The sequence below is a fragment of the Dyadobacter sp. CY356 genome, from assembly GCF_021440195.1.
In the GTDB taxonomy this organism is placed as follows: Bacteria; Bacteroidota; Bacteroidia; order Cytophagales; family Spirosomataceae; genus Dyadobacter.
The window spans coordinates 461373-519043 of the sequence record NZ_JAJTSZ010000005.1; the positions used below are offsets into that span (position 1 = coordinate 461373).

At 40.0% G+C, this 57671-nt stretch carries 48 protein-coding genes (2 of these 48 cut by a window edge); 26 read left to right on the forward strand and 22 right to left on the reverse strand.

Translation table 11 applies throughout. The features are described from left to right. The 3 genes from LXL81_RS18640 to LXL81_RS18650 form a co-directional block, all read right to left on the reverse strand. Nucleotides 1-778, reverse strand: the 5' portion of a protein-coding gene (locus LXL81_RS18640) for a TlpA disulfide reductase family protein (RefSeq protein ID WP_234648274.1). It extends 374 nt beyond the left edge of the window; the window shows 778 of its 1152 coding nt (coding positions 1-778); the start codon lies at nt 776-778; the stop codon falls past the left edge of the window. Between the two features lie 40 nt (nt 779-818). Continuing rightward, nucleotides 819-2312, reverse strand: a complete 1494-nt coding sequence (gene gatB, locus LXL81_RS18645; RefSeq protein ID WP_234648275.1) for an Asp-tRNA(Asn)/Glu-tRNA(Gln) amidotransferase subunit GatB — start codon at nt 2310-2312, stop codon at nt 819-821. Nucleotides 2313-2404: 92 nt separating this feature from the next. Continuing rightward, on the reverse strand, nt 2405-2962 hold the full coding sequence (locus LXL81_RS18650) for a hypothetical protein (protein ID WP_234648276.1): 558 nt from the start codon (nt 2960-2962) through the stop codon (nt 2405-2407). A gap of 289 nt (nt 2963-3251) precedes the next feature. On the opposite strand from LXL81_RS18650, the gene rpmG reads away from it, so the two are divergent. The 5 genes from rpmG (at nt 3252) to rimO (ending at nt 6904) form a co-directional block, all read left to right on the forward strand. Then, nucleotides 3252-3434, forward strand: a complete 183-nt coding sequence (rpmG, locus tag LXL81_RS18655; protein ID WP_137341032.1) for a 50S ribosomal protein L33 — start codon at nt 3252-3254, stop codon at nt 3432-3434. Nucleotides 3435-3527: 93 nt separating this feature from the next. Next, nucleotides 3528-3680, forward strand: coding sequence for a DUF4295 domain-containing protein (locus LXL81_RS18660; protein ID WP_159469047.1), 153 nt, complete (start codon nt 3528-3530; stop codon nt 3678-3680). Nucleotides 3681-3845: 165 nt separating this feature from the next. Beyond that, nucleotides 3846-4805, forward strand: coding sequence for a signal recognition particle-docking protein FtsY (ftsY, locus tag LXL81_RS18665; RefSeq protein ID WP_234648277.1), 960 nt, complete (start codon nt 3846-3848; stop codon nt 4803-4805). Between the two features lie 2 nt (nt 4806-4807). After that, on the forward strand, nt 4808-5437 hold the full coding sequence (locus tag LXL81_RS18670; RefSeq protein ID WP_234648278.1) for a hypothetical protein: 630 nt from the start codon (nt 4808-4810) through the stop codon (nt 5435-5437). 156 nt (nt 5438-5593) lie between these two features. After that, nucleotides 5594-6904, forward strand: coding sequence for a 30S ribosomal protein S12 methylthiotransferase RimO (rimO, locus tag LXL81_RS18675; protein ID WP_234648279.1), 1311 nt, complete (start codon nt 5594-5596; stop codon nt 6902-6904). A 7-nt stretch (nt 6905-6911) separates the two neighbouring features. On the opposite strand, the gene LXL81_RS18680 is transcribed toward rimO, so the two are convergent. Next, nucleotides 6912-7907 (reverse strand): YhcG family protein, encoded by a 996-nt coding sequence (locus LXL81_RS18680; protein ID WP_234648280.1) that lies wholly within the window; start codon nt 7905-7907, stop codon nt 6912-6914. Nucleotides 7908-8093: 186 nt separating this feature from the next. Between LXL81_RS18680 and LXL81_RS18685 the strand changes: the two genes are divergently transcribed. After that, nucleotides 8094-8570, forward strand: a complete 477-nt coding sequence (locus LXL81_RS18685; protein ID WP_234648281.1) for a DUF4293 domain-containing protein — start codon at nt 8094-8096, stop codon at nt 8568-8570. An 89-nt stretch (nt 8571-8659) separates the two neighbouring features. Here the strand turns inward: LXL81_RS18685 and LXL81_RS18690 are convergent, their stop codons facing one another. Further along, nucleotides 8660-9634 (reverse strand): SIS domain-containing protein, encoded by a 975-nt coding sequence (locus tag LXL81_RS18690; protein ID WP_234648282.1) that lies wholly within the window; start codon nt 9632-9634, stop codon nt 8660-8662. 94 nt (nt 9635-9728) lie between these two features. Between LXL81_RS18690 and recQ the strand changes: the two genes are divergently transcribed. The 8 genes from recQ to lhgO all read left to right on the forward strand — a co-directional run bounded on the left by recQ (nt 9729) and on the right by lhgO (nt 20500). Further along, nucleotides 9729-11939: a DNA helicase RecQ gene (gene recQ / locus LXL81_RS18695; protein WP_234648283.1), complete on the forward strand. Its 2211-nt coding sequence runs from the start codon at nt 9729-9731 to the stop codon at nt 11937-11939. A gap of 64 nt (nt 11940-12003) precedes the next feature. After that, nucleotides 12004-13293, forward strand: coding sequence for a phosphoribosylamine--glycine ligase (purD, locus tag LXL81_RS18700; protein ID WP_234648284.1), 1290 nt, complete (start codon nt 12004-12006; stop codon nt 13291-13293). 15 nt (nt 13294-13308) lie between these two features. Beyond that, entirely contained in the window at nt 13309-14505 is a 1197-nt protein-coding gene (locus tag LXL81_RS18705; RefSeq protein WP_234648285.1) for a regulatory iron-sulfur-containing complex subunit RicT, read from the forward strand. A gap of 70 nt (nt 14506-14575) precedes the next feature. Continuing rightward, nucleotides 14576-15772, forward strand: coding sequence for an anhydro-N-acetylmuramic acid kinase (locus LXL81_RS18710; RefSeq protein WP_234648286.1), 1197 nt, complete (start codon nt 14576-14578; stop codon nt 15770-15772). A 527-nt stretch (nt 15773-16299) separates the two neighbouring features. After that, the gene (locus LXL81_RS29335; protein ID WP_409013923.1) at nt 16300-16503 is read left to right on the forward strand and encodes a response regulator transcription factor; all 204 of its coding nucleotides are present in this window, start codon (nt 16300-16302) and stop codon (nt 16501-16503) included. Nucleotides 16504-16581: 78 nt separating this feature from the next. After that, on the forward strand, nt 16582-17856 hold the full coding sequence (locus tag LXL81_RS18715) for a hypothetical protein (RefSeq protein WP_234648287.1): 1275 nt from the start codon (nt 16582-16584) through the stop codon (nt 17854-17856). Continuing rightward, nucleotides 17853-18434 carry a hypothetical protein gene (locus LXL81_RS18720; RefSeq protein WP_234648288.1) on the forward strand — a complete coding sequence of 194 codons (582 nt, stop codon included), beginning with the start codon at nt 17853-17855 and terminating at the stop codon, nt 18432-18434. The genes LXL81_RS18715 and LXL81_RS18720 overlap by 4 nt, the downstream gene beginning before the upstream one ends. An 866-nt stretch (nt 18435-19300) precedes the next feature. Next, nucleotides 19301-20500 carry an L-2-hydroxyglutarate oxidase gene (gene lhgO / locus LXL81_RS18725; protein WP_234648289.1) on the forward strand — a complete coding sequence of 400 codons (1200 nt, stop codon included), beginning with the start codon at nt 19301-19303 and terminating at the stop codon, nt 20498-20500. 124 nt (nt 20501-20624) lie between these two features. On the opposite strand, the gene LXL81_RS18730 is transcribed toward lhgO, so the two are convergent. The 12 genes from LXL81_RS18730 to LXL81_RS18785 all read right to left on the reverse strand — a co-directional run bounded on the left by LXL81_RS18730 (nt 20625) and on the right by LXL81_RS18785 (nt 34784). Continuing rightward, on the reverse strand, nt 20625-22079 hold the full coding sequence (locus LXL81_RS18730) for an amino acid permease (RefSeq protein ID WP_234648290.1): 1455 nt from the start codon (nt 22077-22079) through the stop codon (nt 20625-20627). A 129-nt stretch (nt 22080-22208) separates the two neighbouring features. Continuing rightward, complete coding sequence (gene secDF / locus LXL81_RS18735) at nt 22209-25184, reverse strand: protein translocase subunit SecDF (protein WP_234648291.1); 2976 nt, start codon at nt 25182-25184, stop codon at nt 22209-22211. Between the two features lie 117 nt (nt 25185-25301). Continuing rightward, entirely contained in the window at nt 25302-25694 is a 393-nt protein-coding gene (locus LXL81_RS18740) for a hypothetical protein (RefSeq protein ID WP_234648292.1), read from the reverse strand. Nucleotides 25695-25817: 123 nt separating this feature from the next. Then, on the reverse strand, nt 25818-26936 hold the full coding sequence (locus LXL81_RS18745) for a P1 family peptidase (RefSeq protein ID WP_234648293.1): 1119 nt from the start codon (nt 26934-26936) through the stop codon (nt 25818-25820). A 125-nt stretch (nt 26937-27061) separates the two neighbouring features. Continuing rightward, the gene (locus tag LXL81_RS18750; RefSeq protein ID WP_234648294.1) at nt 27062-28000 is read right to left on the reverse strand and encodes a DUF4249 domain-containing protein; all 939 of its coding nucleotides are present in this window, start codon (nt 27998-28000) and stop codon (nt 27062-27064) included. A gap of 6 nt (nt 28001-28006) precedes the next feature. Further along, nucleotides 28007-30406, reverse strand: a complete 2400-nt coding sequence (locus LXL81_RS18755) for a carboxypeptidase-like regulatory domain-containing protein (protein WP_234648295.1) — start codon at nt 30404-30406, stop codon at nt 28007-28009. A gap of 233 nt (nt 30407-30639) precedes the next feature. Next, entirely contained in the window at nt 30640-31173 is a 534-nt protein-coding gene (folK, locus tag LXL81_RS18760) for a 2-amino-4-hydroxy-6-hydroxymethyldihydropteridine diphosphokinase (protein WP_234648296.1), read from the reverse strand. A 135-nt stretch (nt 31174-31308) separates the two neighbouring features. After that, on the reverse strand, nt 31309-31548 hold the full coding sequence (gene rpmB, locus LXL81_RS18765) for a 50S ribosomal protein L28 (protein ID WP_031528537.1): 240 nt from the start codon (nt 31546-31548) through the stop codon (nt 31309-31311). Between the two features lie 89 nt (nt 31549-31637). Further along, a complete protein-coding gene (locus LXL81_RS18770; protein WP_234648297.1) occupies nt 31638-32324 on the reverse strand; it encodes a response regulator transcription factor in 687 nt (228 codons plus the stop codon). Nucleotides 32325-32359: 35 nt separating this feature from the next. Next, a complete protein-coding gene (locus LXL81_RS18775; RefSeq protein ID WP_234648298.1) occupies nt 32360-33604 on the reverse strand; it encodes a sensor histidine kinase KdpD in 1245 nt (414 codons plus the stop codon). A 70-nt stretch (nt 33605-33674) separates the two neighbouring features. Continuing rightward, the gene (locus LXL81_RS18780; RefSeq protein ID WP_234648299.1) at nt 33675-34538 is read right to left on the reverse strand and encodes an N-acetylglucosamine kinase; all 864 of its coding nucleotides are present in this window, start codon (nt 34536-34538) and stop codon (nt 33675-33677) included. A 6-nt stretch (nt 34539-34544) separates the two neighbouring features. Next, complete coding sequence (locus tag LXL81_RS18785; RefSeq protein ID WP_234648300.1) at nt 34545-34784, reverse strand: cytochrome b5 domain-containing protein; 240 nt, start codon at nt 34782-34784, stop codon at nt 34545-34547. Nucleotides 34785-34921: 137 nt separating this feature from the next. On the opposite strand from LXL81_RS18785, the gene LXL81_RS18790 reads away from it, so the two are divergent. After that, nucleotides 34922-35371 carry a hypothetical protein gene (locus LXL81_RS18790; RefSeq protein WP_234648301.1) on the forward strand — a complete coding sequence of 150 codons (450 nt, stop codon included), beginning with the start codon at nt 34922-34924 and terminating at the stop codon, nt 35369-35371. Nucleotides 35372-35515: 144 nt separating this feature from the next. Next, nucleotides 35516-36538, forward strand: a complete 1023-nt coding sequence (gene thiL / locus LXL81_RS18795; protein ID WP_234648302.1) for a thiamine-phosphate kinase — start codon at nt 35516-35518, stop codon at nt 36536-36538. Nucleotides 36539-36673: 135 nt separating this feature from the next. Here the strand turns inward: thiL and LXL81_RS18800 are convergent, their stop codons facing one another. Further along, the gene (locus LXL81_RS18800) at nt 36674-37504 is read right to left on the reverse strand and encodes an aminotransferase class IV (protein ID WP_234648303.1); all 831 of its coding nucleotides are present in this window, start codon (nt 37502-37504) and stop codon (nt 36674-36676) included. 347 nt (nt 37505-37851) lie between these two features. On the opposite strand from LXL81_RS18800, the gene LXL81_RS18805 reads away from it, so the two are divergent. Together LXL81_RS18805 and LXL81_RS18810 are read left to right on the forward strand one after the other, a co-directional pair. Further along, nucleotides 37852-38826, forward strand: a complete 975-nt coding sequence (locus tag LXL81_RS18805) for a polyprenyl synthetase family protein (RefSeq protein ID WP_234648304.1) — start codon at nt 37852-37854, stop codon at nt 38824-38826. A 59-nt stretch (nt 38827-38885) separates the two neighbouring features. Then, a complete protein-coding gene (locus LXL81_RS18810; protein ID WP_234648305.1) occupies nt 38886-39506 on the forward strand; it encodes a rhomboid family intramembrane serine protease in 621 nt (206 codons plus the stop codon). Here LXL81_RS18810 and LXL81_RS18815 read toward each other — a convergent pair. Continuing rightward, nucleotides 39498-40157: a phosphatidylserine decarboxylase family protein gene (locus tag LXL81_RS18815; protein WP_234648306.1), complete on the reverse strand. Its 660-nt coding sequence runs from the start codon at nt 40155-40157 to the stop codon at nt 39498-39500. The genes LXL81_RS18810 and LXL81_RS18815 overlap by 9 nt on opposite strands. A 157-nt stretch (nt 40158-40314) precedes the next feature. Then, the gene (secA, locus tag LXL81_RS18820; protein WP_234648307.1) at nt 40315-43659 is read right to left on the reverse strand and encodes a preprotein translocase subunit SecA; all 3345 of its coding nucleotides are present in this window, start codon (nt 43657-43659) and stop codon (nt 40315-40317) included. A 433-nt stretch (nt 43660-44092) separates the two neighbouring features. On the opposite strand from secA, the gene LXL81_RS18825 reads away from it, so the two are divergent. From LXL81_RS18825 to LXL81_RS18835, 3 genes are all read left to right on the forward strand, one after another. Then, on the forward strand, nt 44093-44323 hold the full coding sequence (locus LXL81_RS18825; RefSeq protein WP_234648308.1) for a PspC domain-containing protein: 231 nt from the start codon (nt 44093-44095) through the stop codon (nt 44321-44323). A 150-nt stretch (nt 44324-44473) separates the two neighbouring features. After that, nucleotides 44474-45652 carry an acetyl-CoA C-acyltransferase gene (locus LXL81_RS18830; RefSeq protein ID WP_234648309.1) on the forward strand — a complete coding sequence of 393 codons (1179 nt, stop codon included), beginning with the start codon at nt 44474-44476 and terminating at the stop codon, nt 45650-45652. Nucleotides 45653-46004: 352 nt separating this feature from the next. Beyond that, nucleotides 46005-47132 (forward strand): acyltransferase, encoded by a 1128-nt coding sequence (locus LXL81_RS18835; RefSeq protein ID WP_234648310.1) that lies wholly within the window; start codon nt 46005-46007, stop codon nt 47130-47132. Nucleotides 47133-47152: 20 nt separating this feature from the next. Here LXL81_RS18835 and LXL81_RS18840 read toward each other — a convergent pair whose 3' ends face one another. Beyond that, nucleotides 47153-48271, reverse strand: a complete 1119-nt coding sequence (locus tag LXL81_RS18840) for an alpha/beta hydrolase (RefSeq protein ID WP_234648311.1) — start codon at nt 48269-48271, stop codon at nt 47153-47155. Between the two features lie 232 nt (nt 48272-48503). On the opposite strand from LXL81_RS18840, the gene LXL81_RS18845 reads away from it, so the two are divergent. The 5 genes from LXL81_RS18845 (at nt 48504) to bshC (ending at nt 57411) form a co-directional block, all read left to right on the forward strand. Further along, complete coding sequence (locus LXL81_RS18845) at nt 48504-49508, forward strand: glycosyltransferase family 2 protein (RefSeq protein WP_234648312.1); 1005 nt, start codon at nt 48504-48506, stop codon at nt 49506-49508. Continuing rightward, nucleotides 49505-50638 carry a glycosyltransferase gene (locus tag LXL81_RS18850; protein WP_234648313.1) on the forward strand — a complete coding sequence of 378 codons (1134 nt, stop codon included), beginning with the start codon at nt 49505-49507 and terminating at the stop codon, nt 50636-50638. Before LXL81_RS18845 ends, LXL81_RS18850 begins: the two co-directional genes overlap by 4 nt. Nucleotides 50639-50659: 21 nt before the next feature. Next, nucleotides 50660-53563, forward strand: coding sequence for a putative Ig domain-containing protein (locus LXL81_RS18855; RefSeq protein ID WP_234648314.1), 2904 nt, complete (start codon nt 50660-50662; stop codon nt 53561-53563). 150 nt (nt 53564-53713) lie between these two features. Beyond that, nucleotides 53714-55531: an acyl-CoA dehydrogenase family protein gene (locus LXL81_RS18860; RefSeq protein WP_234648315.1), complete on the forward strand. Its 1818-nt coding sequence runs from the start codon at nt 53714-53716 to the stop codon at nt 55529-55531. Between the two features lie 323 nt (nt 55532-55854). Beyond that, complete coding sequence (bshC, locus tag LXL81_RS18865; protein WP_234648316.1) at nt 55855-57411, forward strand: bacillithiol biosynthesis cysteine-adding enzyme BshC; 1557 nt, start codon at nt 55855-55857, stop codon at nt 57409-57411. Nucleotide 57412: 1 nt separating this feature from the next. On the opposite strand, the gene LXL81_RS18870 is transcribed toward bshC, so the two are convergent. After that, nucleotides 57413-57671 carry the 3' portion of a hypothetical protein gene (locus tag LXL81_RS18870; protein WP_234648317.1) on the reverse strand. Its footprint extends 794 nt past the window's final position, so 259 of the gene's 1053 nt are visible here — the last part of the coding sequence; its start codon lies beyond the right edge, outside the window; its stop codon occupies nt 57413-57415.

The window sequence follows — 57671 nt, forward strand, 5'->3', positions numbered from 1 at the left end:
TTCCTTCCGGATCATTCAATGTAAAATCCGGTGCTTCATCACCAACAGAAATGCCTTTGATCCTTTTAATCTGACCAATAAATGCTTCTGCCAGTTTTGGCGTAGGTTTCACATTTTCAAATTTTTTGGCTACTTCCTGCAACATAGGAAGATCGGTTTCTGGATTTAAAAAGTTATTTGCCGCAAAAATTGCAACCAGCGATGTTCCCATTTCCGGGATTAACGCTTTAATTTTAGTTACCTGTTCCTGCTCCGCTCCCTGGTATGCTTTCTGAATTTCCTGGATTTTCTTGGCATCCTTTTTTGCTTCTGCCTTGGCATATTCATCGTTCCAGACAGCCACTTTCGCGCCCATGCTACGGTTTATATCCACTAGCTTAGCATAATAGTCCATATTTTTTGAACCCGTAATTTCTACTTTTCCCGGATTTCCTTTACTGTCTTTGTCAAATCCATCAGCAACAATATTGAAAGTCTCTCCACCTTCCGAAAGCAAAACAATTTTTTGGCGATCAGCAATATTCAGCAAATAAAAACTGCCACCATCTTTTTCCAATCCCTTAATTGTAAAAGAGCCGTCAGCAGACATTTTCGCCGAATCCAGTTTTATAGCCGTTCCGGTTACCAAAGATTGACTTAACAATACTTTTTCACCCGCCGAGCCATTTTTAACTTTTCCGTTAATCGTAAAACTTTTAGGAGATATCTGGGCCATTACGGAGACACCCGTTAAGGCCAATCCTAAGATTAAAAAGCCGGTTTTAATGCGTTTCTTCATAATTTCCTTTGTCAATATTCTCCAATGTAAAGTGTATTGATTATAACTTCGCTGCCAGCAACTGGTTTACCATCTTTGGATCCGCAGCCCCGTTCGATTTTTTCATGATCTCTCCCACAAATAAACCTAACAGACCTTTTTTACCTTTCCGGTAAGCTGCAACCTTATCCGGCATTGACGCAATAACCTCATCTACCAACGATTCCAACTCATTTGTATTGCTGTTTTGCAGCCAGTTATTTGTTGTCGCAATTTCTTTTGGCGAACGTTCCGGCTCATTCAAAAGAATCGGAAATATTTTTTGTGTGGCAACAGAATTACTGATCAGGTTTGTTTCTGTCAGCTCAATCAGTTCGGCTAAAATCTGTGCTGAAATCGGGAACGACTCAGTGTTTCCATCATGCTCATTCACATACGATTTCACAGAACCCATCAGCCAGTTGGATGCCGCTTTGTAAGCGGATGTTCTGGCACAAACAGCTTCGAAATATTCGGCCATTTCTTTGGTATCCGTTAAAACCAACGCATCATAAACCGGAACACCGTAAACATTTGTGAATTTCTCCCGTAACGCCTGCGGCAAAGCTGGCATTGCTTCCGTAATTTCACTTAACCATTGTTCCGAAATAACGACAGGACTTAAATCCGGATCCGGGAAATAACGATAATCATTCATCGTTTCCTTTACGCGCATTCCGTATGTCTTTCCGCTTTCGACATCAAACATCCGGGTTTCCTGATGAATGGTTTCACCGTTTTCAAGCATCGAAATCTGGCGGCGTGTTTCAAAGTTGATCGCACGCATCATATTCCGGATCGAGTTCATATTCTTCACCTCCACCTTCGTCCCCAGTTTTGTTTCACCTTTTTTACGAAGCGAAACGTTCACATCACAACGAAGCGAACCTTCTTCCATATTTCCGTCACTGATATCCAGATAACGCACCAAACGTCGGATCTCAGTAACAAAAGCACCCGTTTCTTCCGCCGATCTCAAATCCGGTTCGGAAACCATTTCTACCAACGGAGTTCCTGCTCTGTTATAATCCAGTAACGTGTCTGTATCACTTCCATCATGAACGGATTTTCCGGCATCTTCTTCCAAATGAATATGATGAAAACGAATGTATTTTTCATATAACTTTCCATCACTTCCTTTTACAGAAATCGTAATTCCGCCATTTTCGCAGATTGGTTTTTTATCCTGAGAAATCTGGTACCCTTTCGGAAGATCCGGATAGAAATAATTTTTTCTATCAAAAATTGTACGTCTGCTAATAGAACATCCCAAAGCAAGTCCCATACGAACTGCATATTCAACTGCTTTTTTATTCAGTTTGGGTAAAGTTCCCGGTAACGCCAACGTTAATGGCCCTATATTGGTATTGGGTTCAGCCCCAAAACGGTTCAGGTCCTGAGCGAATAATTTCGATTCTGTTAATAGCTGGCAATGTACCTCAAGACCTATTACCGTTTCGTAAGTGGCAATAAGTTCTTCGGTCAGCTCCGTTGGATTGAGTATGCTTTCGGTCATGTTGGTTCAAAATTCTAAGGCAAAGATACAAAAACGGGTCGTCCAGCATATGAACGACCCGTTTTTTCTATAATAAACTGCGTTAAATCAACTTATAACGAGTTTATCCAGTTTGCAATCACAGCGATATCTGCTTTTGGAACGTGCGCCATCGGAGCCATTGGAGGGTAACCAGGCCAGTGTTCAGGCTTTGGAGCATGAACCAGTTCAACAATCTGATCTACTGAATATTTCTTTTTGGCAACCTCAGCGTAAGGAGGGCCGATAATTTTGTCATAAGGATTGTGGCAAGCCAAACATGCGTGCTTGTTCAACAAAGCTGATACATCAGCAGGCACAGGCTTGCGTTTTGGTTTTGCATCGGCGGCCGGTTCCGCGGCCGGTGTTGCACCTTCAGCGGCTGGTACAGCCTTTGTTGTGTCTGTTGCTGCTGCCGGCGTAGTGGCAGCCGCAGGCGTTTTTTCTGTATCGTTTACAGGAGTATCTCTTTTTTCAGCCTGAAGAACTGTCAGCGCAGTTGCTTCGCGCGCTTTACTGCCTGTACCATAATAAGTATCGTATTTGGCTTTGTCTTCCTCAGAAGAACAGCCAATCCAGATTGAGGCAGCTATGGCAATTGTTGCCAGAGAAGTAAATTTTTTAAGTGCCATTTTTTTAAACATATTTAAAGTATTTCCGCCAGATTATCGGTTTAGTCGATTAATCACTACACGAAGAAAGCAAGTTTGTCTTAGATTTCCCTATTGTATATCATAAATCCTTATTTGCTGTAAATTTAATATTCGATTTAAAATTCTTATAATCAACAATTTAACAACAAAATATTCAATTTAAATTCTTGAAATTTATTATTTATCTAAATTTTATTCGAAATATGTTTTTTAAATAATATGAAATCTTCTTACTTTTGCAGTCCTATTTGTAAAACGATGTAAAGTAATGGCTAAGAAAGGTAATAGAGTACAGGTTATATTGGAATGCACCGAACAGAAGACTACGGGTGTACCAGGAATGTCACGTTACATAACGACAAAAAATCGGAAAAATACGCCAGGTCGTATGGAATTGAAAAAATTCAATTCTTTCCTAAGACGTTATACTCTTCACAAAGAGATTAAGTAATTACTTTCAATGTTTGCCGTCCGAGAGGTTGGTAATATGTCGTAATTACAATAGCATTTAATATATACAATAACATATTAACTATATACAGACATGGCAAAGAAAGTAGTTGCTACCCTGAAAAAAGAAGGCGGTAAATCATTTGCCAAAGTGATTAAAGCCGTTAAGTCTCCAAAAACAGGAGCCTGGACCTTCAAAGAAGAAATGGTGCCTATCGATGGCGTACAAGGTGCCCTTAAAAACTAAGGTGATTTTTCCCTTATGTTTCAAAGGTTTTGATATTAGATTGCCCGAAAAGTCCCTATAGGGACTTTTTTGTTTTATTTTTGGGTTGTAAAAACATTCATGCAAGAGTAATGTGATACTTTTGGCATACTAACAAAATTAGATTTTTAACCTACACATCTGACTATGAGTTTATTTGGGTTTTTTTCAAAAGAAAAAAAAGAGACGCTTGATAAGGGTCTTGAAAAAACCAAAGATAGTTTCTTCGGCAAACTTTCACGCGCAATAGTAGGGAAGACCACTATTGACGAAGATGTGCTCGACGAACTTGAAGATATTCTTGTCAGCTCAGATGTTGGTGTTGAAACAACTGTAAAAATTATCAAGCGTATTGAGGAGCGCGTCGCAAGAGACAAATACGCAACGACGGCAGAACTTGATATCATTCTTCGTGAAGAAATTGCTTCGCTTCTTACGGAAAATAAATCTGTTGATGTTACTGATAGTTTCGAAACAGAACATTTACCGAAGCCATACGTAATCATGGTGGTTGGTGTAAATGGCGTTGGAAAAACGACTACCATTGGAAAACTTGCACATCAGTTTCATTCCCGCGGCCACAAAGTTGTGCTGGGTGCGGCGGATACCTTCCGTGCAGCGGCTGTTGAACAATTAAAACTTTGGGGGAAACGTGTAGACGTACCTGTGATTGATCATGGGATGAATACGGATCCTTCGGCCGTTGCTTATGACGCTTTGAAACGCGGAATGGAAATCAAGGCTGATGTGATCATTATCGATACTGCCGGACGATTGCATACCAAAGTTAATCTGATGAACGAGCTTTCGAAAATCAAACGCGTGATGCAGAAAATCATCCCGGATGCGCCTCATGAAGTTCTTTTGGTACTTGACGGAAGCACTGGTCAAAATGCTGTAATTCAGGCACGTGAGTTTACAAAGGTTGCTGAAATTTCAGCCCTGGCTATCACCAAACTTGACGGAACAGCAAAAGGTGGCGTAGTGATCGGGATATCTGACGAATTCAAAATTCCAATCAAATATATTGGTGTAGGTGAGAAAATGGAAGATTTACAGGTTTTTGACAGAAGTGAATTTGTTGATTCTTTGTTTAAGAAGATCTGATAATGACTAATGGTGAAACATTGTTTGTTGTAGCTTTCACCATGGTTCTTCTTTTAGGGCCATTTGCTCTCATGATTTATTTTTTGTTAAAACATAGCAAAGAAACCAATTCTATATTTTCCACTCCACGTACTTTTCAAACTTCTGTTTTCGATTATTTCTTCTCGCTTGATATAATTTTCGGTGCGTATTTAGCTGTCATGGGCACCCTTATTTTTTCGTCGTTGATTAGAACAACTATTAGTGCTTTTACCGTTCATCACTGGTGGGTATATGTCACTTTCTTTACTGTTATAGGGATCATGATAGGCGGATCCTTTTACATCTTGTATCTTTCATTTAATTACTGGAAGCACACAAGAAATGTAATTCTTTCCTTTGAACCTGAAACCAAAACAATTTTTATCCAAACCCCTTCAAAGGAATATATTATCCGCGAACATGATATCAAAAAAGTAGAAGTTTTCACTAATGATAATTACAAAATGCCGTTTTGCTATTATCGTTTAAACTTTACAAGTGGTGAAGAATTAATTTTGACATCTAAAACCAAAGGCGTCCTTTGGATCTTTGAGTATTTTAATAAAATTCCGAGAGAAGAAATTATAAAACGATTTCCTATTATTCGCTAATTTCGTTATTCCAAGAATTTTTCACGAACTTTGCACCCCGTTTGACCGTTCATTATCAACTACTTCACAGGAAACTTTTCTGACTTCCGGTTGCGTGATGAATTACTATTCAATAAAAATTAATAGCTAAAAGCTAACCGCCGATAGCTACATCTTATGAAAACCAAAGGAATACGTACAAATAAAGTTAATATTGTCACGCTTGGTTGCTCAAAAAACCTGGTTGACTCTGAAGTTTTATATACTCAATTAAAGGGAAACGGATTCGATGTAACACATGAATCAAAAAAGGATAATTCCCAGATTGTAGTCATTAATACCTGCGGTTTTATCGACAATGCCAAGGAAGAATCCATCAACACAATTCTTCGATATGCTGATGCAAAAGCAGCTGGAATTGTTGATAAAGTCTATGTAACAGGATGTTTATCTCATCGTTATAAGGACGAGCTTTCTGTTGAAATTCCGACGGTTGACGCCTGGTTTGGTACCAATGAACTTCCACGTTTACTCAAAACGCTGAAAGCAGATTACAAACACGAACTTGTCGGAGAGCGTCTGCTCACAACGCCTACGCATTATGCCTACATGAAAATTGCCGAAGGCTGCGACAGACCTTGCAGTTTTTGTGCTATTCCTATTATGCGTGGAGGCCACGTTTCCCGCCCGATTGATGAATTGGTAAAGGAAGCAAAATCACTGGCCAAACGTGGAACTAAAGAATTAATTCTGATCGCCCAGGATCTTACTTATTACGGTCTGGATATTTATAAAAAAAGAAATCTATCCGACTTAATGGCTCAACTTTCTGATGTTGAAGGCATTGAGTGGATCAGGTTACAGTATGCCTATCCGGCTGGTTTTCCAATGGACGTTCTGGATGTGATGAAGGAACGAAGCAATATTTGCAAATATCTGGATATGCCTTTGCAGTCAGGTTCATCTGAAATATTAAAATCCATGCGCAGAGGAATTTCCCGTGAGAAAACGGAATCTTTGATTTATTCTATTCGCGAGAAATTACCGGAAATCACCTTACGTACGACATTAATTGTTGGCCACCCGGGAGAAACAGAAGCACTTTTTGATGAAACCTATGAATTTGTTGAAAAAATGCGTTTTGACCGTTTGGGCGCTTTTCAGTATTCGCATGAGGACAATACGCATTCTTACTCCATGCCGGATGATATTCCTGCTGAAATCAAGCAGGAACGTGCTGATGCCATTATGGAATTACAACAAGGAATTTCTTTTGAATTAAATCAGCAGAAAATCGGCAATACCTACAAAGTTTTGTTTGACCGGATCGAAGGCGGGCATTTTATCGGCCGCACAGAATTTGATTCTCCCGAAGTTGATAATGAAGTGCTCGTTCCCGCAAGTCAGTATGTTCGTTTGGGAGATTTCGCCAATGTGAAAATCAATAATGCGGAGGAGTTTGATTTGTATGGGGATGTTGTTGTTTGATTAACTTTCATTCCAATTCAGAAGATCCGGAATTAAATAGTTGCTGTAAGTGAGCTTGTAAAATTTTCTTATCAGGTAACTTAGTTTGATAATCAGCAACCAAAGTCGGAGACAAGGTGCGACTTAAAGCGTACTCAACAACCGTTTCATCTTTATTTTTACAGAGGAGAATGCCAATACTGGGATTTTCACTTGGTTTTCGGACATCTCTATCAAGGGCTTCAAGATAAAAATTGAGTTGCCCCAAATGCTCCGGTGAGAATTCGACAACTTTCAATTCAATTGCTATCAAACAACTTAGTGACCGATTGTAAAATAAAAGGTCAATGAAGAAGTCATGATTGCCAACTTGTAATCGATACTCTTCTCCCAAAAAGGCGAAATCTTTACCAAATTCAAGTAAGAATGTACGAATGTTTGCAGCAATCAAACTTTTTAGATCTTTTTCGACATGCGTTTCTGGCAAATCCAGAAATTCCAGCACATAACTGTCTCGAAAAATACTTCCAATATCTTTTGACAAAACTCTCATCGTTGATGAGAGTTTTGCATTTCCTAACATTGTCCTTTCAAATACTGCACTATTAAGTTGCCTTTCCAATTCACGGGAAGAATACTTTTCCTTTACGCAAAGCCGGATATAAAATTCCTTCTCTTCAATAGTCCTTGTTTTAGAAAAAATCAATAAATGATTTGTCCAGGTAATTTCTCTCAGCAGTGCTGAGAGTTTTGGATGATCATGATATGTTTCATAAAATTGCTTCATCCGCCATAAATTCTTGTCCGAAAAACCAGGTCCACTGAACTCGGTCATTTGAAGATAATTAGCAAATTGAACTACAACAGACTTTCCCCAACCTTGATCCCGTATTTGTTTACTCAAATATTCCCCTATTTGCCAATATAAATTTACAAGCTCCGCATTCACGGACCGGGCAATCTTTACTTTGGTTTCCTTAATGAGGCTGCTTAGGTTTTCAAAATGTACTTTGTCAATTTCCATAAAGTGTGACTATTGAATTGCTTGTAGACAAAAACCACAAAGTGTATAGACGGTTTTTTACAATTCTGTCACAATAAAAACGAAGTCGAAGATCAGGATTAAGAATCCATGCAATTTCATTTTTTGGCTTAAAGATTAAAGTATCCTATTTTTGTATCTTCAAATAAAGATTAATTTATAATACCCATGTTGCAACGCATTCAATCCATCTTTTTGGCCCTTACAATTATAGGAATGGGCATTTTCATTTCCTTTCCTGTCTGGACTAAAACAGCTGCCGCAGGAGATCAGCAGATCTCTTTAACAGCTTTGAAAATGACACATCAGATCAATCCGGTTCAGTCAAATATTGATTCGGTTCCTTATTTATTGGTTCTTGCCATTGTTATTGCCGGCGTTTCTGCCTTTGCACTGGTTAAATTTCGTAACCGGGTTTTGCAGTCAGCCTTGTGCGCGGTTAATTCTATTTTGATGAGTACGCTTCTAGGACTTGTTATTTATTTAACTTTTTACAAAGCAGCCAAGTTATTCGATCCGCAGATTCCTGGTGATTATACCATAGGATTTTATGGTCTGATAGCGGCCATGATAGCAAACGTGATGGCAAACCGTTACATCCGTAAAGACGAAAAAACAGTTCAGCAATCGAACCGTTTGAGATAATTTCGGGAAAATAATTTCAATAAAAAAGGCTTGAAAAAAGAAAGCAAAACTTTCAATTTTCAAGCCTTTTTTTACGTATGATTTTATTTTTATACCAGTCCTTCGCGCAGCAAATCGTGCAGATGAACAAATCCTTTTACGATTTTTCCTTCAACCACAACTACATGTGTTATACTTTTTGACTGCATAATCTCCAGGGCTTTCACTGCAAAATCCTCCGGATCAACACAAATGGGCGACGCTGTCATGATATCACAAGCTTTTAAATGCAAAAGTTCTTCGCCGGAATGCTGATTTAACATGCGTCGTAAATCTCCATCCGTAATAATTCCAGCCATTTCCCCTTTGGCATTATTCACCGCAGTAACACCAAGCCTTTTGGAAGTAATTTCCATAATTACCTGTTTTAACGTGGCATTTTCATCAACAATCGGAAGTGTATTGTTTGGATAAATATCACAGACTTTCAGATACAAACGTTTGCCAAGCGCTCCACCGGGATGGAATTTCGCGAAATCCTGACGTGTAAATCCTCTCGTTTCCAGTAATGAAATAGCCAGCGCATCACCTAAGGCCATGGAAACAGTAGTACTCGTTGTAGGCGCCAGATTATGTGAATCTGCTTCGTTTGGCGCGTATGCATTCAAAATAAATTGAGCGTGCTGTGCCAGGTAAGAATCCGTATTACTGACCATCGCGATGATCGGAACTCCGGTGCGTTTCAATAATGGAACAAGCACTTTTATTTCTGGCGTATCACCACTTTTTGATAATACCAAAACGACATCGTTATCCTGGATCATACCCAAATCCCCATGAATAGCGTCCGCAGCGTGCATAAATAACGCCGGAGTACCAGTAGAATTTAAAGTTGCCACAATTTTCTGTCCAACAATTGCACTTTTACCTATTCCTGAAACAACGACCCGTCCACCGGAATTTAAAATGGCATATACGCATTTTTCAAATTCGTCATCAATCCTTTCAACAAGATTCTGTAAAGCAATAGCTTCGTGCAGTATCACATTCTTTGCGATGGACTGAATATTTTTTATTAATTTCAAATCTGAATTACAGTTTTTATTGAGAACTAATTCTAATTTTTAAGATCAAAGACAAAGATAGAGACTTTTGGGATATCCATTTTGTTGACAAAGTATGGTAAAGCAGGTTGATAATGTCGTTTTAGACACATTAAAAGAAAGACTCAAAGAAATATTTGGTTACAGTCAGTTTCGGGGAGAGCAAGAAGTTATCATTCAAAATATCCTGCTTGGCAAAAATACTTTCGTTATTATGCCAACGGGAGCAGGGAAATCACTTTGCTATCAATTGCCGGCACTGGTGACGGAAGGTATGACAATTGTTATATCGCCGCTTATTGCCCTCATGAAAAATCAGGTTGACCAGCTGACCGCATTTGGGATCAACGCTCAGTTTTTGAATTCAACGCTGACGAAGGCGGAGATGACAAGAGTAAAAAACGATGCCCTGGATGGAAGTTTGAAACTGCTCTATATCGCACCGGAATCGTTGACAAAAGAAGAAAATCTTGAATTTTTGAAAAAAGTTAAGATTTCTTTTGTCGCTATTGACGAAGCGCATTGTATTTCTGAATGGGGCCATGATTTCCGTCCGGAATATCGCCGCATTTACGGGATTATCGAAAATATTGGTAACCTCCCGATCATTGCACTTACCGCAACTGCCACACCCAAAGTTCAGCAGGATATCCGTAAAAATTTACAAATGGAAGAAGCCGAGACTTTCAAGTCTTCCTTCAACCGGAAAAATCTTTATTACGAGATCCGCGCTAAAAAAGATACCAAAAAACAACTGATCCGGTATGTCCGTAACAACAAGGGCAAGTCAGGGATTGTATATTGCTTAAGCCGCAAAACGGTTGAAGAAATTGCTGAACTGCTTTCTGTAAATGACGTAAAAGCACTTCCATACCACGCAGGTCTGGACAGCAATACGCGAATGGCAAACCAGGATGCTTTTTTGAATGAAGAAGTAGACGTTATTGTTGCCACAATTGCCTTCGGAATGGGTATTGACAAGCCGGATGTTCGCTTTGTTATTCACTACGATGTACCAAAATCGCTGGAAGGATATTATCAGGAAACGGGTCGGGCCGGTCGTGATGGTCTGGAAGGAAATTGTCTGATGTTTTACAGCTATGATGATATTCAGAAACTGGAAAAATTCAACAAAGACAAAACCGTTACCGAACGTGATAATGCCCGCCATTTGCTGAATGAAATGGTAGCTTATTCAACTTTGGGTGTTTGCCGAAGGAGACAGCTTTTAAGTTATTTTGGTGAATATCTGGATAAGGATTGCGGCTTCTGTGACAATTGTATCAAACCAACAGAAAAGAGCAAGGTTCAGGATGAAGTGGTCCTTGTGCTCCGGGCAGTTCATTTGACCGAACAACGTTTTGACGGTGAACACATTACTGACTTAATTACAGCTACTGACAATCAGTATGTACGTAGTTATGAACATGACAAACTGGATGTTTTTGGCAAAGGCACAGAATTGAACGAATCGCGTGACTACTGGATCTCCACAATCCGTCAGCTTGTAATTCTGAATTATCTTGAAAAAGATATTGAGAATTATGGCATACTTAAAATTGGTGAGAAAGGACTTAATTACATCAATGACCCATACCCTGTAACACTTTATAAAGACCACAACTTTGAAGAAGAAGAGGTTAAAGTAGAGGACGATAGTGCAGATGCAGTATCGGGTGGAAGTGCACACGCTTACGATGAAGCACTTTTAGGTATGTTAAAGGCACTTCGCAAGAAAGTCGCCAAAGAAAAAGATCTACCTCCTTACGTAATTTTCCAGGATCCGTCTCTGGAAGAAATGGCAACAACTTATCCTACCACTCAACAGGAAATGGCGCAGATTAATGGCGTCGGTATGGGAAAAGTGCAGAAATTCGGACGCCAGTTTATTGATCTTATCACAAAATATGTTGATGAGAATGAAATTGAAACGGCGAAAGATGTTGTTATAAAATCAACGGTTAATAAATCCAAGATCAAGATTTTTATCATTCAGCAGGTTGATAGAAAAATTAGTCTGGACGAAATTGCCGATGTCAAAAATATGGCTCTGGGCGATATTATTGAAGAAGTCGAACATATCTGTTATTCCGGCACAAAATTGAATCTTGACTATTATATCAATCAGGTGATTGACAAAGAACGTCAGCAGGATATTTATGATTATTTCATGAGTGCGGAAACGGATAATATCGCAGCAGCATTAGACGAATTTTCAGGTGACGATGTCAGCGAAGAAGAATTGAGACTTGTGCGAATTAAGTTTTTATCGGAATTGGCGAATTAAAATGCAGCGGGGCAAGGATATTGCCTGTATTGGTTTTGTTCGTTAAAATTATTATTATCAGGTTATGAATGTACTTATATTGGGATCAGGCGGACGTGAACACGCTTTTGCCTGGAAAATTGCCCAAAGCCCTCTTTGTGACAGTTTGTTTGTAGCGCCGGGAAATGCAGGCACAGCCACCGTGGCCACAAATATTCCAATTTCTTATAATGATTTTGATTCAGTTGCAACAGCTGTTCTTGAAAATAGCATTGAACTGGTTATTGTTGGTCCCGAAGAACCGTTGGTGAACGGAATTATAGACTATTTTGAGGGACGTCCAGATCTTGCGAAAATCAAGATTATCGGACCTAATGCAGCAGGTGCACAGCTTGAAGGAAGCAAAAATTTCTCAAAGCTGTTTATGCAAAAATATAATATCCCAACGGCTTCCTCCCGCACTTTTACGGCTGAAACCTTGGAAAGCGGTCTTGAATATATTGAAAACCATGCCCTGCCAATTGTACTGAAAGCTGATGGACTTGCGGCCGGAAAAGGTGTTATTATTGCTGAGAAAAAAACGGATGCCGAAATTGCTTTTAAAGAAATGCTGGTTGACGGCAAATTTGGATCAGCAGGAAATAAAGTCGTTATTGAGCAATTCTTAAAAGGAATTGAACTTTCAGTTTTTGTTCTTTGCGATGGAGAAAATTATAAAATCTTACCAGAAGCAAAGGATTACAAAAGAATCGGTGAAAACGATACCGGGCTGAATACCGGTGGAATGGGCGCCGTTTCACCAGTGGCATTTGCTGACGCAAATTTTTTAAGAAAAGTTGAAGAGAAAGTTGTTAAACCTACGCTTCACGGTTTAAAAAGTGAAGGAATAAAATACGTAGGATTTATTTTTATCGGTTTAATGAATATAAAAGGTGAGCCTTACGTGATTGAATACAATGTACGTATGGGCGATCCGGAGACAGAGGTGGTTTTACCACGTATACAATCGGATTTCCTGATCCTTTTGGCTGCAACGGCAAAAGGAACTTTGCAGGATATTGAAATGACAATTTCTCCACAAGTGGCCGTAACAACTGTACTTGTATCGGGTGGATATCCGGGAGATTTTGAAAAAGGGAAAGTAATTTCCGGCAATGACAAGCTTGAAGATGTGTTCCTGTTTCATGCAGGAACAACATTCAATGCGAATACCGAAGTCGTGACAAATGGAGGCCGTGTGATGGTTTTGACCGGCGTGGCAAATTCCCTGGAAAATGCAGTCCGTAAATCTCAGCGTGCCGCGCAAGCGATTCAGTTTGAGGGTAAATATTTCAGACACGACATCGGTATGGATTTAATTCGTTATAACTCTTGATGAAGACGATGAACTATGGGATGTGGATCATGTGCATCCGGCGGGTGCGGTACTAAGGAAGGATCGGCCGTCTCAGGATGTGGAAGCAATGGAACCTGTGGTACAGGTGGATGTAATAAAATGAACGTTTTCGACTGGCTCAGCCACATGGATGTGCCTGCAAGTCAGAAGTTTGACGTTGTTGAAGTTAAATTTAAAGGCGGAAGAAAAGAATATTTCCGGAATATAAATCAGGTAGACTTTTGTACAGGCGACTATGTTGTTTGTGAAATGGCGTCTGGCCAGCATATAGGAACAGTATCCTTACAAGGCGAGCTTGTACGCCTTCAGATGAAGCGTAAAAACGTTGCGATCAGTGATGACATTCATGTTATTTACCGTATTGCCAACGAAAAGGATTTGGACAAACACACGCAGGCGATGGCACGTGAAATGCCTACGTTATATCGTACACGGGAAATTATCCGTGAGATGAAACTGAATATGAAATTATCAGACGTCGAATTTCAGTCGGATAATACCAAAACTACTTTTTACTATTCTTCTGAAGAACGTGTTGATTTCCGGGAACTGATCAAATCTCTGGCTTCTGAATTTAAGGTTCGGATTGAAATGAGGCAGATCAGCCTTCGTCAGGAAGCAAGCCGTTTAGGCGGATTAGGTTCTTGCGGACGCGAACTTTGCTGTTCAACCTGGCTGACTGATTTTAAGAATATTTCAACTTCGGCTGCGCGTTATCAGAATCTTTCGCTGAACCCTGCAAAACTTTCAGGACAATGCGGACGGTTGAAATGCTGTCTGAACTATGAGCTGGAAACCTATATTGATGCTTTGCGTGATATCCCAACCGTGGATGTGCCGCTAAAAACTAAAAAAGGTACGGCGACGCTTCAAAAAACCGACATTTTCAAAAAGATCATGTGGTTTGGTTTTGAAAAAGATACAAACTGGTATCCGGTTGCGATCGACAAGGTTCTGGAAATTATGGAGCTGAACAAAAACAATGTGATTCCAGAATCACTTGAAATTCTGACGCCGGAACCAGAGAGAAAACTGGACAGAGGCGCGCAGTCTCTTAACAGTGATCTGGCGAATCTTGACAAAAAATACAGCGAAGAACAGAAAAAGAAGAAAAAGAAGAAAAACAGGAACGGAAACAAAAACCGGGGAGCCAAGCCACCTCAGGCGGCAACACCTTCCAATCCTCAATAAAATAAAGAAAATGAGCTGCAAAATTAATATTTTGCAGCTCATTTTCTTTTAAACCAAACCCAACACAGTCTTGAAAAATCATGTCATTCGTCTGGCGCATATTGCCAATCAACCTTCGAGACGCATCATAGGACTTATGTCCGGCACATCACTGGATGGACTTGACGTTGCACTTTGCAAAGTTCAGGGAAGCGGAACAGATACCATACTGGAAGTTGAGCAATTTGCAACTGTTCCTTTCACAGAAGAATTTCGAGACAACATTCGTGAGATTTTTGCCAAACGGGAGATTGACTTCCAGCAACTGTGTGTTTTAAATCCGTTTATCGGACTGGAACATGGCCGTATGATTCTGGAATGTTTGAAAAACTGGAACATTCCGGCGGAAGAAATCGATCTTATTGCAAGTCACGGGCAGACGGTTTTTCATGCACCAAAAAAACAGCATAATCTTCCGGGGTTTCCAAATTCAACTTTACAGATCGGCGACGGCGACCATATTTCGGTCACAACCAATATTATAACCCTGAGCGATTTCAGGCAAAAACATATCGCAGCAGGCGGAGAAGGCGCACCTCTTGCAGTTTATGGTGATTATTTTTTGTTTTCCAAAAAGGGAGAAAACCGGATTTTGCTGAATATGGGCGGTATTGCCAACTTTACTTTTTTACCAGGTTCGCTGGATCCATCTGACATTTTCACAACAGATACAGGCCCGGGAAATACTTTAATCGATGCTTTTGCACGCCAGTTTTACAATATACCATATGACAATAACGGCGCAATTGCAGCCAGTGGTTCAGTTAATGAAATTTTACTAGGCGCACTAAAATCTCTTCCATTTTTTGAAGCTCCGTTTCCCAAAACTACTGGTCCCGAAGTTTTCAACAAAGATTTTGTCAATGATCTGATTTATAAAACTCATTTACACGAGATTTCGCATGAAGATATTCTTGCAACTTTAACAAGATTTAGTGCAGATACGATTTCAAGTGCCATCCTGCGTATGATCAAACCGGATGAAACCTATAAGATTTATGCAAGTGGTGGTGGTGCCCATAATCCAGTGCTGATGGCTGCCATTCATGAACAATTACCAAACTGCCATTTATCGCTCATCGACGATCTGGGTGTATCTGGAGATGCAAAGGAAGCGGTGTTATTTGCCGTCTTAGCCAACGAAACGGTAGCTGGCGGAGAAGTTGCCTTTGGAGAGCGCGAAGGCGTGCCTAGTGTGACGATGGGGAAGATTTCATTTCCGGGGTGAAATACATATGGATAGATAACTTTAACATCATATCATTAAACTAATAGGTTTGGTTATTGCTCCCCTTTATAAGTGTAAATGAAGACATTTACTCAAAATTTCGCCAAAGCAGTAAAAACCATTTCTATTTTTTCTGGATATACAAGCTTTCTAATATTGTTATTTCTAGGTTTGTAGGTTAGATTAACGGATTATACATAAAACACTCTCACTGCGGCCAGAATACTCGGATAGCACTTTTTAATTTTTGTGGTATAAAAGTTAAATAATCAGGCAAACAAGTAAGAAGAATGCATTCTCCTTGTACTATTTCAGGAATCTTATTCGAAAGTCATTCATCACCTTGTTGTGTGTTACGTTGGTTAACATAAAATGGGTTATAATAATCTCTAATATCCACTTCCAGGTTTCCCACTTTTCTTCGGAGCTTTTAGCTTCCTAGATGGATTGCATTTATAAAGTTTATAGAAAATGATTTGTGACAAATTTTCTTTTTTAAGTCTCATATGAGCATTAATTGTACTCATATGTTTACGGAAAGGGAAAAGCAGATTATAGAACTTATTGCTAAGGGATTCACTTCTGTTGCTATATCTGAGATATTAATAATTAGTATTGATACGGTTAGAACACATCGAAAAAATATTATCCGGAAGGCCAAGGCGGATGGTTTACAATTTGATTCATTGTTAAGGCTAGCTATTCAAAAAATGAATAAAAATACCCATTAAATGGGTATTTTAAGTAAGTAATGTTAGTTCTACATTTGACGTAATATTAATTATTATTCACCTGTCGCTAGCAAAACTATGAAATCAATCAATTTTATAGCAATGAGAAAGTTACTTATTGCGTTATTATTTACCTTGGCTTTTGTAGCCTGTCAAAAAGACGGCGAAAATACCTCTATTTCACCTACTTTACTAACAATCGAATCAGCCAAAGAATGGTTAAAAAGCAATACTTCCACAGCCCGAATTGGTAGTACGACTATTTTAAATGATGACTTGCTTTGGAAATATGCAATTGTGGAAAATATGAAGGGCGAAAAAAAGGATAAAGTGGTGGTGGTTCCCATTTTATATTCCCGAGATTCAAAATTGACACAAATTAAACAAATATGGATTTACGATAATAATAAGGGTATCAGAACTGCCCGAATCTTTGAGTATCTATATGAAACAAAAAATGACTTCAAAAACAATCTAAAAAATTTCTCGGGTGCATTACTTGTTAGGGATATGGAAGGGAAATTTCTCGGTGGATTAAAAATTAAAAAGAATCGCATCGAAGGACTTATTTCAGAAATAACCACCGCAAATGGAAACAAAGAAGTCATGCAGCAAAAAAAAGAAGCCCGGACAGACGGTTTCCTTTGTGGTCCCGCTGTAATTTGTAGAAATTGGACGATATCAGCAGGAATGGTGAGTTGGACTGGCTCGAACTGTGATGCTGATTACCAATGCTGGTGGGGAAATACTAATGAGTTAGAACCAGCATTTACGGGGTATCTAATTGACATACCTGCTTTAGTAGATCCACCAGCTTCTCCAACCGGTGATCCCGTAGAGCAAAAACCTGGCCCAAACAGTTATGGATTTGCGAAAGACATTTGTCGTGGGTATTTAATGATGCTCGAGGCACAACGTGAGCAAAATAAGGAAATAGCCGGTGTTGTTACAAAAGGAGGGCTGGTATTTACGTTTCCAACTGAATTAAATGATGCCCATAATTATCATATTAGTGACACCTACATGAAACCCGATGGTCAAATTATTATGAGAGTATTTGTTGGAAATCCAGATGCTGCTGACCCAATGAACGATAATAAATATAAGGACGGAACGGCATATATTGAAATGTATAACTATCAAACAGGTACAAATATGAATTGGGAAATAGATGGTTTCATTCATACTCATCCCATTGAAGATGGATATGATTATAACAATCCAAGCCCTGCGGATAGAGCTAGTGCAAATATGTGGTCTGGAGCAGCAGCGAATTATATATTGACCGAACAAAAATTGTTCAAATACTCCGAGACTGGACCACCTACAAGAGTTTCAACTAATTGCCTATGAAAATAATCTTTTTTTGTTCCGTATTATTAGTCGTCTGTACTTTTAAAGGAAACTGTCAAAAACCTTTCGAGATAATTTCAGATTACAAATATCTAATCAAGGTAGATACGTTTAGTACTACAGTAAAAAATATTTTTAACGAATATTACCTTGACTGCGTACATCAGAATTATTTTCACGAGGGCTTAGGAGTGGTGGAAGTGGTGATCTACAAGGATAGCCTGCATAGGCAGTTATTTTCTCTTACGGCCATATTAGACGACAGATATACTGATATGCCAACTGACACCTATTTCAGCCTTGGGGATAAGTTGTTTTTAATTTATAAAGGTGACACGCAAGGTATAAAGCTTAATATGACTATTTCAGAGCCTGCCATAGCCGAGTTGAAAACTATGCTTGAAGGAAGAACTTATATTAGGCCACCTAAAAGAGAAAAATGGCAAGAGTTTTATGATGGAACCGGACATAAAATTAGAAGGAAGAGTGGCAAAAGTTTTAACTATGGAAATCCTTGGAATACTGTCATTTATATTTTCGACAGTCCGAATAAATATCATACTTTAAAGCCATTATAATAATCAATCGACTTCTTGTTTAATCAGAAAATGCCTGATAAGATTAATCAGGCATTTTCTGATTAATTTTTAGCTCAATGTGCATGTTAGAAGCGCTTTGGATGTATGTGCGCCTATGTTTCTCCGACTTGGTGGTATGGAAAAGGAAAGTGGGGATTGCCCATGCCGATGTACTGATTCAATGTAAAACAATTCTTTCAATCTATAACATTCGAAATAGTGTCATGTTAAGAAATTTTGCTAATTACATCTCGACGGTTCCGCTGATATTTATAGCTTTAAGGGGATTTTATTACGTGATCAGTAAGAGTTTTAAGGTGAATATGGTACGTTCGAAACTTAACTTCCTTATCGTAAGTCTCACATTACTGTCTCTTTTTCTTTCTTCTTATGCGCTAAAATTCCAAAGTCGGTTCCCTGATTGGATTTATTATTTTGTTATTATGATACCCGTCTCCTGGTTAGGAATCAAGCATCCGCTAGGAGAACAATTAGGCTTTGGATTTTATAATCCTCCGGCGTATGAAAATTATAAGGATATTCTGATTTGGGGGGAACACAGAATCATTATTATTCTAGTGTATACCATTCTGTTCGACCTTGGCATAAGATTATTTTTTGAATAATTTTTACTTAAAAATTATTAATTGTCTCGTAATTCGCTCAGGATAGTAGTGAGTTACGAGATTATGATTTTTAGAAAAGAACTAGGTCCCTTACAAGATTAATACTGGCAGCAAGCGCCATGCTTCCCCAAAAAACAAATTCATATTTCTTCTATCATTCAAAAAACGACTATTTTTACACAAGGAGGGTAAATTCCATAAATTTCGATTTCCTTTTACAAACCTTCCAATGTGATTAATATGCATGACATCATCATTATCGGAGGCGGAATTGTTGGCCTGGCCACCGCGCTTCGTATAAAAGAGCAAAAACCAACGTTAAAGGTTTTGTTATTAGAAAAAGAAAATGGTGTTGCCAAACATCAAACCGGACATAATAGCGGCGTTATTCATTCAGGATTGTATTACAAACCGGGAAGTCTGAAGGCTACTAATTGTATTCGGGGTTATGACATGCTTCTGGATTTTTGTAATCGTGAAGGCGTTCCTTATGATCTCTGTGGAAAAATAGTAGTTGCTACCAAACCGGAGCAGGTTCCGCTTTTGAAAAATCTTTACGAGCGTGGTATGCAAAACGGTTTGACAAAAAACCGTATGATCAGTGCTGGCGAAATCCGCGAAATGGAGCCGCATGTGAATGGTTTGGAAGGCATTGCAGTTCCTTATACCGGCATTATTGATTATACCGCAGTCAGTGAAAAATATGCTGAAATCTTTCAAAAGCTGGGTGGAGAAATTCGGTTTGGGGAGAAAGTTGTAAATATAAAAAGCCTTACCTCCAATAGTGAAGTTGTAACCGCTTCCGGAAATGTTTACAGTACAAAACTGGTGGTCAATTGCGCAGGATTATATTCCGATAAAGTCGCTCAGCTAACGCAACCGGAAGAAATCAAAGTGCAGATCATTCCTTTCCGTGGTGAATATTATAAAATCAAACCGGAAAAACATCATCTGGTTAAAAACCTGATTTATCCGGTTCCTGATCCTAATTTCCCTTTCCTCGGCGTTCATTTTACCCGAATGATCGAAGGTGGCGTAGAAGCAGGACCCAACGCTGTATTTGCCTTTAAAAGAGAAGGTTATAAAAAAACAGATTTCAATTTCCCCGAATTATTTGAAGCACTTGCCTGGCCAGGATTTAGAAAGGTAGCCATGAAATACTGGCAGACCGGCATGGGCGAATACTATCGTTCCTTTTCAAAAGCCGCATTTACAAAAGCTTTGCAGGAATTGATCCCGGAAATTCAAAGTGATGATTTAATTCCGGGTGGTGCCGGTGTTCGTGCACAGGCTTGTGACCATGACGGTGGTTTACTGGATGATTTCTCAATCATCGAAAATAAAGGGGCCATCAATATTTGCAATGCCCCTTCACCAGCCGCCACATCTTCTCTTTCCATCGGACAAACTGTCTCAGAAAGAGTACTGGCGCGAATTTAGCTTTTAGCTTTTAGCTTTTACCAAAAAAAGTCCTTACGATCCGGTTCCGGATGTAAGGACTTTTTTTAATATTTCTGACTGTCCGGTCTAAAAGCTAAACGCCAATAGCCAACAGCTCAAAGTTCTATTCTTCGCTTGCAAGCTTACTGTTCTTCTTACCGTATCCAAAATATACCGCAAGACCAAGTGCCAGCCAGATAGCCAGACGATACCAGCTTTCGATAGGCAAAGAATACATCAGGTATAAACAAACGACAATACCCATGATTGGAACGAACGGTACCAAAGGCGTACGGAAAGAGCGTTTAAGATCCGGGCGTTTGATACGTAACATCCATACACCTACACAAACCAGGCAGAATGCGAACAATGTTCCGATACTTACCATATGCCCAAGGTCACTTACAGGTACAAATCCTGAGAAAATACTTACGAACAACATGAAGAAAAGGTTAGTTTTCCATGGTGTGCTGAATTTTGGATGTACCGCACTGAAGAACTTAGGAAGCAGACCGTCTTTACTCATTGAATAAAATACACGGCTCTGGCCCAAAAGCATAACCAGCATTACCGAAGTATAACCAGCCAAAATTGCGATAACCAGACCCGTCTGAAGCGTATCATATCCGGTTTTAGCGAAAGCAGTTGCGGCAGGTTTTGCATCATTGGCAAACTCGGTATATTTTACCAGACCTGTCATCACGTGTGCGAAAAGCACATAAAGAATGGTACAAACCACCAAAGAACCCAGGATACCGATCGGCATACCTTTTTGTGGGTTTTTAGCTTCCTGCGCAGCCGTAGAAACAGCATCAAATCCGATAAAAGCAAAGAATACTACCGCAGCGCCCGTAGCAATACCAGACCAGCCGAAGTTTTCATAATTTCCTGTGTTGGCAGGAATGTATGGTATATAGTTTTGCGGATCGATATGGCTCCATCCCAATGCGATAAATATTAAAACCACGGCCACTTTTACGCAAACCAGAATATTATTCAGGAAAGCGGATCCCTGCGTACCTCTGATAAGAAGCAGCGATAATACCCAAATGATCAGGATAGCCGGAAGATTGACAAGACCATTGTCGATTACTGTGCCGTCGCTAAGTTTTACAACTTCAAAAGGCGAACAAACCAACTGTGTCGGAAGGTGGATACCAAATGAACTCAAAAATTCAAGCAGATAACGTGACCAGCTTACTGAAACTGTTGCAGCTCCCAAAGCGTATTCCAAAACCAAATCCCATCCGATGATCCAGGCAACAAACTCTCCCATGGTTGCATAGGAATACGTGTAAGCACTTCCCGCAATAGGGATCATTGAAGCAAATTCCGCATAACACAATCCTGCAAATCCACAACCAACAGCAGCCAATATAAACGAAATCGTTACAGCCGGGCCGGCATGTTCAGCTGCCGCAATACCTGTTAAGGAAAAAAGGCCTGCACCAATAATAGCCCCGATACCCAGCGCTATTAAACTTGTAGAACTTAGTGAGCGTTTTAGTTGATTTCCCTCCCCGCTGGATTCGAGCATTAATTTTTCAATCGGCTTCTTTATCCAAAGTTGATTTGCCATATAGTATTTATTAGAGTAGTTAGTTATCTCAAATTTGTATAAAACTAAAATAAAATTTGCTAAGTATGTACAAGCTGAAAAATAAAAGGGGGAAAGTAAAATACTTTCCCCCTTTTATTATCTAAATGCTTATGCTTTTACAATTTTTCCTTTTGTTGAAGCAGCATCTGAAACGCCGGTTACGGCCAATGAAGCCTGCTTGATTTTTTCACGTTGTAAAATATCAACAACAATCGGTGCTGCAACAAATAGTGAAGAATATGTTCCTACAATTACACCCAGTAACATACAGAACGTAAATCCACGAATTACTTCACCACCAAATACCATTAACACGATCAATACCAACATTACAGAGATACCGGTTACCGCTGTACGGCTAAGGGTACTGTTCAAGGCGTTGTTGATAATGGTTGGCAGTGATTCTGTTGTTGCTTTGTCATCTTTCAAATATTCACGGATCCTGTCATAAATTACAACCGTGTCATTCATCGAATAACCAATCATTGTAAGGATCGCTCCGATAAATGCCTGATCGATATCCAGTGAGAATGGCAGCCATCCGTTGAACAAGGAATAAACAGCAAGCAAGATGATCACGTCATGTGCAAGAGACATAACGGCTCCATAACTAAATGCAAGTCGTTTGAAACGTAAGAAGATGTATACAAAGTTGGCAGCCAAAGCCAGCAAGACCGCATACAATGCATTGATCATCGTGTCGTATGCAATCGTTGGACCAACTTTGTTTGAGCTGACAATTGTTCCTTTATTGTCTTTTACTTTTGAAACACCCTCCATGATCTTTGTTTCTGCTCTTTGATCAGCGTCAGGAGCAGTATCTTCAATCAGGTAATCTGTTGTGATTTTAACCTGGTCAAATCCTCCAAAAGTTTTTACTTCCGGTGAGTTTCCAAGTGCTGCGCTCATTACTTCACGCACCTCATCCGTTTCAACATTTTTGTCAAAACGAACTACATAAGAACGACCACCTTTGAAATCAATACCAAGTCCGAATCCTTTAAAGATGAATGACCCAACGCCAATCACCATGATTACAGAAGAAATGATATAGAAACGACGGCGTTGAGATACAAAATCAAAGTTGTTATCCTTAAACCAGTTTTTTGTCAACCCGGAATAGAATTTGTAAACCTTACCATGACGGATCTGGTATTCAAGGAACAATCTTGTAATAAAAATCGCTGTGAACAACGAGGTAAGCAAACCAATAACAAGCGTAGTAGCAAAACCTAAAACAAGACCGGAACCAAATGTGTAAAGGATAATACCTGTTAAAAGCGTCGTTACGTTCGAGTCAATGATCGCTGTCATCGAATGTTTAAAACCATCCTGAACAGCCAGTTTAAATGGTTTTCCTTCTGCTATTTCTATCTTGATCCCTTCATAAATCAGTACGTTTGCATCAACGGCCATACCAATCGATAACACAATACCAGCGATTCCTGAAAGCGTAAGCACGGCTCCAAGGGAAGCCATAACACCTAATAAAAGGAACAGGTTTAAAAGAAGTGTGATATCAGCAATAAAACCAGCACCGCTATAATACGCCACCATGAACACAAGAATTACAATCAAACCAATCACTGATGATAAAACACCGGCTGTAATCGCTTCTGAACCCAACGTTGAACCAACAATGGCTTCTTCCACAATGTGCGTTGGAGCAGGTAATTTACCTGCTTTAAGCACGTTTGACATATCTTTTGTTTCTTCAACTGTGAAGTTACCTGTGATACTTGAATTACCATTTGGAATTTCACCCTGAACCGTAGGAGCAGTATAAACCAGGTTATCAATAATAATCGCAACCGGACGGCCAATGCTGTTGGCTGTCAGTGTACGCCATTTACGAGCACCTTCACCGTTCATTCTCATGGTTACTTCCGGACGACCGCGGTCATCATAATCGTGTGTCGCGTCAGTAATCACATCACCTTCCATGGCAGCCTGGCCATTTTGTTTTTTGATAAAATACAAAGGAAGGATCAATTGGTTGTTTTGACCTTCTGTTCCTTTACGATCCCACATGAAAACAAGGTCAGCCGGGAACATAGAACGAACTTCCGGACGAGCCAACATTTCATTAGCACGAGCCGTATCTTTCAAATAAACACCCAAACCTTGTGGCATAGGTACAAAAAGACTGGTCAACGCAGCACTTTGCGCAGCAAGAGCAGATGTATCGGTTTTGGCAGAATCTCCTTTTTGTTCAAGCTGGGCAGCCAATCCGCTCAGACCAGATTTAGTAGTATCAGTTGATGCAGTTGCAGCAGCAGGTTTTCCGGCAGCTTTAACTCTCGCATCTTCTTTGGCAAGATAAGAACCTAACTGATCAATCGCAGGAGCCAGTTCATTGGTAAGATAAACCTGAGCAAATTCAAGTTTCGCAGCACCAGACAACAAACGACGAACGCGTTCCGGGTTATCAACACCTGGAAGTTCAACCAAAACGCGGTTAGTACCTGGCAAACGCTGAATGTTTGGGTTCGTTACACCAAACTTGTCAATACGTGCCTGCGTGATCTGGAATGCTCTGTCAATTGCACCATCAATTTCTGTGTTCAACATTTTAACAACGTCTCCGTCAGAAGAATTGCTGTTGATTTTTGTACGGTTGGCACTCGTAGCAAACACGCTCGCAAGACTTGTATTAGGTGCCGCTTCTTTAAATGCAGAAACAAATATTTTTACAAATGCCTTGTTATCTGCTTTTTTATCAGCCTGTGCAGCCGCCAAAGCTTTTTGAAATGCTGCACTGCGCGAATTTCCACCAGCCATTCCTTTAAGAATTTCAGCAGGAGCAACTTCTAAAACTACGTGCATACCACCCTGAAGGTCAAGACCAAGGCTAAGTTCGCGCTCCATCACTTCCTGCAAAGTTTGTCCTAAATAGACATCTTCACGCCAAAGTGAATCAATATAATGCTGTCTTTTTTTATCATCAACTTTGCCGGAAGCATCCGTAGCGTAAGTTACCGCCTTACCTTTTATATTACGTGAAACGAACGTAAATGAAAGGTAATAGGCACTAATAAGAGCCAACACAATGGTTAGCCCAATTATTCCATTCCTGTTAGTCATTGTTTTGTAAAAAATGTAAAATTTTGAAAGTGGATTTATTATGGATTGATATATGAAAAGCTCTTCGCAGGTTGCGACGATACTCATAAATCAAAAAGAAAGATCATAACAAAATTGTCACGGGGCATTGGTGACAATATATCTGGCGAAAACTCTACTGAAACAGGAAAACAAGAAGTACGATTCCTGATAATCAACACTAATGATGTGCTGACTTTCAATAAAATGCCAGACTGGCTGCGGGGCAAAATAAAAATAATGAGAGAAATCAAACGAGATGGCGGGAGTAATGACCGCATCCAAAGAAAGTGCACTTACCGTAGCCTGCTGATCGTCCGCTGTGTTTGGCGATTTCTCATAGGAAATCCCCTTGGCTATTGATTTGACAGGCTGAGCAAATTTCTGAACCGAATTTCCATAATCAGACCACGACCGCATTCCCGCCACCATGAGCAACATGGAAGCAAGCATTAAGCTAATAGTCTGATTAATAATTTTTTTCGTCTGCACGATTCGGTCTTCGATTTAAAACGCAAATTTTAAACCAAAATATCAGATTCGCAAGTGGTTTGTCTTAAATATCTGAATTATCCTTCTGACAAACTGCAAATGATGAGAACGATCCGTAAGCTTTTACTTCAATCGAACATATTTTCGTATGATTTCCAATACTTTTTCTTTTGGTAATTCTTCCATTTTGTGACCCTGAAATCCTTCGGTAGTTTTAGCCATAAAAAGGGAATTGATAATCGCCTCATTGGTAGCTTCAATCGTGGCCATAAAAAGCGGTGATATGAAATCGTTATGTAAAAGTGTATAACTGGAAGTTCCCTGCGTGGTTTCATGCGGAATTTGATAAGCTGTTGAAAAAGCAATCACATAATCTCCGCTGCCATTGGAAGCAATTCCGCCGGTTTCTGCCATTCCCATAATAGCGCGTTTTGCCAGACGTTTCAGATTTCTTGCATCAAGCGGCGCATCGGTGGCGATGATCATCATACAAGAGCCGTCAGAAGATTTATCGAGTGATTCTTTAAAAGCATATTTCCCCAATTCTTCACCAACCGGTACACCATTTACTTTCAAAACACCACCGAAATTTGTTTGCGTTAAAACGCCCACTGTATAACCTCCCAGCTTTTCAGGCAATTTTCTGGATGAAGTTCCTATTCCGCCTTTCCAGTTAAAACATACGGTTCCGGTACCGGCGCCAACATTGCCCTCTTCCACTTTTCCTGATTCTGCTTTTTTTAAAGCTTCCAGTACATTTTCCTTTTTGACATGACGACCACGAATATCATTTAGAAAACTATCATTTGTTTCACCCACAACAGGATTTACCGAACGTACATTTTCATTTCCTTTTTGATTTAATGTCCAGTCGATTAATGCATCGGCAGCAGTCGGGACACTCAATGTATTGGTTAGAATAATGGGCGTTTCCATTGTGCCTAATTCCTCAACCTGTGAGTAACCGGCAAGTTTCCCAAAACCATTTCCTATGTAAATCGCTGCCGGGATTTTTTGCTGAAACAAATTTCCGTCTTTGGGAATGATTGCCGTAACGCCGGTTCTGATATCTTTTCCTTCAACCAAAGTTACCTGGCCAACTTTTACACCGGCAACATCTGTTATCGCATTAAATTGACCGGTTGGTAAAACACCAATTTTTATTCCCAGTTCCCTCGGACGTTTCTGGGCGAAAAGTTGAACCGAAAGAAATAGTAAAAATATAAGGAGTGATTTTTTCATAGCAGTCGTTTTAAATGTCCAAGATACAAAGGAAGATTTAGCCTCCCGGAATCCTGATTATTTTATAAAAAGAAAAGCCGCCAGAAAACATCTGACGGCCCTAAAATTGTATTGTCAATAGCACCTTAATCTTCTTCCGGTCTGGCTTTTGCTGGATCAACGATCGTTTCCATCCGGCTTACAGCTGATGCACCAAAGTAACCCAGCGCTTTTCTCCCATTTGGATCAGCATTTGTAACGTTCGATTTAATATTTTCGATGGGTGTCGCATAAATCCCTCCATTCGTACTCTGATCCACAACTTGCTGCAAAAAGTAAAATGCTTCATTGGTAATGCTATGCAGCTCAACGCCTACATGGCTGCCGGCCTGATACAAAGAATCATAAGTAATGGATCTTCTCAATGGCTGTATGAAAATTAAACCATCAGAAGGCGCGCCTGCACTGAAGGCAGCGTCATAGGCAATGGAAATTTTCTCGGCTTTGTCCACATTTGTTTTTCCATTCAATACTTCTTTTATCCAGTAAGTATCGCCTGTACCAATAAAATCCCTTGCGTAAAATTCAACAATATACCCTTTCTTCTGCCCTTTGTCCTTTTCTGGTTTTATAGGCAAAGTTTCATGGGTATAGGCAATGGAATCAATTTTAGGTACCCGTTTGATTTCATTTTGAGCAGTATAAACCTCTTTCTCATACTCGATTCTCAGAGTATATTTTCTACCAATTCGTCCTAAACTGTCCGTTGCGAGACCCCAGGTATATTTCCCGTTTCCTGCTGCGTCGGCGAAATTATAGACATTACCCACATTATCGGTAACTGTTACTTTGGCTCCTAAAACAGGCTGAATAGGATTGCTGTCAAAGTATCCGGAAGACCAGGTTAGCGTAATCGTTTGTGGTCCGGGCTGATTCGTAACCCAGCCATCTACCACTAACTGCGTAGGACCGGTTTCTGTTTTTAAATCAATCACATCCTCGCAACCCGACAATCCGACGATTGCCATAAGTACGACTGCGACGCTAAAAAATCTGTTTTTAGAATTTATATTTTGTTTTTTCATGGCTGATTAGAACTTAAAATTATAAGTAACAGAAGGAATAAGACTTCCAATTACAGAATAGCGGACAGCTTGTGTTCTCAGCAGATTCTGAGCCTTTTCACTGGCAGTTGGTTTGTCTTCATTCTGACGTGTATAAACCGAGAATGCATTCCTGCGGTTATAGACATTGTAAATGGAGAAAACCCATTCCCCTTCACCAATTCCAAAAAGTTTTTTGCGTGCTTTAAGGGTCGCCGCAAGATCCAGACGGTGGTAAGCCGGGATACGGTTATTATTTCTGGCATTGTTATAATTATTACCCAGCGAATAACCACCCCAGGAATAGCCATTGGTTGGAAAAGTTGCAGGCGTACCCGAAGCAATGGTGAAATTGGATGATAAGGTCAGCCTTTTATTCAGCTCAAAAATGGCTACGGAAGTGAAGTTATGCGGTTTGTCAAAACGTGCTGCAAACCAGTCGCCATTATTTACGCCATTAACTTGTCTTTCAGTTTTTGACAAAGTATAACTTACCCAACCTGTTAAACGGCCTTTATTTTTTTTCAGATAAAACTCCGCTCCGTAAGCTCTTCCTCTTCCTGTAAGCAAATCTCCTTCTACAAATTGATTCAATAACAAGTCTGAACCAATCACGTAGTCAAGCTGATTATGCAGTTTTTTGTAATATACTTCAACCGAAGCTTCGTACATATTATCCTTGAAATTCCTGAACCAACCAAGCGCAACCTGATCAGCAAGCTCTGGTTTGATATTGGAAGAACTGAGTGTCCATACGTCCAGTGGAGAACTTGCGGCAGTATTTGACAACAAATGCAGATACTGCGACATACGGTTGTAGCTTATTTTCAAAGATGAAACTGAATTCAAACCTATATTCACGGCAAAACGAGGTTCAAAATTTCCGTAAGTTTTGATCACATCTCCGCTTTGATATTCTTTTCCCGGAAAAATTGGCTGCCTTCTGATTCCCGCCGTAGTATCCCGGTATGAATATTCGATACCAGCCCCCAAACTCCGGAAATAAGAATAACGAATACCATATTGCAAGGAAATCTTGTCCGTCAGTTTTTGTTCATTGGCAATGTAGATGGCAGACTCATCGGCGTGACGCGACGGAAGATCCAGATTCAGTCCTTCACCTTCTGACACCGCAGTTGCTTTGCCGGGACTGGAATTATAATTGATATACTGACCACCAAAAGTTAACTGGTTTTTTGGTGTGATGTAATAGGTAAAATCAGGTTTTATACTTTTTGTGATAATTTTAGAATTCCACACAAAGCGGTCTTTTGCATTTTTATCGTTTTCATTTTGACCCAGATTATAATCGTAGTTACTATAATAGGCTGTCAGGTTCATAAACAGTTTATTGGAAAAAATGTGGTTCCAGCGTCCTGTTAATGTTTTATTTCCCCAGCCAAAACCAAAATCTCCACCCCCAAAAACATCCTTGCCTAAATAACCTGACGCAAAAAATGTATCTTTATTTCCTAACCGGTAATTTACTTTGGCCGTCAGGTCATAGAAATTGAACTTGGAGTCTTTCAGATCTTTGTTCAAAAATGGTTTTGCCAGAATATCAATATATGACCGGCGGGCCGCTACAATGAACGATCCTTTGCCTGCTGCAAATGGCTGTTCATAAGTAAGGCGGGAAAAAATAGAGCCTATACCGCCGTTGATTTCACGTTTTTTAGCATTTCCCTCCTTCATCCGCACATCCAGGATAGAAGAGATCCGTCCGCCGTATTGCGCAGGAATTCCTCCTTTGAAAAGCTTGACATCTTTTACAACATCCGGATTGAAAACCGAGAAGAAACCAAATAAGTGAGAAGAATTGAAAACCGGGGCTTCATCCAAAAGAACCAGGTTTTGAGAAATATCTCCGCCACGAACGTTAAATCCGGAAGCACCTTCTCCAACCGTAGTAACACCTGGCAGCAGCTGAATACTGCGTATCAAATCAACTTCTCCCAAAAGCGCGGGCATTTTTTTGATTGTCTTCATTTCAACTTTGTTGACAGACATTTCAATACTTCGCACGTTCTCATCATCTCTTTTTGTTGAAATCGTAACCTCTTTCAGGTTTTCGCTTTCATCGGACAACTCAACGCTTACCGTTTGATCAGCAGTCAAATCAATCGTTTTCGTATTTTTTTGATACCCGATGTAGGAATACACAACCGTATACGTACCGGCCGGCAACGTCAGGGAATAAAAGCCATACGGATTTGTCACCACGCCCGTTTGAGCTTCACGAACGTAAACGGAAACGCCGATTAAGCCTTCCCCGTTGGCAAGATCTTTTACATACCCGCTAACGGTATGTTTTGTTTGTGCAACGGCTGTTATGCTGAAAAAAGACAGCAAAAGCCCAATCCACTTTTTTTGTATTTTACTTTTCATGCTAATTGATTGATGATTAATACGAAGACGGATCAAGACAACTTAATACTTTTTAACAAATTGAACTTTTCCTATTTGCAGGACAACCGATATCAGGCTTCCCCCTATGATGATTAAAAAATAAAATTAAGATTTTATCTCACCGCGATGTAAAACAAGTGATAATCAGATTACCATAATATAAAAAAATGATAAACAGCTGAAAACGGGGAGTGAATGGGAGGAATTCTGATCTAATTCGAGAAATCAGAATTAGTATTATTTGTAGAAATATTTACAACAGCCCCCGGATCGGAACATTCTGTAAGCAACTGACTTGTGGTTTTCTGAAAAACAGGATGGATAAAACCGGAGGCGATTTCATTTAGCGGGACGAGCGTAAACCGCCGTTCGTGCAGTCTTGGATGTGGCAGGGTAAGGCGTGCAGAATCCAGAACAAGATCCTGATAATAAAGCATATCGATATCAATCACGCGCGCGCCCCATCTTTCGTAGCGCACTCTTCCCAGCTCATGTTCTATTTCCAGAACAATCCGAAGGACTTCTTCCGGCAATAATCCGGTCGAAACAATAAGTATCTGATTCAAAAAAGCAGGCTGTTCCAAAACGCCCCAGGGAGCGGTTTCGTAAACGGAAGAAGCAGATTGAATTTCGCCAATTCTTTCTTCGATCAGCATTTCTGCCGACCTGAGAATTTGCAATCTGTCTCCAAGATTGGAGCCTAACAGAAGAAAAACGTTTTGAAGAGCAGAAATTTCGTCAATCATGTTTCTGATAAATATTTACTGAATCTGTAATTTCTTTACCACCATAACTTCCGGATATTCCTTCAATTCAAAAACTTTACGAAAAAAAGGACTTCCCGAAAAAAGGAAGTCCTTTCTAATAAATTCGCAAATTTCTTAGAACGTAAGCGTTCCTTTATCGTATGCTTTTTGGATCGTAGCTTCAATACCGTTCTTGTTGATAGTACGAAGAGCAGAAGTAGCTACTTTCAACGTAACCCATTCTCCTGATGAAGGAAGGAAGAAACGTTTCTTTTGTAAATTCGGGAAGAATTTACGTTTTGTTTTATTGTTAGCGTGAGAAACATTATTTCCAACGCGTGTTCTTTTACCAGTAATTTGACAAACCTTAGCCATGACGATCAATTTTTCCAAATGAGGGTGCAAATATAGGTATTTATTATTTTGGTGCAAATAAAAATAAAAGATATTTGAAAAAGAATGCATTAAAAAGTCATTCTAAAACCCACACCGTGAACGTTATCAATGCGGATTGCAGGGTCTGCGGACAGATATTTACGCAATCTTGAAATAAAAACATCCAGACTTCTCCCCATAAAATAATCGTCGTCCCCCCATATCGCTTTCAGCAATTCATCCCGGCGAATGACCTGGTCCGGACGTTCGGAAAGATATTTTAAGACCTCAGCTTCGCGAAAAGTCAGTGTTTGAAGATTGTCATTTATTGACAAAGTCAGCTTCGTAAAATCGAAATTATACTTGCCGACTGTATTGGTTTTGGGCTGAATGGGCGTGGGATTTCCGGAATTATTTCTACGCAAAATTACCTCGATCCGCATCTTCAATTCCTGGATACTGAACGGTTTTGTTACGTAATCATCCGCACCCAATTCAAAACCTTTGATCTTGTCTTCCTGCAAAACCCTTGCAGTCAAAAATAAAATCGGTACCTGTTTGTCAGATTTCCGTATGTTTTCTGCCAAAGTAAAACCATCCATTTTCGGAAGCATTACATCCAGGACGCATATATCAAAATGATCTTTCTCAATGAAATCCAACGCCTCCATGCCGTCGCTTGCGTGTACCACTTCATAATCGTATGCTTCCAGATTATCTTTCGTAGCGAAGGCCAGATTCGGGTCGTCCTCGACGTATAAAATTTTCTTTTTCAATGTAACTGATTTTAGTTTTTAGGTTGAAGCAAAAATTATTTTTGAGGAATGCTGATACTGAATGTACTCCCTTGGCCAAGAGCACTGTCGAGTTCCAGATTCCAGTGATGTGAACGGACGATCTGTCTGACATAACTAAGGCCAATTCCTGAGCCTTTCACATTATGCACATCCGCATTGGATATCCTGAAAAATTTGTTGAAGATCTTCTTCTGGTATTCCTTGGCAATACCCAAACCCTTATCTTCCACACAAATTACCAGACAATTTTTCTTATTAAAAGTCCGCACGATAACCTCCGGCATGTTGGGAGAATATTTTATTGCATTATCGATCAGGTTGGTGATCATGTTCCTGAAATGGAAAACATCGGCTTCAATAAAACGATTGGCCGCCTCATATTTCAACTTTATTTTTCCTTCAAAAGGTAATAATAAAGAATCAATAACCTGATTTACATCAATTTTTTCCTTTTTCAGATTGAGCGAATGCCTTTCCGCTTTGGCAATAGAAAGCACCATTTCAACCTGATTTTGCAGCCTGAGAATTTCTTCCTGAACAATATTCACATACCGCTTATGTCTTTCAGGCTGGGTAACGATAATATCAGAATTTAAAACATCCGCAGCGATACGAATCGTAGAAATCGGCGTTTGGAGCTCATGTGTCATATTATTGACAAAATTTCGCTGAACTTCTGACAAGTGTTTTTGTCTCAGAATAATAAACAGCGCATAGGCAAAAAACCCTACGGCCAGCAAAACGAGCATTGATGACCAAATCCATCCATTCAGATTCCCGACGATGTAGGCTGATTGTTCAGGAAATCTTACGCCGAAATAATAAGGATATTTGTCTGTCCGCTCCCAGTTAGAGGTTTTTGCGGAAGTTTTGTCATTTGTTTTTGTACTTAAAGACATACCATAACGCATCCTATCCGTAGTACAATCATAAATCCCAACCTCAAAATCCGTGATCAGGTTATGTTTTTGAAAACTGTCCTTTATAAAATGTTCCAGCAGATCCGGCTGCGTGGTTGCATTGGTATTGACAAGAAAATATTCCGGTGAGAGTTGTTCCACCGGATTGGAAGTCTGCATAACGCCATTGACCGACGCGAGTTCCTGGGCAACATCCTGCAAAGCAACATGCGCATTTTGATTAAACTGACGGTGCCGCAGATCAAGCGCCTGTTTTACCCAGTAAATCTGGGTAATAACAACGCCGATAATCAGCACCGCAGAAAATACAGTAAGCCAGCGAATGGAACGTCTTGGCATTGATGAATTATTTTCTAAATAAAGTTAACAGTATTCAAAGTGTATGCCAGTCAATTATACAAAATTTCACTTACATATCCCGGCGCAAATGATACTCATAAAGCGTTTCCATCGGCGATTTTAGAATTTTACCAACCGTCAGATTTTTGCTTTCCAAAACAGATTTCAGAATGTCACGATAATAAAATGCGATCGACCCTGTAAAATGAATCGGATATATTTCCGCATCCTGATGTTTCAGAATGTATTTTTCTGTAAAAAGAATAAACGCATCCTGAACCAGTTTGGTGATAAACGGATGCTGAATATTTTTTGAGATAAATTCTGAGAACGTTGCAAAATAGCGGTTTGGAAACGGCTGGCGATACACTTTTTCAAGCACAAATAATCTGTTCGTTCCCGGATATGTTTCTTCAAATTGTTTGTGAAGATCCTGCGGCAATTCATTCTGAAGAAAATTGACAAGCAAAGTTTTTCCAAGATAAGATCCACTGCCTTCGTCACCCAGCCAAAAACCAAGCGATCCGATTGAGTGGGCAATTTTATATCCGTCATAAAAAGCATTATTGGCACCAGTACCGAGAATACAGGCAATGCCGGGTTTGTCTCCACACAATCCACGCGCTGCTGCAAGCATATCAGAAGCCACTTCAATTATTTCCGCCGACGGAACAGTATCTACCAGCGCATCATAAATTGGCCGGCTTGTAGCCTTATCCGCACAACCCGCACCGTAGAAAAAAACCTGGTCAATCGATGATCCTATAAACGGCAAAACTTCCTTTTCTAAAACTTCGGTAACTTCTTCTTTGGTCTGATAAAATGGGTTAAGCCCTCCTGAATGAAGGCGAAATGGTGTTTTTCCGGTTGTTGCCACCAGCCAATCTGTTTTTGTGGAACCGCTGTCTGCAATCAGATAAGTATATTGTTTCAAGTGCTCTTAATTAAATGGTTCTGTTAATTTTCCTATGACCTTAAACTTTTCAAAAACGCGCTCTGTATGCGGCGCGTCTCCAAGTTCTTTGGTCAGATCCTGTCCCGCCCAATGTTCGTAATGATGCCCGTTTCGCCAGAGCCGGGATGTTGTAACGTCATAAATAACGCCCTGGTATGCACACCAAATCTCTTCTCTGTCCTGTCCGTTTCGCAGTGCGAGCTGAGACTTTGTATATTCTTTCATCAACGGTTGGTTACTTAAAAAACGGTTTTATTTATTTCCGGGGCGGAATTTAAGACGATCATTTCAGAATATTTTGATATTAAGACTAAAAAATCTGAACTTGGCGTTTAATTAGAAAATTATTCGTGAAAGATAGAATGAAAAAAACGTATACTTTACTTTGCAGTATTTTGCTGGTGGTCACACTGGTAACAGCAGGATGCAAGAAAAACTCACCGAAAGCAGTTTCTGAACGCATCGCAAAATCATGGACAGCTGAATCTGTTAAAGAAGGAACTGTTGTGGTTTATACAAGAGGTGGCGCAGGAAATATTCGCGCAGAATATTCCAATTTCAAACTCGTATTGAACAGTGGCGGTGCGGCAACTTATACAGAATTCGATAAAAACATCTTTACAGGAACATGGTCATTGGATGGAGAGACTACTTTGATCCTTTCAGGATTAACACCTCAGCCAAGCGGCAGCGGTGGTACTGTAAAATTTACAATTACTTCGCTTGATGACACCAAAGTCGTTTTAACCCGCACGGATGCAAGTCCGAAAACGGGTAATACGGTGAATCAGTATACACTTTCTACACAATAAGATTTCAGTTTAAAATATGATGTGTTAATGTTGATTTTATCAATTAACAGTCAGTCACTGAACTTTTAATATCAAAATTTTATTGATAAACGAAGCCATTTCCCGCAAGAGATGGCTTCGTTTATTTTTAGCTAACTTTGCAACATGGCAGAATCAAGAACAGAAATCAGCAATTTAGGCGAATTTGGTCTTATCAAAAGACTGAATCAAGGGCTAAAAAATAATTTACCCGACAGCATAACAGGCATTGGCGATGACGCCGCAGTAATAGATTTGGGAACAGAATTCGGATTATTATCAACCGATATTCTTCTGGAAGGTGTTCATTTCGACTTGTCATTTTTCCCTTTAAAACATTTAGGATACAAAGCGATTGCGATTAACGTTTCTGACGTTGCCGCAATGAACGGAATTCCGCGTCAGGTGACCGTTGGACTGGCTTTGAGCAATCGTTTTTCTGTTGAAGCCGTGGAAGAATTGTATGAAGGGATGAAAGCAGCCTGCAAGGATTTCAATGTAGACCTTGTTGGTGGTGATACTTCTTCTTCATTATCAGGATTATTTATTTCAGTAAGCGTTTTCGGACGTGTGGCAAAGGACAGAATTACCTACCGGAATACTGCGAAAGCAAATGATCTGTTATGCGTTTCCGGAGATTTGGGCGGCGCTTATATTGGCCTTCAATTACTGGTAAGAGAAAAACAGGTTTTTCTGGCCGATCCAAATATGCAGCCGCAGCTTGACGGTAAAGAATATGTAATCCAGAGACAACTACGCCCGGAAGCGCGTATGGACGTGGTTTATGAGTTGGCAGGTGCGGGTGTTATACCAACTTCTATGATCGACGTTTCCGACGGACTGGCCTCTGACTTATTGCATTTATGCTCACAATCCGGTGTTGGTGCACTGGTTTTTGAAGATAAATTACCAATCGACGAGCAAACTTACATGGGTGCTGTCGAATTAAATATTGGGCCGATAACGGCTGCTTTAAATGGCGGCGAAGATTACGAATTACTGTTCACCGTACCGCAAAGCGATTACGACAAAATCAAAAATAATCCAAAAATCAGCGTCATTGGTTATATGACGGATAAAAAGGATGAAGTTTTATTACATACAAAAGGCGACAACAGAGTGCCAATTACCGCACAAGGCTGGAATTAATCAGTTGGCAAATGTGATTTTGCATAATCTGAATTAATCCAAAGGCTTTTCACGAGCCACCCGTCCGACGGCTTTTTCGCCGTCGGACGGGTTAAAAAAACTCAGAACAGGCTAAAGAATCCCAAAAAGAAAAAATCACTTCCCCCAATCAACCACAACCTTTTTAAATAATTCCTGCAAGAAAAGCGTCCGTTTCCCAGCTTTTCCGTCACCAACCAGCTTGTCCCCAATCTGCACGATTGGCATAACCCATTTCGTAGAACTTGTTGTAAAAGCTTCGTCAGCCGTTTCCAGTTCAGAATATAACAGCGGACGGACTTCAACTTTAAAATGTGCATCGGCCAACTCCAAAACGACTTTTCTGGTAATCCCTCTTAAAATATTGGTATCAGAAGTGATCAGCGTATCACCTTTGAAGATAAAGAAATTACTTCTGGTCAGTTCGCTGATCTCGCCGTCTTTATGAAAAAGTAGATCCGAAGCGCCCTGCTTTTTCATTTCATCCGCCATTAAGACCATATGTACATAATTGGTCGTTTTAATTTCCGGCAGATCACGAACATATTGATACTGCAAAACTTTCATTCCCTTTAATAATGCGGCAGGATTGTCTTGCGGCAAGGCTTCTGTGCGTATTAAGAAGTTCGGTTCTACAACATGTACACTATCAGGTGCATATCCTCCCGTCAATACAAAACGAAAAGCAACTTCCGGTTCTCCGGATAACGCATGCAGATCAGCCAGAATTTTAGCAACTTCACCCTGATTCAGCGGAAGCGGGAGTTTTAATAATTTGGCGGAATTTTCGAAACGCTGCCAGTAATCATCCCACCGAAAAGGAACGCCGTTGTAAGTCCTGAAATAATCAAACATGCCGAAACCACGCAAAATGGCCAGGTCGTTTGATTTAAAAATTGTCGAATCTAATGGAGAAATTTCTCCGTTAAAATATAGATGAAAAGGCATTTTGAAGATTTATTTTAGCCACGAATACACAACTGTTCACGAATTTGCTCATAGAATATTAGTGTTAATTCGTGTATTCGTGGCGCAGAACAGATTAACGATATTCAAATATGGCAATTATATCATTTGAATTAATCAGCTAAACTAAATAAATCCTGACCCACTTCGGATTTCAATATTTTCTGTCGACTTAGTACATTTAATCCAAATACAGAACCATTCATCCAACTAACCTTTGAGATTCTCAACAGGATTTAGCTACTTTGCGTATTGCTCTGAAAAAGAGAAAATCAGGATTAAATAAATTGTTTTCCAATCCGGAAAATGAGTGTAGTAAAAAGCCACGAATGACAACGATAGAAAATCTGCTGCAAACCCTGCAAACTGAAATAGAACAAACTTCTTACGGAGAATCTCCTGCTGAACTTTACGAACCGATTCGTTACATCATGGCACTGGGCGGGAAACGCTTTCGCCCGCTTTTGACATTATTATCCGCATCGCTATACACGGATGACTGGAAAAGTGCTTTGAAACCCGCCATAGCCGTTGAAGTTTTTCACAATTTCACTTTGATGCATGACGATATTATGGATAAGGCTCCGCTTCGCCGGGGAAAACTTACCGTGCATGAAAAGTGGAATGCCAATACTGCAATACTTTCGGGTGATGTAATGCTGATCAGAGCTTATGACTTTTTGATCGATATAAAAAAAGAAGATCTGAGAAATGTGCTGGTACGTTTTAACCAGACAGCCGCGGAAGTTTGTGAAGGACAACAGCTCGATATGAATTTCGAAACGCGCTGGGATGTTACAGAAGACGAGTATCTCAACATGATACGGCTCAAAACGTCCGTTCTGCTAGGCTTTGCGCTTGAATTAGGTGGAATCATTGGCGGCGCAGATTCAGAGGCAACAAAACTGCTATATGAAGCCGGCGAAAGTATGGGGATCGGTTTTCAGTTAAAAGACGATTTACTGGATGTTTACGGAGATCCGGAAAAGTTTGGAAAACTGGTGGGCGGAGATATCATTGCCAACAAGAAAACATTTTTACTTATTGAAGCTTTAACCAAAGCTGAGGGAAAAACAGGCGAAGCACTAAACAAATGGATTTCTGCTGAAACTTTTGACAAAGAAGAAAAAGTAGCCGCCGTGCGAGGAATATATGATACCTTGGGTATCCGCACGCTGACTGAACAAAAAATTACAGAATATTTTGACAAAGGAATTGATTGCCTGGAAAGGCTGTCTGTTGACGCTGAAAGGAAAAAAATATTACTGGGTTTTGTCCGTCAATTGGTTGAGCGGGAACAATAACCTGTGGTTGATAAAGTTATTAACCACCAGATTTTACATTTAAATTATCAAAAGAAATTATGTCAATAACCCTCATATTAATAATTATAACTGCCGGTATCAGTTATTACGCATTTAATAATTCGCTTGTCATGGACAAACTGATTATGAATCCATACAGAGTTAGCAAACGAAATGAATATTACAGATTTATTACGTCAGGTTTCATCCATGCAGATTTTGGGCACCTCATTTTTAATATGCTTAGTTTATGGTTTGTAGGAGAAGGTATCGAAAGACTTTTTAACATGCTTTTTGGACCAAGCGGAACGGCTTACTATTTGTTTTTATACATTGTTGGTATAATCGTTTCAGATATTCCTACTTTTTTGAAACATAAGAATAATTCCAATTATAATTCACTCGGAGCTTCGGGAGGCGTTTCTGCGGTGCTTTTTGCAGCATTTCTGTATGCACCGTTAATGCAGGTTTGTCTTTATTTCTTTATCTGTATGCCCGGATTTATCTTCGGAATCCTCTTCCTGAGTTACTCGATTTATGAAGGACGCCGTGGCAGAAGTTATGTCAACCACAGCGCCCACATCTATGGTGCTATTTTCGGATTGGTATTTATGGCCGTTGTTTATCCGGCAGCGGTACCCGGCTTTTTCCAGCAAATTGCAACCTGGCGGTTATTTTAATTCAGCAAGCACTGTAATACTGCCAACCGTTTTATCCTGAAGGTTAACTTTTATTTCTGCATCGAGCGGTAAGAAAATATCAACACGGGAGCCGAATTTGATAAAACCCATTTCGGTTCCCTGTTCAACTTTATCACCTTCTTTTATATACCAGCGTATACGGCGCGCTGCTGCTCCTGCAATCTGACGGAATAAAACTTCAACACCCGACGAAGTTTCTGTCACCACCGTAGTACGCTCATTTTCCGTACTTGATTTTGGATGCCACGCTACCAGATACAATCCCGGGTGATATCTGAAATACTTGATTATTCCACTCACCGGATTCCAGTTTACGTGCACATTGATCGGTGACATAAATATGCTGATCTGGCGTCGTGGGCCTTTAAAATATTCATTTTCTACTACTTCCTCAATCACAACCACTTTTCCGTCACAGGGAGCAATAATCTGGCTTTCACTTTTTGATACAACCCGTGTAGGTACGCGGAAGAATTGTACAATAAGAAAAAAAACAAATATACTGGCAATCAAAGCGATTCTCGGGATCCAATATCCTTCGGGAAGCAGCATATGTATGCCCACATTAATCAGAATCAATACAATGGCGGCGATTGCCATGATCGTGTAACCTTCTTTATGAAGTTTCATGAAAGGGGAATTTCGTTTACTCTTTGTCTTTAAAAATACAAATATCGTATAAATCTTGATTTTACACGTATCAAAAAGCCTTGCCGATCTAATTTAGAAAGGCAAGGCTTTTTGTTTTTAAGCTATATATTCTCTTCGTTAAGCCTGATGCGTATCATTATTCAATAACAACACACTCACCATTTTTAACTTCCTGCTCAACTTTTTTGTATTTAACATCACGTAAAACACGTCCGTCGCGGTACTGAACTGATACTTTCTGATTACGGTCCGCGATTTTATCCACTTTGATTGGCTGAGCCTTGGTAGTAGATTCCATCTGACGTGCATATTCATTTGGACCATCCAGGTCTGCATCAAAATCTTCTTCACGATTCGTTTGAAGCACAGGTGCCGGGGCAGGACGTCTCACAGTTTGCTGAACAGCCGTTGCCGGAGCAGCTTCTTCCTGTGGAATATCCGCCTTCATCAGGAAGGAAACCATATCGAAGTTAACTTTGCTAAGGAAGCGTTTGAAAAGCTCAACCGATTCGAATTTGTAGATCAGCAAAGGATCTTTTTGTTCAAATACGGCATTCTGAACCGACTGTTTCAAATCATCCATTTCACGAAGATGCTCTTTCCATTCCTGATCGATCAGCGAAAGAACAATCGCTTTTTCCATTTCATGGGTAATCTCATGGCCGCCGTTTGCAAGGGCTTTTTTAAGATTTACGACGATACCAGTCTGACGTATTCCATCACTGAATGGAATCATAATTTCGGTGATCGTAGCACCACGCTCTGCATGTATCGATTGCAGAATTGGCAACGCTTTTTCTGAAATCTGATGATTTTTATCCTGATAATGTTTTTCGGCAGCTTCGTAAAGACGCTGTGTTTTTTCCTGAGGTTTCAGTGAAACATTGTCATTTTCGCTGAAAGGAAGTTCAATTCCTAACGTTGTGATTGTTGCCAGGTCAAGTTCTGAATACGTTCCTGCGTTGGCAACAACTTCTTCACAGACATCAAAAAGTGTATTGGCAATATCAACAGCCAGACGATCTCCGAACAATGCATTCCGGCGACGTGTATAAATGGCATCACGCTGATAGTTCATTACGTCATCATATTCAAGAAGACGTTTACGCATACCAAAGTTATTTTCCTCTACTTTTTTCTGAGCACGTTCGATTGATTTGGTGATCATGCTGCTCTGGATCACTTCACCTTCTTCCAGGCCCATTTTATCCATAACCTTCGCCATACGGTCGGAACCGAAAAGACGCATCAGGTTATCTTCCAATGAAACAAAGAACTGAGAAGATCCGGTATCCCCCTGACGACCTGCGCGACCACGAAGCTGTCTGTCTACACGGCGACTTTCATGACGTTCTGTACCAACAATCGCCAAACCACCTGCTGCTTTCGCTTCCGGCGTTAGCTTGATATCCGTACCACGACCAGCCATGTTGGTAGCAATCGTTACAGTACCTGGTTTACCAGCTTCTGCAACAACTTCTGCTTCTTTCTGATGTTGTTTCGCGTTCAATACCTGATGTGGTATTTTGCGAAGCGTAAGCATACGACTGATGATTTCAGAGTTTTCAACCGAAGTAGTACCAACAAGTACCGGGCGACCAGCTTCCACAAGTTCTACAATCTCATCCGTAAGCGCATTGTATTTTTCACGAACCGAACGATAAACTTTATCTTCATGATCCTTACGGACCGCAGCTACATTGGTAGGAATTGAAACTACGTCCAGTTTATAAATTTCCCAGAATTCACCTGCTTCCGTTTCAGCCGTACCCGTCATACCAGAAAGTTTGTGGTACATACGGAAATAGTTCTGAAGCGTTACCGTAGCGTAAGTCTGCGTCGCATCTTCAACGCGAACATTTTCTTTTGCTTCAATCGCCTGGTGAAGACCGTCAGAATAACGACGACCATCCATGATACGACCAGTTTGCTCATCAACGATCTTAACTTTTTGATCCATGATCACATATTCCACGTCTTTTTCAAAAAGTGTATATGCTTTCAAAAGCTGATTGACTGTATGGATACGAGCTGTTTTTACAGAATAATCACGAATTAACGCCTCTTTCTGAATAACACGTTCCTGCTCATTTAAAGACTGTTCTTTTTCGATTTTGTCCAGATCAACCGCAATATCCGGCAGGATAAAGAAATTGGTCTGCTCAGATTCACCGGTAAGGAAATCAATCCCTTTTTCGGTTAACTCGATGCTGTTATGTCTTTCGTCAATCGTGAAATATAGAGGAGCATCAGCCTGAGGCATCAATTTCTGGTTTTCTGCCAGATAAATGGACTCAGATTCCTGCATCAATTGTTTGATACCAGACTCACTCAAATACTTAATCAACGGCTTGTATTTCGGCATACCACGATGGGCACGGAAAAGCGCAAGCGCGCCTTCTTTTTTGTCACCTGCGGCAATTTTTTTCTTTGCTTCATTCAGCAAATCCATTGCCAGTTTTTTCTGTGCTTCAACGATTCTGGAAACACGAGGTTTCAATTCAAGATATTCCTGTTCGTCACCACGTGGCACAGGACCACTGATAATCAAAGGCGTACGTGCATCATCAATCAAAACTGAATCGACCTCATCCACCATGGCGTAGTGATGTTTACGCTGAACTAGCTCTTCAGTGGTGCGTGACATATTGTCACGCAGATAATCAAAACCGAATTCGTTGTTTGTTCCGTAGGTAAGATTTGCCTTGTATGCGTTACGGCGTTCGTTCGTATTCGGCTGGTGGCGGTCGATACAATCTACGCTCATGCCGTGGAATTCAAAAAGAGGGGCATTCCATTCCGCATCACGTTTTGCCAGGTAGTCATTCACCGTTACAATGTGAACGCCTAATCCTGCAAGCGCATTAAGAAACGCAGGCAACGTAGCCACAAGCGTTTTTCCTTCCCCCGTAGCCATCTCGGAAATTTTTCCCTGATGCAAAACCACACCACCAATCAGCTGCACATCATAATGCTGCATATTCCACTTGATCGGCTGGCCAATCACATCCCAGGTACTGCTCCAAACAGCTTTATCACCATTGATCACAACGTTTTTCTTCTTCGTTGCTACTTCACGGTCAAAGTAAGATGCAGTCACTTCCAGACTTTCATTATCCTTGAAACGGCGGGCAGTATCTTTAACAATCGCAAAAGCTTTTGGAAGAATATCCAGCAATACCACTTCAAGTTGTTTATTACGATCCAACTCAAGTGCATCGATTTTCTTGAAAATCGCCTCTTTGTTATCAACGTTTGGTTCAGCAGCCGCTTCCTCTCTTAAGGTTACGATCTGATCATCAATCGGTTTTAATTCAGAAGCAATATGTGCTTTCAGTCCTTCTGATTGCGCTCTAAGTTCATCGTTGGACAAGGAAGCAAGTTTCGCGTATTCTGCGTTGATCAGGCCGACGTAAGGAGTAAGTTCCTTTAAATCGCGCTCTGCTTTCGTGCCGAATAGCTTCGAAAATATTTTAAACATGATAGTATAGGTATTGTGAATCGTTCAATTTTATTAAAAAATATCAAGCCTGAATAGCCCAAAATGCCAGATTGTCAGCTATTCAAATCATTTTTCAACTACAAATGTAATTTATTGCGCATAGTAATCAGCAACATATTAGATAATCCTAAGGGTATTTTAATGTTTTTTCTGAATTCCTCAAACGATTTCATGCTAGCATTCTTCTGTTTACTATCATCTATCAAACGAAACAAATCGCTGCTATCAGACACAAGTGTCCTGATTTTTGTTGAAAATATTTTGAAAAATCCCCCGATCGCTGACCGTTCTTTATTCCTCATCAAATACAACCACTTTTCATTTCCTTAAACCATTCATATAGATTAATAACAACTACTATGTATCACCTAGTACCTTTGAATCAACAATAACAAATAAAACGAACATAGCCATGAACAATAATAGATTATTCCGCGACGTAAACAATAAAGTAATCAGTGGTGTAGCAGCAGGTATCGCCGAGTATTTACAAATAGATGTAGTAATTGTCAGAGTACTGTTTGTGATGAGTTTCTTTATTCCTTCACATTTCCCGGTATTCATTTTTTATATCGTGTTGTGGATTGCAATGCCTAAAAAAGTCAAAGCAATTGATCACTTTAACAATCCGGTCGCACATTAAGGCCTTCATCAATCTAACACCATGCAGGACCGTCGGAATAAAACTATTCCGACGGTTTTTTGTTTTGTATATAATTCTTAATTTTACGATAGTATGCCTGCATACTAATTTTCATTTTTGAATTTAGCTGATACATTAACCGATAAATCTATGGATGCATACATTGTTGCCGGCTACCGCACTGCGGTTGGAAAAGCTACACGAGGTGGTTTTCGTTTTACCCGGCCAGACAATCTTGGTGCTGATGTCATTAAATATATTTTAGAAAAAATACCTCAGCTTGATCCTGAAAGGGTTGACGATGTGATTGTCGGCAATGCAGTTCCGGAAGCGGAGCAAGGTATGCAGATGGGAAGATATGTAGCACTGTTATCTCTTCCAAAAAGCGTTTCCGGAATCACGATCAACCGCTATTGCGGTTCTGGTGTGGAGGCAATTGCTATGGCTTCTGCCAAAATTCATGCAGGCATGGCCGATTGTATCATAGCGGGAGGTACAGAATCTATGTCACTCGTTCCGACCATGGGCTGGAAAACTGCTTTAAATTTCGAAATCGCCCAAAACCATCCGGATTATTATCTGAGCATGGGATTGACTGCGGAACAGGTTTCCAAAGACTTCAATATCAGTCGTGAAAAGCAGGACGAATTTTCATTTCAATCGCATCAAAAAGCGTTACGTGCTCAAAAGGAAGGTTGGTTTGATAGTGGAATTGTGCCTGTAAAAGTGCAGGAAACTTATTTTGATCCGATTTCAGGCAAGAAAAAAATAAAAGAAACAATTGTTGATAAAGATGAAGGGCCACGTGCGGATACAACACTTGAAGCTTTGAATAAATTAAAACCGGTATTTGCCGCAGGCGGTTCGGTTACAGCCGGAAATTCGTCCCAAACATCTGACGGTGCTGCTTTTGTTGTGGTAATGTCTGAAAAAATGATGAATGAACTGGGTCTGAAACCGATTGCGCGCATGCTTTCCTATGCCACTGCCGGAGTTGATCCAAGGATTATGGGAATTGGGCCAGTGGCAGCTATACCAAAAGCATTGAAACAGGCAGGGTTGCAGCTGGCAGATATCGAGCAAATTGAATTAAATGAAGCTTTCGCCGCACAATCATTGGCGGTAATTCAGGAGCTTGGCATTAATCCGGAATTGGTCAATCCAAATGGTGGTGCCATTGCGCTGGGGCATGCCTTAGGTTCAACAGGGGCTCGTCTTTCAGTTCAGCTTTTTAACGAAATGGAGCGGAGAAACCAGAAATATGGTATGGTGACGGCTTGCGTTGGCGGCGGACAAGGTGTTGCAGGTATTTTTGAAAAATTAAATTAAGACCGTTTAATAAATTATAGTGACATACATTTTGTCATCAGGAAACTGTTCAGCTTTTCCTGATGACATTTTTTTGTCTGAAAACAGTGGAAAAGCCCTTCTGCTTCAATCACGTTTTGCATTGGCGAATACATCCATTCTTAAATTATTCGATTACTTTGCTCATAAATTTCACTTCAATAGAAAATATTCTTTTTGATTGATTTTAATGGTATTCGACGACAAACAGAATATTTTCTATTTCTAAAATCATATAAAACCAATAAAATTTATAGTTGCCGAACCTTTCAAATATCGGTTATCACCAATCTTATACTTATTTTACGCACACCGAAATAATTCAACACCCCTAATGATTAACATTTTTTTTCCTCCCAAGGAATTAATAAAGACTTCCGAGAAGATCGACATTATTCAGGTCCTTCGCGGAATTGCAGTAATTATGGTCATTGTTTTTCATTTTAAAGACGTTATCAAACCCGGTGAATTTCTTAAAAAAGAGCTTGACTTTTTATTTGACTCAGGAGCGGCCGGTGTTGATCTTTTTTTTGTAATTAGTGGATTCATAATGGTTTTCGTTACCAAAAAATCGGCAGGCGGAATACGATCTGCCAGAAATTTTCTCATCAAAAGAATTCTACGAATCTGGCCTTTGTATATTATTTCAACGGTGGCTTATGCAATCATCGTCGCACCGGTAATAGAAAATATATCTCTTGATATCGCAACGAAGATCCTGAAAAGTATTTTCTTTATTCCATTAAGCTATCTTCATCCTCCATATTTCGGCTATGCTTACCTTGGTGTGGGATGGAGCCTTAATTACGAAATGTATTTTTACGTATTGATCGCAATTTCCTTACTATCAGGAAAATACCGGTGGTTTGTTTTTCCGGTACTTATCATTTCAACACTAATAATTATTCCATTAGCTTTTGGAAACCTGACATTCCGGCCTCTGGAAACACCTAATTATGGCTCGTTATGCATTAATTTGATCACCAATCCTATTATTTGGGAGTTTGTCTATGGGGCAATTATCGGGCTGCTTTATATTACACCGGCTACTGCCAGGATTTTTCACGGCATTTTTCAATCACGAACAGTTATGATCACGGTTGTTGTTTTAGTGATGTGGCAGTATTTTTCCGGATTTTATGGAGGACATGGCCCATTCTACTGGGGACTTTCCATGGCTTTTCTTTTTATGGCACTTGTTTTTTATAACCGGGGAAGATCAATAAAATATCCGACATGGCTTGTTTATCTGGGTGATATTTCTTTTTCGGTTTATGTTTGGCATGTTCCTATGGCAGTTTTTATTACTCACTTTTTTGAAGCACTCTCAGTACCTTTGCTTTCCACGGGCACGCCGGCGTTTTTCCTTACGCTTTGTCTCACACTTATTTTTTCCCACGTTTCTTATCAATTATTGGAAAAGAAATTACATTCTTTTCTTGCAGCAAAACTTAAAGTCTAAACCGGCCTTCCAGTCATTGCTTAGTTTATTTTCTTGTCAGAAATGACCGTGTACTTTTCAGAGACAATCTGCCGGTAATCTTTTTTCCAAAAACGTTTTACAAATAAGGCATAACGCTGTGAGATATATGCGTCAGGAAAACTTAATAAATGTCCGGTTTCCTTTTCATAGTTAAGTTCAAACGGCACATTGAATTTTACCAGTGTATCGGATGTAGCTTTCGCACCGGATATTACAGGATAGGAAGAACAAAAGAACAGCGGTCCGTTTTCGTAAGGCAAAACATTATCCCCGGTTCTTTGAAAAAATATAGTTGGCTTTGCCGTAACCGCCGAAAAGCTGCTGCCTTTCAGCAAACCATAGCCCAAAGAAGTAAGCAGTGCTCTCAATTTAAATCTTTTGGCAGTTTGATGCGGATCCAGCGCACCCAATAATTTGACAATCCCGGGATGTAAAACTTCAAAATCAGCTTCTTTGGTGTATGCGAGCGCAGAAATTGTAATGTTGCCTGCACTGCTGCCCGCAAGAAATATCTGGGATACATCGATTCCCAGCGTTTCGGCATTGCTTGTAAAATAAAACAAAGCAGCGTAGGTGTCCTGAACTGCGCGGTAAATTGTTCGTATAAGTTCCTGCTTATTACTTCCGCAAATATTGGATTCACTACCTCCGGCAAATCCAAGACGGTAATTTATAGAGGCAGTGGCAAATCCTTTTTGTGCAAAATATTTCGCTTTTCCCATCTCATTATCCAGCGTTCCATAAATAAAGGCGCCTTCATGGACAAAAAGTACAAACGGCCGCTTTTTAAGCGTATCCTGAGCTGGTGCGAGAAACGAAAAATCCAGATTAATTGCTTTACCGGTATAGTCATTGGCTTTGTTATAAACACCCGTTTTTCCCGCCAAAGCCGATTCAGGAAAAATATCTACATCTCCGAACCGTGCAGAACTTCCAAAAATACTGTCTGATTTATTGAGTGATGCAAAAGCGGTTGTATCAGGAAAAGGGAAAGCAATGGTATCCAGGGGATCCGTGGTACCTCCATCAGGATCAGGCTGGCTTTTGGAAGCGCAGGAAACTAAAACAAAAGTTGATATTGATATTATGACAAGCCGGATACAAATTTTATAAAGCATTAAGAATATGCGTTGAGCAAATACGTGCTGGTTAAAACGGAAAATTCCCCGGGTAAAAGTACTACTGAAAGCTAAGATTATTTCATAACAGAAAATAGAATACATATTAAATTTCCGGGTCAGGTAACCGATGGATAACAAAATTGCTAATTTTATTGTCTCTTTGCCGGATTTGCTTGTCTTCCAGATAGAATCTTTATTTTTGCCATATTAAACTATACGCCGCTTATTCATGGATGTGTCCATTATCATTATCAATTACCGTACTCCGCAACTTATTATCAATTGTTTAAAATCAATATACCAGTATACATCCGGCGTCACTTTTGAAATAATTGTAGTTGACAATGATCCTGAAAATGGGGGAAAACATACCGTATTGAGCCAATTTCCAGATATCAACTGGATAGATATGGCCTATAATTCGGGATTTGGGCGAGCCAATAATGAAGGAATGAGGGTTGCAAAAGGCAGGTATTTTCTGATTTTAAATGCAGATACACTGGTTACTGATAATGTAATAGGCCGTTGTCTGGAAAAAATGGAGAAGCAAAAAGACATTTCAGCCGCGGGTGCCTTGCAACTTTATGCAGACGGAAGTCCAATGCCATTTTATAAAAGCTTTAACGAATTTCATAAAACGTTTTTTATTTTACCTCCAAGCGGAATTATTGACCGCATTTTAAACAAATTATATCCCGAGCCTGAGTATAAAAATGACGGTCAGTGCGACTGGCTCGTAGGTGCTTTCGTTTTTGTCAGACGCGAAGCAGCTGAACTTTCCGGCAGATTTGACGAAGATTTTTTTATGTATGGTGAAGATGTGGAATGGTCGGGCAGATTGGCAAAACAGGGTAAATTATGCTATTTCAAAGATTGTACTTTCATTCATCTTGAAAACGATAATCCTTTCCGCAGGACCAGCATTTCATGGATCAATCGGTTCAGTACACAAATGCAGGTTTCCAATATGCTTTGGTTAAGAAAACAATATGGCGTTGGCGCATATCTGCTGATGATATTGCATTATGTTTCTATGATACCGGTACTTTTCCTATGGAAGATGCTTTTAAATATTAAACAGAAAAAAAATCCTTTCGGGCATCTAAAGACGCAGATTATTTTTACACGTAAAACCATGGTTTTACTGCATTATTTCTGGCCGACACTTTTTGCCAAAAAGCATTTATTCAAAATAAAACCTTCCGAAAATATAGATTTACTCACCATCTCATGAATGTTAGCCAACGAAAAAAAATACTTTTTTTCACCCCGTACGCCACGCGTACCGGCTCTGAAATGCTCATTTATTACATCCTTAAATATTTAGACCGAAGTAAGTTTGAGGCCGGGCTGGTTTCATTTGCAAAGGGAGAATTAATTAATGATCTGCCCGCTGATATTCCTGTTTTTATCGCTCCCGGCAGCTTTTCTTTTTCTCAGAAAATTGCTTTTCACATGGGATTTCATCCGATCCACAGAGCAATTAAAAAAATATCCAAGGACTTTCAGGCTGATCTTTGGTACGTAAACACGATCATGCTGACAGATGTTATCAAGATTGCAAATGAACTGCACGTTCCTGTTATCTCTCATATTCACGAACTTTCTGCCATGTATTCGCAGGTGAGCAGTCCTGATTTTGAGACGGTAATAAAAAATTCCGATCTGCTTGTAGGCTGTTCTGATATTGTTTGCACTTGTCTTAAAGAATCAGGAGGAAAAAGCGTTAAACGGTTATATCCCTTTGTGGATCTGGATGAGATTGTACCTGATCAGGAAAAAGTCCGTAAAATCAGACAGGATTGGGGGGCAGGGCCAAATGATTTTGTCTGGATGATGTCCGGGACCTCATCGGAACGTAAAGGATTTGATTTATTGCCGGACATTGCCATGCAGATTCCTGAAAACGCCAGAGTACATTTGGTATGGGTGGGAAGTCTGAGTCAGGATGGTTTGGTATATTGGACAAAAAAACGCTGTGAACAGCTAAAAAACGTCAAAGTTCATTTTACCGGTCCACAAAAAGAAAATTACTATTCTTACATGGAAGCCGCAGACGGATTTATGCTCACTTCCCGGCAGGAACCTTTCGGTATGGTTTTAGTTGAAGCTGCGTGGTTAGGAAAACCAATTGTATCTTTCGCAAGCGGTGGCCCTACCGAGTTTTTAACACCGGGACTTGGTACCCTTGTACCGAATCTGGACATTCCGTTATTTGCAGAAAGTATATTGCAATGGAATCATAAAATATCAGGTTTTGATAAGGATTTCTCCCGCCGGAAAGCACTGGCATTTAGCGTTGAGCAAGGAGTATCTCAGTGGCAGGATATTGTTGAAAACTTCACAGCAGATAAGAATATTTAAGTTAGTAAATCTGAGTATGATATGAATGAATTTCTGGTTTTCTGGGTTCCGCTCAGAAAAGTTACTGTGGCGATCATCGGGTTTATTTCTCTTTTAATTCATTTCAATTCATTTGGGACTGTTTTACAGAAAAACTCTGCGCGTGTGGAGGCTGTGGATACGCAGCGGTATCTGGCTTTGTTACTTCTGAATATTTCTGAAAATGAAACGCAGGGACCAGAACTGGATCTTATCAGAATGGCCAAACAGTATGGTTTAAATACGGTTTACCTTACTGTATCATGGGATAAAGTTTATCTTAATTCTCCAACAGACACGCCAAAATGGACCCGGTTCGATGACCAGGTCAAGCTGGCTACAAGTCTTGGAATGAAAGTGGCAATCCGCATTCACCTGGGCAGGCATACCACGCGCTATGAAAACTTTTGGAAACCACAGAATGGAGCTATTGACAATTTTGGCAAAATACTTAATTCCGGATACAAGGACACATCCTTTGGGTTTGATCAGCAGGATATTGTCAAAAAAGGCATTGATTTTGTGAAGGAAGTTACACAACGCTACAAATATCTTCAGACCCAGAAAAGCTTACTTTTTATCGCAGTTACCAATACACCTACACAGGAAGCAGGCTACCCGGCCTGGAACCTTGCCGACGAAAAAGAAAAACCTGCTGCGTTTGATTATTCTCCAACCATGATATCAGGTTTCCGTACATGGCTTAGCACAAATTATAAAAAAATTGACCGCCTGAATTATCTGTGGGGAACATCCTTCAAATCATTTGATCAGGCCTATGCACCAACAGCCAATTGGGATCCATTTTTCTCTTTTGGACAGCGCGCCGGAAAAGACTGGTATTTATACAGACATCTTGTATTGAAAAATTATATCAATCAAATGATCGATGCTGTAAAATCTGTTGATAGTTCTATTAAATATTTATCCGATTTCGGCTCAGTTTATGATAATGCATCTGCAAGCAGAGGAACGCTGGCTTATAAAGATCTGAGTGAAAAGGCGGATGGTATCAAATCCAATGATGACCCTACGGCTGATCATCATTTTTCAATGGATATTTTGAGAAGTGAGGCTCCCGCCGATTTTATAGTAGGAAATGAGGCGTTTTACAATTCGACGCTGGGAGCTGGGGTAACCGGCACTCAGATCAATGAAAATTTTTCTAACGGAGCCAATTTCATCTCCGTACTTGTTTCTACAACAACGGATATGCAGGTACTGGAATCTACGATCAGACAGGCCGGTACACGCTGGCTTAACACGCCTATGCAACCGGTCACTTACAGAGATTCAACCGGTTACCGGCTTTCTTCCGCAGTTGAAAAAGGAGGTTCGCAAAATGTAATATTTAACGACTGGTCAAAAAAGGCTTATGCCAATCCTGCCAGCCCAAAGCCGGTTCATATCAAACTAGTCGAAGATTTATTGTCTGCTGAATACTGGGTGGATGCGTCCAATCATGCACCTTACGTTTTCAGGCCGATCCCGATGCAGATTATTGCGGTTAATAAGGATTTCGCTTTCAGACTTCCTCTTGATACATTTTCTGATGGTGACGGTACTATTGTGAGCACGCGCGTCGGCGCATTACCAGCGTGGCTTAAATTTAACGCCGGCCAATTGACAGGCCGGCCAACTGCATTAGGTGATTTCAGAATATTGGTTCAGGGTGTGGATGACGAAGGTGCTACCGCTGACGCTTATCTTACAATCCGTGTGGATAGCAAGGATAATACAAACAAACCGCCAACGGTCAGCAGCAATTTCTCAAACCTGAAAGTTGCTGTTAATGAGCCTTTTACTTTCACTGTTCCAAAAACAGCTTTTGTAGATAGCGATGGAACCATAGCAAAAGTGGAAGCAAGTGAATTACCTTCCTGGCTCACATTTTCAAATGGCATTCTTACAGGCCGGCCAGCAGCAACCGGCGATTACAGGATTTCATTTAAAGCATATGACAATCAGGATGCTTTTGTAGAAATATATTTCAACGTGCAGGTTGTCGAGCCTCAGTTCCTGAATAATCTTCCATATATCACAGCTACATTTCCTGATAAATATGCCCAGGTAAATCATCCGTTTACTTTCATTTTACCTTCTGATATTTTTGCTGATAGCGACGGTTATATCTCATCGATTTCAGTACAAAACAGACCGTCCTGGCTGGATTTTTCGCTCAATGTCTTTTCCGGAACACCAACCGAAGAGGGTGAATACCGGTTAATCATCAGAGCTTATGACAATTCAGGCGGTTCCGTGGAAACGGTTTTGGTGATTAAAGTGGAAATTCCACAGATTCGTTTTGAAATAGTAAAAGGGGGACGTGCAGTTGACCAAACCGTTATCCGATCACTAAGTGGAAATGACGTGTTGGCCTACGAGGATCTGCCGTCTTTATTAAATATTTATGCATACGGCAATTTCGAGTATGATCAGGTCAGTTTCAATTTGAACGGCCCCTATCGAAAAATCTCCACAACTTCGAAATTTCCCTATGCATTGTTTGAAGGAGAAACCGGATTTGCGCCATATGTTGGGCGATATACATTAACAGTGATAGCCTCTAATAAGGATTCCGCTGTTGTTACAAATTCAATTCAATTCAGTATTTCGTCAGGCGATTCTGTCAATATCACTAAAAATATAACGGAATGGCAATTTTATCCGAACCCTGTTCAGGATATTTTTAATTTCAAATTACCTGATAACTCTGCGCTGGATCAGTATCAATATTCCATCGTTTACAGCACCGGACAGCGTATGCCGGTTTCAACCGGAATTACCATTCAGGATAATCTTGTTAACATGGATTTGACAAGGATGGGACTTACTTCGGGCATCTATTATGTTCGGGTAGAGTCTGATGGAAAACTTGTCAAACAGTTCCGGGTTTTCAAAAAATAAAACTTAAAATTGTTTAAAAATATCTTCCGTTTTTCTTATTAGTATGCTTGCATAATATTAGGAAAGAGAATATATTTGTTAAAAAATAAATAGTATGCTTGCATACTATAATTGATTTACGATTTGTAAATAATAAAAATATCAATCATTATGGCTGTTGCAGAAGATAAAAAAACGTCGATTAAGGGAGGGGAATTTTTAATTAAAGAAACACCCGCATCACAGATTTTTATTCCGGAAGAATTTAACGAGGAGCAACAAATGATTGCCGATACCTGTCGTGATTTTCTGCGCACAGAAGTTTGGCCAAGACTGAACGAAATAGACCAGGCAAAAAGTCCTGAGCTGATGTCGTCGTTGATGGATAAAGCCGGTGAACTGGGTTTGATGGGAACGGTAGTGCCAGAAGAATATGGCGGATTTGGAATGAATTTTAATACCTCCATGCTGGTAGCAGAAGCAACCGGCGCGGGAAATTCATTTTCCGTTGCACTTTCAGCACACACCGGCATCGGAACTTTACCGATCGTATATTATGGAAACGAATCTCAAAAAGCACAATATCTTCCAAAACTTGCTTCGGGAGAATGGAAAGCAGCCTACTGTTTGACTGAGCCAGATTCAGGATCGGACGCAAATTCGGGAAAAACAAAAGCAAAACTGAGCGAAGATGGAAAACATTATATCATCAACGGTCAGAAAATGTGGATAACAAATGGTGGTTTTGCTGATGTTTTTATAGTTTTTGCCAAAGTAGTAGATGCGGGCGGACAAACGGATAAAAATTTATCTGCTTTCATTATAGAAAAAACCTTTGGTGGCATAACGATGAATGAGCCGGAGCATAAAATGGGAATCAAAGGCTCGGACACACGCCAGATTTTCTTTAACGACTGCGCAGTTCCTGTGGAAAACATGCTTTCTGAACAAGGAAATGGTTTTAAAATTGCTGTAAATATTCTGAATATCGGCCGGATAAAACTGGCAGCTGCTGCACTTGGGGGATCCAAACAAGTGGCCCGGCAAGTGATTAATTATGCCAATGAGCGCAAACAATTCGGCACTTCCATTTCGAATTTTGGCGCTATAAAACATAAATTGGCAGAAATGGCCGTTCGTATGTTCACGACCGAATCTGCTGCTTACCGAGTTGGTCAAAACATTGATGATTTGATCATCACCCTGAAAGAAAAAGGTTTATCGGATGCTGATGCAAAACTCAAAGCGCTCGAAGAGCTGGCAATTGAATGTGCGATCATGAAAGTGCATGGCTCCGAAGTGCTGGATTATGTGGTGGATGAGGGCGTTCAGGTTTATGGTGGAATGGGTTATTCTGCCGATGCGCCAATGGATCGCGCTTATCGTGACAGTCGTATCAACCGCATTTTTGAAGGAACCAATGAAATCAACAGGCTTTTGGTTTTTGATATGCTTTTAAAACGCGCCATGAAAGGCCAGCTCGATTTGATGGGCCCGGCCATGGCAGTTGGAAAAGAGATCATGTCCATTCCTGATTTTGGTTTCGATGAAGACGAAACGCTTTTTGCAGCAGAAAAGAAAGTGATCAGAAATTTGAAAAAAGCGGTTTTGATGGTAGCCGGTGCTGCCGTTCAGAAATTTATGACCAAACTATCCGACGAACAGGAAATTATCATGAATCTGGCCGATATGGTTATTGAAACCTATGTGGCTGAATCTGTTTTGCTTCGTGTAGAAAAAAGGATTGATTTACTTGGAGCAGAGGCCAACACGCTGCAAAAAGATATTGCCCGGATATATTTGAATGAAGCCGTTGAGAAGGTAAATATTGCTGGAAAATCAGCCATTACCAGTTTTGCTGAAAGTGATGAACTGCGTGTCATGCTAATGGGTTTAAAACGTTTTACTAAAATTGAGCCATTGAACCTTAAAGACGCACGTCGCCGGATTGCAGACGCGCTGATTGCCAAAAATGATTATATTTTTTGATATGGCCTTTCAAGCCGACGAATAAAAAAGAATTTTATTAACCTAGCTAACTTACTTATTCAAGAAGAAAACCAGATGAAAATCTGGAAAACTAAAAACCAAAGACGATTAATTGAAAGGCCGGAGCTGTGTTAGTTCCGGCCTTTTTATATCAATTTTTACAGTAAGTGAAGCCAGGTTGTTTAACAAGTGTTAACGAAGTAGTTTAACTCAGTTTTTTTCATGAACTTTCAGCCAGATTGCATGGTTTATTTTCATTATGCACATCACCCTAAACGCTTAATACATTGCATTCTTTAATTGAGACTGAAAAACCACCTTTCATGACTGTTCATTCCGTTGATTTGCGTACTACGGGTCAGTTCCCTGCGCTGCTTCTCGATTATCTGGATCAAAAACCTTCACTTACAGACTTTTACGGTACTTTTCCTTCTGTTGAAAATGCCGCTGATATCATAAAACAAAGGTCAGATTTCAGTTTTGAAAAACGGCAGACGCTTGTTAAGGTTTTGGAAGAACAATATGCAGGACAACCGTATTTGCCTGATTTCTCAATTCTTTTAGACGAAAAAACATTTACAGTAACGACCGGTCATCAGCTTAATATTTTTACCGGACCGCTATATATTATTTATAAAATTGTAACCATCATTAACCTTGCCAAAGAATTGAAGGAAACCTATCCTGAATATAACTTTGTGCCGGTTTACTGGATGGCCAGTGAGGATCATGATTTCGCTGAAATTGCGTCTTTTCATTTGTATGGACAAACGCATAAGTGGGAAGGTGAACATAAAGGTGCTGTGGGAAGACTAAATCCCAAGGAACTGAAAAGTATTCTTAAATTACTGCCGGACAGACCATTACTTTTTGCAAAAGCCTATCTGGAAAATGAAACATTATCCGATGCCGTTCGATGTTATATGCACGAATTGTTCGGAAAGGAAGGATTGATTTGTATAGATGCAGATAACGCCGACCTGAAACGTCATTTTCTACCTGTTATTAAAGAAGAGCTTACCACTTTCACTTCCGCAGAAATTGTAAATAATACAACTGCAAAACTTTCTTCTCTCGGCTACCACACGCCATTAAATGCCCGCGAAATCAATTTATTTTATTTGGTTGATAACCTGAGAGAACGTATTGTCAAAGAAGATAACCTTTACAGGGTTCTAAATACGGATCTGGTTTTTACAGAAGAAGAAATTATTGAACTTGCAGACGAACATCCGGAATATTTCAGTCCGAATGTTGTGCTTCGTCCTTTGTATGAAGAGATTATTTTGCCAAATCTTGCCTATATCGGCGGTCCCTCCGAAGTTCCATACTGGTTGCAGTTAAAGGGTGTTTTTGATCATTACAAGGTAACTTTCCCGATGCTGATACCACGGAATTTTGCTATGTATATTACCGGGCAGCAACGTAAAAAAGTTGAAAAACTGGAAATCAGTTATGAAGATCTGTTTTTGGATGAAGTGACGCTAAGGAGAAAATTTGTCGAAACACATTCCACAAATGTCCTGGATCTGAATGACGAGAAAGCAGCCTTCTACGCACTTTTTGAAACAATACTTGATAAGGCAACGGCTATTGATAAATCTATGACAGGTGCTGTAAAAGCAGAAGAAACCCGGATTCGCCACTCTTTTGAACATCTGGAAAAGCGCCTCAAAAAAGCAGAAGAAAGAAATCACGAAAGTGAAATTGACCAGCTTCTGACTTTAAAATACAAGTTATTTCCTGGCAAATCTTCTCAGGAACGGTATGATAATTTCCTGAATTTTTACCTGAACGACCCGACGTTTATCTCAAAACTTCTCGCAGCTTTCAAACCGCTCGATTTCCGGTATAACGTATTGGTAGAAGAAAAATCCTGATTTAATTTTTCAGTTTCACATCACCGTAATTGGAGAAAACAGTAATTTTTGCACCCGAGCCGGTTCCCATTTTACCCTGATACTGCTTGGATTGATTGAATGTAGTTTTTTCTTGTTTGGCCGGGTGTTTGGAAAAATTTACATTGGGCGGACAGCTGAAATTTCCATTTGTTACAATAATATTAAAACTGTTGGATTCTGCCGGGAGCGTCACCGTTGAAAACTGCGCCTGGATATTCAAATGTTCATCCGAAGAAGGC

Excerpts from the sequence above, each read along its gene's own strand:
- LXL81_RS18840 (WP_234648311.1), bottom strand. The coding sequence starts at position 48,271 with ATGCTTTATAAAATTTGTATCCGGCTTGTCATAATATCAATATCAACT.
- rpmB (WP_031528537.1), bottom strand. The coding sequence starts at position 31,548 with ATGGCTAAGGTTTGTCAAATTACTGGTAAAAGAACACGCGTTGGAAAT.
- LXL81_RS18715 (WP_234648287.1), top strand. The coding sequence starts at position 16,582 with ATGAAATCAATCAATTTTATAGCAATGAGAAAGTTACTTATTGCGTTA.
- LXL81_RS18790 (WP_234648301.1), top strand. The coding sequence starts at position 34,922 with ATGAAAAAAACGTATACTTTACTTTGCAGTATTTTGCTGGTGGTCACA.
- LXL81_RS18750 (WP_234648294.1), bottom strand. The coding sequence starts at position 28,000 with ATGAAAAAACAAAATATAAATTCTAAAAACAGATTTTTTAGCGTCGCA.
- folK (WP_234648296.1), bottom strand. The coding sequence starts at position 31,173 with ATGATTGACGAAATTTCTGCTCTTCAAAACGTTTTTCTTCTGTTAGGC.
- LXL81_RS18815 (WP_234648306.1), bottom strand. The coding sequence starts at position 40,157 with ATGAAACTTCATAAAGAAGGTTACACGATCATGGCAATCGCCGCCATT.
- LXL81_RS18720 (WP_234648288.1), top strand. The coding sequence starts at position 17,853 with ATGAAAATAATCTTTTTTTGTTCCGTATTATTAGTCGTCTGTACTTTT.
- lhgO (WP_234648289.1), top strand. The coding sequence starts at position 19,301 with ATGCATGACATCATCATTATCGGAGGCGGAATTGTTGGCCTGGCCACC.
- purD (WP_234648284.1), top strand. The coding sequence starts at position 12,004 with ATGAATGTACTTATATTGGGATCAGGCGGACGTGAACACGCTTTTGCC.
- LXL81_RS18705 (WP_234648285.1), top strand. The coding sequence starts at position 13,309 with ATGGGATGTGGATCATGTGCATCCGGCGGGTGCGGTACTAAGGAAGGA.
- LXL81_RS29335 (WP_409013923.1), top strand. The coding sequence starts at position 16,300 with ATGTTTACGGAAAGGGAAAAGCAGATTATAGAACTTATTGCTAAGGGA.
- LXL81_RS18685 (WP_234648281.1), top strand. The coding sequence starts at position 8,094 with ATGTTGCAACGCATTCAATCCATCTTTTTGGCCCTTACAATTATAGGA.
- LXL81_RS18810 (WP_234648305.1), top strand. The coding sequence starts at position 38,886 with ATGTCAATAACCCTCATATTAATAATTATAACTGCCGGTATCAGTTAT.
- LXL81_RS18680 (WP_234648280.1), bottom strand. The coding sequence starts at position 7,907 with ATGGAAATTGACAAAGTACATTTTGAAAACCTAAGCAGCCTCATTAAG.
- rimO (WP_234648279.1), top strand. The coding sequence starts at position 5,594 with ATGAAAACCAAAGGAATACGTACAAATAAAGTTAATATTGTCACGCTT.
- secA (WP_234648307.1), bottom strand. The coding sequence starts at position 43,659 with ATGTTTAAAATATTTTCGAAGCTATTCGGCACGAAAGCAGAGCGCGAT.
- LXL81_RS18730 (WP_234648290.1), bottom strand. The coding sequence starts at position 22,079 with ATGGCAAATCAACTTTGGATAAAGAAGCCGATTGAAAAATTAATGCTC.
- gatB (WP_234648275.1), bottom strand. The coding sequence starts at position 2,312 with ATGACCGAAAGCATACTCAATCCAACGGAGCTGACCGAAGAACTTATT.
- bshC (WP_234648316.1), top strand. The coding sequence starts at position 55,855 with ATGACTGTTCATTCCGTTGATTTGCGTACTACGGGTCAGTTCCCTGCG.
- LXL81_RS18755 (WP_234648295.1), bottom strand. The coding sequence starts at position 30,406 with ATGAAAAGTAAAATACAAAAAAAGTGGATTGGGCTTTTGCTGTCTTTT.
- LXL81_RS18825 (WP_234648308.1), top strand. The coding sequence starts at position 44,093 with ATGAACAATAATAGATTATTCCGCGACGTAAACAATAAAGTAATCAGT.
- LXL81_RS18835 (WP_234648310.1), top strand. The coding sequence starts at position 46,005 with ATGATTAACATTTTTTTTCCTCCCAAGGAATTAATAAAGACTTCCGAG.
- LXL81_RS18805 (WP_234648304.1), top strand. The coding sequence starts at position 37,852 with ATGACAACGATAGAAAATCTGCTGCAAACCCTGCAAACTGAAATAGAA.
- LXL81_RS18845 (WP_234648312.1), top strand. The coding sequence starts at position 48,504 with ATGGATGTGTCCATTATCATTATCAATTACCGTACTCCGCAACTTATT.
- thiL (WP_234648302.1), top strand. The coding sequence starts at position 35,516 with ATGGCAGAATCAAGAACAGAAATCAGCAATTTAGGCGAATTTGGTCTT.
- LXL81_RS18830 (WP_234648309.1), top strand. The coding sequence starts at position 44,474 with ATGGATGCATACATTGTTGCCGGCTACCGCACTGCGGTTGGAAAAGCT.
- rpmG (WP_137341032.1), top strand. The coding sequence starts at position 3,252 with ATGGCTAAGAAAGGTAATAGAGTACAGGTTATATTGGAATGCACCGAA.
- secDF (WP_234648291.1), bottom strand. The coding sequence starts at position 25,184 with ATGACTAACAGGAATGGAATAATTGGGCTAACCATTGTGTTGGCTCTT.
- LXL81_RS18860 (WP_234648315.1), top strand. The coding sequence starts at position 53,714 with ATGGCTGTTGCAGAAGATAAAAAAACGTCGATTAAGGGAGGGGAATTT.
- LXL81_RS18855 (WP_234648314.1), top strand. The coding sequence starts at position 50,660 with ATGAATGAATTTCTGGTTTTCTGGGTTCCGCTCAGAAAAGTTACTGTG.
- LXL81_RS18650 (WP_234648276.1), bottom strand. The coding sequence starts at position 2,962 with ATGGCACTTAAAAAATTTACTTCTCTGGCAACAATTGCCATAGCTGCC.
- recQ (WP_234648283.1), top strand. The coding sequence starts at position 9,729 with ATGGTAAAGCAGGTTGATAATGTCGTTTTAGACACATTAAAAGAAAGA.
- LXL81_RS18660 (WP_159469047.1), top strand. The coding sequence starts at position 3,528 with ATGGCAAAGAAAGTAGTTGCTACCCTGAAAAAAGAAGGCGGTAAATCA.
- LXL81_RS18850 (WP_234648313.1), top strand. The coding sequence starts at position 49,505 with ATGAATGTTAGCCAACGAAAAAAAATACTTTTTTTCACCCCGTACGCC.
- LXL81_RS18670 (WP_234648278.1), top strand. The coding sequence starts at position 4,808 with ATGACTAATGGTGAAACATTGTTTGTTGTAGCTTTCACCATGGTTCTT.
- LXL81_RS18775 (WP_234648298.1), bottom strand. The coding sequence starts at position 33,604 with ATGCCAAGACGTTCCATTCGCTGGCTTACTGTATTTTCTGCGGTGCTG.
- LXL81_RS18800 (WP_234648303.1), bottom strand. The coding sequence starts at position 37,504 with ATGCCTTTTCATCTATATTTTAACGGAGAAATTTCTCCATTAGATTCG.
- ftsY (WP_234648277.1), top strand. The coding sequence starts at position 3,846 with ATGAGTTTATTTGGGTTTTTTTCAAAAGAAAAAAAAGAGACGCTTGAT.
- LXL81_RS18745 (WP_234648293.1), bottom strand. The coding sequence starts at position 26,936 with ATGAAAAAATCACTCCTTATATTTTTACTATTTCTTTCGGTTCAACTT.
- LXL81_RS18785 (WP_234648300.1), bottom strand. The coding sequence starts at position 34,784 with ATGAAAGAATATACAAAGTCTCAGCTCGCACTGCGAAACGGACAGGAC.